Origin of the sequence: Helicobacter sp. CaF467b (genome assembly GCF_022664765.1) — a bacterium.
GTDB lineage: Bacteria > Campylobacterota > Campylobacteria > Campylobacterales > Helicobacteraceae > Helicobacter_D > Helicobacter_D colisuis.
On the sequence record NZ_JALAIY010000001.1, the window covers coordinates 841091 to 898761 of the forward strand.

Sequence of the window (57671 nt, forward strand, 5' to 3'; positions counted from 1 at the left end):
AGTATTGAAAATCGAATCAAAGCTTTACTTGGAAAATAAAGGAAAATAATGGAAGATTGCATTAGATCTTTTTTTGATTATATTGGAGAGAATAAAGCAAGAGAGGGCTTGCTAGAGACACCAAAGCGAGTTATAAAAAGTTGGGAACATTTATATAGTGGATACAAAAGCGATCCTAAGGAAGTTTTGGGTAAATGTTTTAGCGATGGGGCTTGTGATGAAATGGTGGTTTTAAAAAATATTGAGTTTTATTCGGTGTGTGAGCATCATCTTTTGCCTTTTTTTGGAAAGATTTCTATTGGTTACATTCCTAATTCAAAAGTAGTTGGCATCTCCAAGCTTGCAAGACTTGTAGAGGTGTTTTCAAGGCGATTACAAATTCAAGAAAAAATGACAGGGCAGATTGCTGATACAATTATGGAAGTCTTACAAGCTAAGGGAGCGATGGTGGTTGCAGAAGCACAACATATGTGTATGGTAATGCGTGGGGTAGAAAAGCAAAATAGTATAATGATAACAAGTGCTGTTCGTGGGCTTTTTAAAAGCGATCATCGTACAAGGGAAGAGTTTATGGGGCATATACGCAATTAGCTTTAAAGTGTTGAAAAATCACCTTAAAGAAGCATCAAATTTTTTTTGTAAGAAAAGTGGCTGATAAGATTGCTTGGCTTTTCTTAAGCCCTCAATCCCTAAATCCTCTTCGCGATTGACAAGCGCATAGTCTTTCCATTGGTTTGCTAAAAACTCACGATTAATAGCTTGATAAGCTCCTTGATATTCTATATCTGCTTTTTCAATATGAATTACAATGGTATTGTCATTAAGTGGCTCTCCAAAACTAAAAGCAATAATTTTTTCATCAACGCGTAAGATTCCACCATCAAACTTTAAACACTCTAGTGCTTTAAGTGATTCGATAATACCAATGTATTCATTTTTTAAGCCATTACTTGCATTATCGCTAATCCTTCCAAACCATTCTTGATAAGTGTGAATAAGCTCTTTGGCATTAGTTTGGTTTAGAGATTCGTAGCTAAAAGGATAGCGTTCTATAAAACGATTGAGATGCGTTTTTTTCTTGTGATATTTTTTGCCTTTGAGCTCAATGAGTTCGGGAATTGAATAAACATAATCGCTTCGGTCCTCACGATAGGTAAAGGTAAAAGTATTGGGCATGAGAAATTCTAGCTCTTTTTTATCTATTTCACTTAGAGAATGGATAGAAAAGTTCAAGCCATTTGCCTTGCAATATGACATCATATCTAAGATACATTGCCTTTTAGCCTCTGGATTATTTTCTTTGTGAAGAGGATAGAAAATAAAGGGATTTTCATTGGGGTATTGGGTCTTAATAACAAGACAATCATTAAAAATAATATAGCTAATATGTCTTGAATAATGCCATAAGTAAAGGTTTGTGAAAGTTAAATCTGAAACAAGAATCTTATTATTTGCAAAGAAGCTATCAAGAATTTCCTTGTCTTCTATGCCAATTGGTTTCCATTGCATTGTAATTCCTTAGTTTTAAAAGAGAAATTTTAATACAAAGAATTAAAAAGATAAATTAAGTTTTTGCACTCTTTCTTGTTTGGGCAAGAATTTTTTGGTTTGCTTGAGCTTTCGCATTTCTTCAGCAAGTTTAGCTTTTTGGGCGCGTGCGTATTCTCCAATTTGCTCTAAAACAGCCAAGGCTTCAAACATTTCATCGCGAGTTTTTAAAATAGGAGTATTTGCCATCAACTCTGTAATTTTTGCATCATTTTTGTTGAGATATGCTATTTTGAGTTCATTAAGCCAATTCATTTTGATTCACCTCTTTCCATGCTTCAAGTAAGCCTTTAGCTACTTTGATAACAATATCAATTTTTTCTTTGCTATTTTCCATATTTGCTTGAGTTAAAAGTTTGATTTGATGAGTGTAAAGCCCTGTTAGATAATGGGCAACTTGTCCGCCTTTTTCATAATCTAAAGAATTAAGAAGCTCCACAAAAATATCTGTTGTGCGATTGATATAATAAATTTTCTTTTCAATATCATTAGCATCAATGCATCTCTTTGCCATTGAAGCGAAACGCAAAATACCCTCATAAAGCATTTCAACTAATCTTGCAGGAGATTCGACTGCGACAGAATTTTGTTGATAGGAACTATAAGCTAAATTACCTTTCATCATCTAACCTTTATTTTTTTAAGAATTCATTGCTTGATTGATAAGCTGAGTAATGGTGTTTGAAGATTGTTGCATTTGTGCAATCATTTGATCATAAGCTGACCATCGCTCAGCCATAATATCATACTTGTTGTCAATGGATTCTTGGGTGGAAGTTTTGTCGCTATTGAGTGTTTTTTGCTCATTCACAAGCGTTGATTCTAGGATTTTTAGAGTGGAATTACTACCTGTAATTAAAGAATCCATTGTATTTCTAAGTTGTGTGAAAACCCCATCAATCTCGACACTTTCGCCTTTGACCGTTTTGGTAGAGCTTCTAAAAAACTCTACAGCTGCATCTGGATCTTCTTTGAAGGTGGTATTAAAAGTATCTTCTTTAAAAGTGAGTGTCCCATCTTCATTCATATAAACACCATATTTAACAAGACTATTTCGATTTGCATCAGTGGAGTTGATAATAGAATTAAGTTGCCTTGTGATACTTCTAATCTCACTATTTCCATTGAAAACTCCAGCAATTTCGGTTTCTTCATCGTATTTGGTAAGTTCTTGGAGTTTGTTATACATTTCATTATAACTTTCTACAAATGCTTTCATTTCTTCAGCGATTCCCTCATCGTCTCTAGCGATTCTCACAATTACATCTTTTCCTGTTTCGGTTACCGAAGTTAATTCTAAAGACAATCCAGAAACAATATCATCAATACTATTTGTATCTCTTTCAATTGGGATACCATTGTAAGTGAGTTTAGCATCTTGTGCTTTTTGGATATTGGTAATGTCCATTTTCTCTAAAAAGCTTTTGCTAGAAGTGTAAGATCCCGCTGTTAAACCAATAGAATCTAAGACTTTTTGTCGTTCAGATGCATTTGCTCCCTTAGCAGCAATATTGATAGTTTGCCCATTATTAGAATTGAGCGTAAGAGTTCCATTATTCGGATCGCCACTAGCGGTGATTCCTGCCTTTTTCAAATCCGCATTATTATTGATAGCATTCATAATAGAATTAAAATTTTGCTCCGCACTATTACCTGTGTTAGTCAAGGTTTTTAAATCAAACTCTCTTCCATTGATTGTAAAAGTCCCTGTAAGAGCACCTGCTGTAATTTTCATATCTACAAGACCTGTATCGCTACCGACAGTTTTTTTTGAAAATCCTAAGTCTGTATCGACAGCACTCGTGCCTTGAGCAGCTTCTACTTTAATACCATTTGTGGTAACATTAATCGCTCCTCCTAAAGAATCATTGAGCATAATGCCTTTGCCACTACTATTTAAGCCAATAGTAATTTCGCCTTTATCGACTTTATCTTTAAGACTAGTAAGGCTAGTGTTAGTATTGATTTCTTTATTGATTGCATCAACGATTAATTTTGCATTGTCTTCAGCGGTATTTCCATATTTGCTTCCGATTTTGCTCATATCAACACTGATTTTCTCACTGCCAATTTCAATCTCAAGTTTTCCTTCGGTAATTTTACCCCCTGGAGTAGCGGCACTTTCTAGGGTGCTACCAAAATAGACTTTGTTGTCTGCACCAGAATTTTTGGATTGAATCATTAATTGATAAGGGTTGTCTCCTCCTGTTTTCATAATGATTCCCATTACTTCTCCATTGGTTGCATCTGTGATGCTTTGTGCAACATCTGAGAGAGTCATACCTGCTTTGATATCAATGCTATAGTTTGTTCCATTGTGATAAAAATCTAAAGTTGTGTTTTCATTGCTAAAAACACTATCTCTTGAGGCGAATTTCAATCCAACTTGATTGACATCATTTTGTGCAAGTTGGGAAACATTGATTGTAATGTCTTGAATAGCTAAACCATCTCCAGCAGTTGCTTTAACTCCACTACCTTCTACACTTGCTTGTCTTCTTTGATAAGTGCTATAATCAGAAAGATTTTTAAAGCTCGTATTGAGTGAAGTCATCATGGTTAGCAATGAAGTAAGCTCAGTTTGCTGCTCCATATTTTTTTCAATTTTTTCAGTGATTGGGTCGATTTGTTGGCTTACATTAAGTTCTTTCATTTGTTCGATAACATCCCAAGTAAGGTTGCTTGAGATTCCTAATACAGATTGTGTTCCTAGTGCCATACTCTCTCCTTTTTAGGCTTGTTTATCAAAAATCATTCCCACAATTTCTTTCATCTTTGCCATGAGCTGCATTGCTTCATCGCTTGGGATCTTGCGAATTAAACGATTAGTGTCTTTTTCGCTTACGGTAATGTATAGCCCTTCAATATCTTCGCTAAAATTAAAAGCGATACTGGTGTTTAAAGGGCTTAATTCTTTATTAAGCTGTTGAGCTAACTCATTAAGCTTTTGTTTTTGTTCTTCAGTATTGCCTTTTTCTTCTTGAGTTTGCAACCTTTGTTGTTGAATCTCTGAAGAACTTGTTTGACTTGCATTATTTCTTTGACTTGCATTATTTCCTTGTTGATAAGGATTTATTTGCATACTAGCAATATTCATTCCATTTTCTGAAATATTCACCATAACCTCCTTGTTGATAGATGAAATTATTTTAAAAGTATATCGGATATTTTACAAAAAAATGTAGCAAAAATTATAAATTTTTTTCAGAAATTAATTCTAAAGGATCGATATGTTTGTCTTTTAAGGTTACTTCAAATTTTAATGCATTATTAATTCTTCCTATGGTGTAACCTTTTTTGACAATGCTCCCTGGTTTGATGGTGGGGGCGATTTTATCGAGTTGGGCATAAATAGTGTGCATATTGTTTTGATGTTCAATAATAATAACTTTTTTGAGAATTGGAGTGTCTTTAGCAAAGATAACTTTCCCATCTAAAACACTTTTGACTTTATCATCTCCGGTGCTGATAAGAGTAATAGATTCATTAAAAACTTTCATTTTATATACAGGATCATAGTAGGGACCAAAACGCTTATCAATCTTGAAATTATCCAGAGGTGCAATGGTTTTAGCGCCTTTATATTTGGTAGTGCTAATGTTGTGGTAGGAGCTAGCAACTTGTCGCACATCAAAATCACTTTGAGTGCTTTTGGGGGTTGTGGTATTTTTGGTTTTTGCCAATTCTTCTCGTTTTTTGCGTTTTTCTTCTTCTTGACTTTTTAGGATATTAAGCTGCACTAGAATCTCTTGCAAACTATCACGCTCTTTGGTAATTTGCTGAAGCTCTTGATTATATTTGTCAATTTCTTTTTGGTAAGCATTAAGCGCCTTTTTTTGTTTGGCTTGGAGATCTTTTAGATTAGCTCTTTTTTTGTTTTCTGAATCAATGAAACTTTGTAGTTGTGCGATTTCTTTTTGCAAAGTTTTTAGGTCTTGTATGATTTGGGTTTGTTGTTGGCTTAGATTGGCAAGTTCTTTTTTGGTGGTGTTATTTAAAACTTTAAAACTCTCTTCTGTGATTAAATCCCTAATTGATTCTGGTTGAAAATCATTAAGTAAAATTGCAAAGGAGATATCTTTGGCTACCAAATCAATAATGGCAAGCTCAATGTCTTTGCGTTTTTGGTAGAGTGATTCTTGATTAGATGAAAGCGTTTTAATAAGGGTTTCCTTCTTGGAATATTCTTGTTTGTTTTTAGAAATATTTTTTTCGCTTTCTTTGATGATATTTTCTATGGTGCTAAGTTCTTCTTTTTGCTTATTGACTTCTTTGCCTAATTCTTGGAGTTTTTGATTGACTTGTGCTTCTTTTTTCTTTTGATTTTCTAAGGCAGTTTTGTTCTTTGAGATTTTTTGATTGATTTCTTGGTTAGCTTGGAGTTGAATTAAACACAAAAAAACAAAAAACAATCGCAACATACTAGTCCTTTTGCTGTAAGCTTACAATCCAAACAGCGATTAATGAGACACTTAAGCCAACAAGCAATAAAATAACAGAATCATAAAAGGGCGAAAAGATTGCAGAATCTAGTCCTAATTCTTGCATAAAAATAAGTAAAGTTGGGTTTTGAGAGAGATAAAATAATCCAACACAAACCAAAGCAGTGGCGATAATGGTATCCAAACAAGCAAGACGAAAAAGGATTTGCGAACGCATCCACAAAGGTGCGCCAAGTAGAGTCATAATTTCCATTCTCTCTAAATGTTGGAATTTCCAAATTTCAATTTGCTTAAACATTAAAAGTAGGCTAATAAGTGCAATTAAGCCTGAAAAAATTATCACGCTACTATTGATGATTAAAAGGAGTTGGTAAATTTGACTATGGCTTTTTGTAAAAGTTTCTATGCGTATGATTCCATCAATGGATTTTAAGGTTTTTTCAATAACCTCTAAGCGAGAAGTGCTAGGATAAGAATCAAGATTCAAAGAATAGAAATAAGGCAGAGTATTTTTTAAAACAATAAGATTAGCTTGACTGATATTGTCTTTTAGGCGTTCTAAAATAACTTTTGAATCAATAGGAGTCAGAGTTTTGGCTTCAGAGATTTTTTCTTTTAAATCCTGTAGTTTTAATTCCTTGTTTGAAGCAAGAACAATGGCGTAGTTTTTTCCTAGTTTGCTTTCATAGTCGCTAAGAGTTCTATTAACAAGCAAAATACTCTCTAAAGCAAAAAGAAGGGCAACTAATGGAATAATTAGCGAGAGATGATTTTTAAGAGAGTTCATAAATCACTCCTTCTTCAATATGTAAATGGCGGTATCTAATGCCAAATGCTTCTGGGATTCGGTGTGTTACAACTACAATTGTGATTCCTAACTGCTCATTTACACCCTTTAATAAACTCCAAATAACTTCACTGGAATAATCATCAAGATTTCCAGTTGGCTCATCTGCAAGAATTAGAAGTGGATTGTGCGAAAGTGCTCTTGCCATTGCCACTCTTTGCTGTTCTCCACCGCTTAGTTCTAGTGGATATTTATTGCCTTTGTGTGAAAGTTTGATGTGGGCGAGTAATCGATCGGTTTGGGCTTTGCATGATTCTTTGGTGAAACCTCCAATAATCATTGGCAACATTACATTTTTTTCGACATTGAAGTCTTTGATGAGTTTATAGTCTTGAAAGATAATTCCAAGGTGGCGGCGTAGAGTTTCTATATTTTTTTTTCCGGCTTTAAACATTTCCATTCCACATACTTCTAGAGAGCCACTTTTAAGAGGTAAGTCCCCATAAATGGAGCGAATCAAGGTGCTTTTACCACTTCCGCTAGGACCACTTATAAAAACAAATTCTTGGGGAAAAATATTAAAACTAGCATTTTTAATAATCATTTCATCTTTATAGCCTAGGTTAATTCCTTCTGCTTTGATAATTGCATCCATTATTGTTTAGTTTCCTTTATAAAATGGGTTTCTAAAAGCCCCTTTAAGAGCTGATGGGCTTGATGATTAATTTGTGTAGGGAGTGGATTTTCCCTAAAATAGTGCAAGGAGGAATCTTCTAAAATATAGCGTGTTTCTGGATAGTTAAAATCCCCAAAAGAGACTTTAAATAATTTATGACTTGGAGAGAGCAGAAAGTCTTCTAGATGCAAAAAATAGTCTTCTTTGATAATTTGAATTGGTTTAAAAGGGATTTGAATATGGCTTTTGTTTGGAAAATCAAAGTTGTAATCTAGTGAGATTTGGGGGCTATTTTGAGTGGCAAAAAGCTCTAAATTGTAAATATCCTTTTTTTGTTTAAGCCATCTTGCTTCATATTTACTAATGATAGCTTCTTGGGAGTTTTTGCTATACTCTAGAGTAAAGTTGGGATTAGCAAGTGCCAAATCCTTTGCGTAGTTAAAATACTCCAAACTATCGGTGCGCAATTGCAAATGACCTTGCGCTACTAGAACTCTTGAGGATTGGGAGAGAAAAGGTGCGCTAAAGATTCTTCTATGGGGTTTTTTATCCCAAGGCACAGGAAAATGCACAAAGATTTTTTCAAGCACATTAGAGGGAAGAAGCTCTAAAAAAATACGCGCATCATAAGCTAGAATTAAAATATTTTTTAAATTAGAGAGTTCAATTTGTCGTGCAACTTGCTCTAAAGAGGGGTAATGAATTTCTAATCCAATATGAAGTATTTGTGGGTGTTGTTTGGCATTATATAAAAGATGTCTTCCGCTACCAAAGCCGATTTCAAGCCATATTTTAGGATTTTTTAGAACTTGGTTTGCAAGCAACAAATCAAAATTTAAAAAATCTTCAATATGCTTAATAAAGGGAAGTTTATTAGCGTGGAGTGTATTTTTGCTATATAGATTGTGGGTGTTAAGTGAATTTTGATAGGTTGCTAGGAATTCTAGGGATTTTTTGATAATGCCAATGGGGGCGATTTTTGAGTTTTTATCGCACTTAACAATAGTTTCTTGCTCATTTTTTTTGATTTCTAGAAAAAAATCTTTATTTTTAAGATGAGAATCTTTTGGGGTAAAATGCACTTGCAATAGAGAAAAATTAGGCTGATTGACTGAAGTAAAAAGCTCTAAAAATGAGAACTTCCCCTCCTTAGTTGTTAGAGAAAAGGGAAGGCTTGGGAGAGCTAGGGAGTTAGTTTTAAAGTGCGGCATTATTGTGCAGGTAAGAAAAGCATAATTTCTTGTGTTTGTTTTGATTCTAAGCCGTTGGCATCAACAGCGCTAACACGATAGTAATATTTTTCTCCCGGAGTAACTTCACGATCAATAAATTCTGGTGTTAAGACTTTGTTGTAACGCAAAGTTTCTCCAAAGAAACGCGAATCTTTTTTATAAACAATATATTCTGTAGCACGATCATCTTGAGGCATCCATCGTAAAACCGCAGAATTACCTTCAATTTGCGCATAAGTAATCACTGGAGTGCTTGGAATCCCTAAGGTCATACCCATAATGGGACCAACTTCAAGGCTTTCAATGCCGTCTTTATCAGTGGCAGTGATTTTGTAGTAGTATTGTTTTCCATCATCTTTGATGGCATCTTGATAAGAATTGGTGCTGTTTGGGAGAGTAGCAAGTTTACTAAAAAAGCTTGATTCGAAGTTGGATCGGAAAAGAGTGTATTGGGTTACTTCTGGGTTTGGATGAAGATCCCATTTGAGCATAATTTGCTTTGGAACATTGGTAGTGGCAGTAAAGTTTGAAATTAGAGTTGGTTTAGGCTTGGTAGTAGCTTTAACGCTTTTAGAAGGGAGTGAATAGGTTTTATTAGCATTGTAAGCAAAAACACGATATTCATAAGAAGTGTTGTCTTCAAGTCCTGTATCAAGGTATTCTACAAGCAAACGACTATTAATATTTGCTAATTCACTCCATTGTCCATTTGTCTTTTTTTTCTCAATCACATAACCGATTACGCGAGTATCTTGGTGAGGATTCCAAATAATCTTGACTTTGCGCGGGTAGTTACTGATGGCTTCAATATAATTAATAGCTTCAATAAATTGTGTTTTTACACTAATAGGGGCTGAGAATTGTGAAATATTTTTTTGTGCATCAAAAGAAGCGAATTGATAGAAGTATTCAGTGTTTGATTCAAGCTTGTTGTCCGCATAATGCGTAATAAAACGAGAATCTAAAGTGGCAATTTTGCTAAAGCTTTGCTCACTCGGTTTTTTGCGATAGATATAATACCCTGCAATTTCTGGATTTTGGATAAGATTCCATTCAAAAGCAATGGTATTAACATCGCTAAGTGTGCGGATATTACTAGGAGGAGTGATATTTGGATTAATTGAAGGGGTGGAGCCAAAATTAAGATTTGAGCTACTACAAGCACTAAAGAATACAAGAGTAAAAAAGAGCAGAATCTTTGCCCATAATGAATCAAGCTTAGAAAAATAGGATAAATTAACCATATAAAAACCCTTTGAAAATTATCTATTTATGTCAAGTTTATTTGAAAGGTGCCTATCATAGCATAAAAAAGCAAAAAAATACATTATATTTCAAGAGGGGTTAGGAATTTGAGAAACTTGAATGATAAAGTTGATCAAGTGGAATTTTGAAGTTTTTTTTGAAATATTCAAGATTTTGCGTTGGATAAAATTCTTGGTGCAAAAATAATAGCATATCTTCCCAAAAGGGAGCATAGATTTCTAGGCGTTGTTTGGTAGTGGGGTGTGTGAGATAGAGTAGGTGAGAATGTAGCAGTATTCTAGTGGTGTAATTTCCCTTGTAGCCATAAAAAGCATCGCCCAAAATGTGTCGTTGTATTTTGCTGAGATGTGCACGGATTTGATGTGTCCTTCCACTAAAAAGCTTAGCACCAATTAACTCTATCTTATTGTTGTTGATTATTTTATAAAAAGCGGTTTTTGCTTCTTTACTAAGGGGAGTGTTTTTTGTAGTGGGGATGTATTTAAGTCGATTTCTAGGGTGTCTTATAAGGGGGGTATCAATAAGAATATTTTGCTTAAGGGGTGAATCAATCACGCAAAGATAATAACGACCCATTTCCCTGCTTTTGAGCTGTTGGCTTAGAATTTCGTGGGCGTGATTATTTTTGGCAATCACAATTGCGCCACTTGTAGTTTTATCAAGGCGATGTATAATGCCTTGTCTGCAAGAATCTCCTAGATTAGAGAGTGGAAAATTATTTTCTTGCAACCAATCTTGCAGTGTGTATTGAGAATCTTCTTGATGAGTTTGATGAACGATTAGGTTAATGGGCTTATTAAGGATTAGTAAGTCCTCGTCCTCATATAAAATAGGAATATTAAGATTGCTTGGTTTTATTTTTGCTTGTTTATTAGTTAGAGTCAGAGTGATTTGATCGTTATAATTAAGGGAAGTGCCATTTTTTTGAATAAAAATTCCATTGAGGGTGATTTGTTTTTCCTGGATTATTTTACTAATTTGATTTCGCGATAATCCTAGCTTCTGTGCAAGAAATTTATCAAGTCGCATTTTTGATTCTTCTTGTTGGACATAAAATGTTAATGAATCGTGCTTGTTTTGTTTGTTTATTTGCAATTTTTACTCTCTCTTTTTATTAGAAATTATGCTAAAATTAAAGCTTTAATTTAATAGCTTATCATCATAATTTTTAAAGAAATGGATTTGACTTTTGAGATTTAATAGGAATATTTTATCATCTTTTGATTTTACTTTACCTTTATTAGTGATCCCACTTGTAATGTTATCGTGGTTTTTGATTAATGAAAATAATGCTTTTTTGGGTGATAAAGTTTTGGTTTATGTGTTTATCGGAGTTTTGGTATTTGCAGTAACTTTTTTATTGCCTATTAAGCGTATGTCGTGGGCGATTGTGATATTTTATTGGGTTAATATTGTTTTGCTTGTAGCGGTAGATTTTTTTGGTGATGTGCGACTTGGTGCGCAAAGGTGGCTTGAGATTCCTTTTGTGCATTTTACTTTTCAGCCCTCTGAGACAATGAAACCTGCTTTGATTTTGATGTTAGCGCATTTAATTGCGAAGAATCCCCCCAAGGGAGATGGTTATAGGATTTTTAGTTTTCTTAAGTTTTCTTGTTATATTTTATTGCCTTTTGTGTTGATTTTAAAACAGCCAGATTTGGGGACTGCACTTGTGCTTTTGATTATGGGTTTTGGAGTTTTGTTTTTGATTGGAGTGAATTATAAAATATGGCTTACTTTGCTTGTTGGGATGTGTTTGCTTTCGCCTATTTTATACGCCAATTTGCACGATTATCAAAAAAAGCGTATTGAAGATTTTATCTCTAAAGAACCAGATTATCAGGTAAGACAATCTATTATCGCAGTTGGGGCAGGTGGGCTTGATGGCAAAGAAAAGGAAGAAGCCACGCAGACGATTTATCGTTTTTTGCCTATTGCTACAAGTGATTTTATTTTTCCTTATTTTGCAGAGCGCTTTGGATTTGTTGGAATTATAGGATTGTTTATTTTGTATGCGTTTCTTATTTTTCATATTTTTAGTATGGGGAGCATTGATGTTAAGGATTATTTTTTAAGAGTTATTGCTTATTGTGCAGGTCTGCTTGTTTTTATTTATTCGGGTGTAAATATAGCAATGACAATTGGCTTGGCGCCAGTTGTGGGTATTCCATTACCGCTTTTTAGTTATGGTGGGAGTAGTTTTATTACTTTTATGATACTTTTTGGGCTTTTAGAACATTTACTTGCTTTTAAGAATAATTTTGTATATAATTACGCTTCCAAAAATTTTTTAAAGAAGGGTCCTTAGCTCAGATGGTTAGAGCACTCGGCTCATAACCGATTGGTCATAGGTTCAAGTCCTATAGGACCCACCACTTACTATCTTTCATTCTTTAGGAATACTTTATGAAAATCCAATGTATTAATATTAAATGTCAAGGTTGTGTTAATAAGATTCAAGAATCTTTAGGACAAAAATATCCTAGCTTAAAAGTTGATATCCCCTCTCAAAGCGTAGAAGTTGAAGCTAATGAAGAAGGGATTAAAGAAATTAAAGCTAAATTGCAAGAATTAGGATTCTTAGCTGCTGAAGGAATAATGGGGAAACTAAAAGGATTTTTTAAATAATTTTTAAGGGGTAAAATGGAAATTTTATTATTAATTACTATTGTTATTATTGCAGTTGCGTTTATTAATTTTAAAGATTATTTATCCAATCCTCATAAGCGCCCACAAATACAAGATTCTAACCATAATTTTAAAGAAGAGTTCCAAAATTATGAAGATCCCTATAAAGCTTTAAGCAAAGAAGAAAAGATTAAAAAAAGCGAATATGGGATTATGGTTAGCTTGATGTCTAAATTAGCACAAAGCGATGGAAAGATTTGTGAATTAGAAGAAGAGTTAATGGAAAGCACAATTGAAGATATTGCTCAAGCAATTCTTTTGCAAAGCGCAATGAACCAAAAGCAAGAGATTTTAGAGATTCTGCATACTATTTTTAGAAATACCACAGAAGATGTTGAAACATTGAGTTTGGCTTATGCAGAACTTACCAGGGGGCAATATAAAACTCGTTTGAAACTTGTAGAATATTTGTTGAGTTTGGCTTATGCTGATAGGGTTTTGGGTGAAAAAGAGCGTGAGGTTATTTTAGATGTTGCTGCTTACTTGGAAATTCAAAATGATGATTTTAATGCTTTGTATGATTCTTTTGTAGAATTTTATTCTAGGGAAATGGCATATCAAGACTATAAAGAAGCTTGTGCTACTTTGGGTGTTAGCGAAGATTCAGATATGGAGACTATCAAAAGGGCTTATAAGGATTTAGTGCGTCAATATCATCCTGATATTTTGCACCATAAGGGATTAGAAGAATCAATTATTAAAACCTACACCGAAAAACTACAAAAAATCAATGCAGCTTATGAAGTGGTTAAGAATCATAAAAGAGAGCAAGATGGAGAATAAGATTCTTTTAGATATTGCTAGGCTTTATCGCTATTTAGAGGAAGAAAATAAAAAAATTAATGCTTTGTATGAAAATATTAAAAGTAATGTTCCAGAATTTCTAAAACCAGTTTTTGAAAAACTGCCCAATAATCAAGAAGTTTTGTTAGCACTCATTGATAGAGTTGTAGCCCTAAAAGAAGGCGCTTTGTTAAATATTTTAAATAAACTTCAATTCAAGGAAGAGGATATTTTAGAAGTTCGTGCCTTAATGTTGCATATCACAGAAAATTTTTATGTAAAAAAACATCAAAAACTTTTGGAATTTGTTAGAAATGAGAATCTTTTAACACCTTTTTTACGAGAATTATTAGCAAGCGTTCATCAAGTGGGTTTGGTTTTTAATAGTTTTTTTGCAAATTGGCAAGAAAAACTAATTTTAGGAATCAATAAAGATTTGAGTCAAAAATTCAATGATAATTTGCCTAGTATTCTTGAGGCTTTAAAGAGCGCTGAGGAAGTTTCACAAAATGGCGAAGTAAGCGATAGAAGCTACTCGGTGCCTGTATTAAAAGAAAATGCGTATCAAGCCATCGCTTATGCAGATTTTTTTAAAGAGGATTTTGAGTTATTTCAAACTACTTTTGAAAAAATGCTTTTAAGTCTTGAGCTCATTCCTGAAGTTTGCCCAAAATTTGAACAAAAAGATTCTTATCTTGCATATTTTAAAACACTGCAAAAAGCTTTGATAGAAAAAGATACCGCAAAACTCTTAGAATCTTGGCGTGATGTGGATAGGGCTTGGATGAAAATCACAACGCCATTGCAAGTGGGGCATCCTTTGGAGTATTATGAAGATCATTATAGAAGAGCAGTGGCGCCAGAGTGGGATTTAAGAATCGCTAGAATCTATGAGGGAAAAGATTTACTTGATTTGGCTTCTACTAGTGAAGTCAATAAAGAGGCTTTTGTGGAATTTTATTCTCAATATACAGCAAAAATGCCACAAACTTCATATAAAGAAGAAATTGATTTTTGCGTTCAAGAATCTTTGGCAAAAACGCAAAGTTATGGCGGGCAGCCTTTGTTATTTTATGGTGCAGAGCTAAATGGTTTGTTTAGTGCGCAAGTTGTGCCAAATGATGAGAGTGTGAGCTCTAAATATGGCAAAAAGATTTTTTATTTTCCAGATAGAGTATGGGAGATTTCTTGTGCTAAACCTTTTATGCTTTTAAGCCGTAAAACTTTTCCTGAAGAGTTTTTGGATTTTAATCGCGAGATGCTTTATTATCGCAAAGAAGATTGGTATAAAGTTTATGAGATTTCTACTATAGGACATGAGTTTGGACATATTTTGTGGGTTAGCTTGGATAGTGAATTGCAAATTAATAGAAGTGGTCAATTTAAGAATATTGAAGAGTTTAAAGCTACAATGGGTGGTTTAGCCTATTATTTTGTTGCTAAGAATCAACCATTACTAAAAGAACTTGTGTTTAATACTATTTCAAGGGCTGTTGGGTTAATGGCTTGGAAAAAAGAGGGTGAAGTGTTGCCTTATTATTGTGAGGGATTGATACACCTTGATATTCTCTTTAGCGCTGGAATCTTGGAATATGTTGGAAATTTTGAATCGGTGGCTTTAGAGATTCATGAGGAAAAAATACCACAATTGATTGAAAAGTATTTGCAAACTTACGATGAGCTTATTGAGATTTATTTAAATAAAGCAGATGCGCTAGAGTTTCTCTCAAGGTATGCTCTAAAGGATAAAGAGGGGTATTTTATGCCCTTAAGGAAAGAAGTATGTGCTTTTGTAAGAGATTATTATGAACAATATAATGCCATAGGGCAAGTAGTTGATACTTTAAGCGTAGCTAAGTGGAAAGAAAATTATTTAAAAGGTAAGAAACTTGCCACTCATCAGTAGCAATGAAATCGATAAAGCACGAGATTTAATCTATGAGATGGCTGGGATTTATTTGCCAAGTAATAAAGATTCTACAATAAAAAATCGCCTTGATAAATTGGCGCGTGATTTAGGAATAGATGATTTTGATAATTTTTTTATACAGCTTAAGAGTGGGCGATTTAAGCAGGAATTTATCAATAGTTTTACCACTAACAAAACAGATTTTTTTCGCGAGGGGTTCCATTTTTTGGATATGATTAATCGAATCTTGCCCCATCGATTCAAAGAAAGTGAACCTATTAAGGTGTATTGCTCGGCAAGCTCTACTGGAGAAGAGCCTTATTCTATTGCTGCAACTTTGCTTTATGCAAAAGAAATTTATCATTCCAAAACCCCTATAAGTTTATTAGCTACAGATATTGATACTTCAGTTTTGGAGTTTGCTAAAAGAGGTAAATATATCGTGGATACTTTTTTAAATCCACTTCCAACTTGGTTGGAGTTAAAAGATTTTTTTGATATGACGCCAAAAAGTCAAAGAGAAATCTTAATGGACGCTAAGTCAAGCTTAAAAAATATTATTAAATTTAAACAACATAATTTGTATGCCAAGACTTATCCTTTTGGGAAAAATGAATTTGATATTATTTTTTGTCGTAATGTTTTGATTTATTTTAAAGTGAGCGATCAAGAGGAGATTTTGCAAAAGCTTTTTAATTGTTTGAAAGTTGGTGGAACTCTTTATTTGGGTCATTCTGAAAGTATTTTAGGATTGGCTTCTAAAGTTGATCGTTTAGGGCAGAATACCTTTATTAAAATAAAGGATTAATGTGATTAATCATAATGAAAAATATCATCCCGATTTAATCTTAAAGTCTAATCCTTACAGGAGCGAAGGGAAAAAGCTTATTGCTATTGGGGCAAGCACGGGCGGGGTGGAAGCGATTTCTAAGATTATTCAAATGCTTCCGCCTAATTTACCACCCATTGTTATTACTCAGCATATTCCCGAAGGCTTTTCAACTTCCTTTGCCAATCGTCTTAATCGCCTTGCGGTAATTGATGTTTTTGAAGCAAATGAAAAAATGCATTTGCATAATTCTTGTGCTTACCTTGCACCGGGTGGAAAACATTTACTTTTGGATAAGGTAGGCAATGATTATTTTATCAAAAGTGTTGATGGAGAGAGGATTTCTCGCCATAAACCAAGTGTAGATGTGATGTTTCGCAGTGTTAATAATGTTGTTGGTAAAAATGCTTTGGCAATTATTATGACAGGAATGGGCGATGATGGTAGCATTGGAATTAAAGAACTTTATGACAATGGAGCTTACACGATTGCACAAGATGAAAGTAGTTGTGTAGTTTTTGGAATGCCTAAACAAGCAATTGCTAGAGGAGCAGTGTGTGAAGTGGTTAGTTTAGATGAGATTCCAGAGAGGATTATACAATTTTCACAAGGGAATCTTAAAAGAGGGAAGTAGTGGATTTGTATTATCCAACCGAAGTTGCTCAAAGCATTTTTGAGGCTAAAGGCTCGCAATTTCTCTCTTTTCTTATTCCTATTGAGTGTTTTGAAGAATTTTTAAACGAAGCAAGAGCCAAACACACAAAAGCAGTGCATTTTGTAACAGCAAGTCGATATTTCAATGCACAATCTCAAATTGTTGAATCTTTTAGTGATGATGGTGAGCCAAAAGGCACTTCAGGTATGCCAACTTTAAAGGTGCTAAGAGGATATGATTTGATAGAATGTGCATTGCTTAGTGTGCGGTATTTTGGCGGAACATTGCTTGGAACAGGCGGATTGGTGCGCGCTTATACCCAAGGGGCAAAAGGAGCTATTTTGCAAGCACAAGAGCAGAATCTTCTTAAAGCCTATATTCCACAATCCAAAGAAACACTTTTTGTTTCTTTTTCACTACTAGCGCAAGTGGAATATTTGGCTAAGAAAATGGAAGTCAAAATTCTTAAAAAAGAGTTTTTGGATAAAGGTGTAAAATTAGATATTCAAGCACATAAAGATTATTTGAGTGCTTTTGTGTTGAAAGTGAAGAGTTTAAACTTTTGATATTTGTTAGATTAATTCTTATTTTATTTTGTAATGTTATGCTCTTTGGAGTGGAAGAAACGGCAATATCTAACTATCTTCGTAAAGAGATTCATCATCAAAATCCTTTGAATAATTATAAGAAATTTGGTGATATGTTTGGGGTTCCCTTGCCTGTAATTGAAGAGAAAATACCAAAGCACTACAAACAGCCTTTTTATAAAGAAAAAGAAGAAGTAAAGAGCCTTATTGATGAAAATGCTGAATGGGATGCTTATAGCTTGAGTAATAAGGTTTTTAATTCAACTCTAAAAGCAGCTTCTCCTATTTTTAGTGAGCAGCTAAATAATGTAGCAGGGATTTATATACCTAAGGTGGAATTTAAAGTTAATCTTAATTCTTATTTTACGCGTGATGATCAAAATATAGGTGGAGATTTTAATCTGAATTTGCCGATTTTAGAATATGAAGATTTTTCTTTGCTTTTAGTGGGTGGATTCTCCAGAGATCCTCAAACACTTAATTGGGGTGAAAAATATGGAATAAAACATCAAGTTGAAAATGTTTTGTTGCAAAATCTAGTTTTAATGCAATCTGTGGTGCAGAATAGTGAAGTTGTTAATGAGCAAACTTGGAATTATGGTGTAGAGTATTCGCCTTTCAAATCTATTAAGCTTTTTTTGCAAAGAGAGAATAATAGAATTCAAGAAGATAATACAAAAGCAGGAATACGATATAGATTTTTGTTTTGATTCTTTAATGATTTTTTAAGTGATTTAAGACTCTTGTAGGAAATAAAGATAAAATGGTGGAGCTGTGGGGAATCAAACCCCAGTCCGAAAACTAGACCAACACAGCTGATATACATACTTCCTTGGGTTTAGAATCTTTCTTGTCTATAAAAACTCCCAAAAATCTATAAACAAGGCAACCTATTTAGCTTAAGTTTTACTCTAGGTAGATAAAACCGCATCTAGCAGAAATGATGCTTTTAGAAAATAGCTAGAATCTTAACTAAAAACAGCTCCAAAAGAGTTAATAAACTTACGCGACTTTAGCGTAAGCAGGAGCGTAATTTGAATTGTTTGCGTTTATATTTAAGAGCCAGTTTTACGACTTAGCACAAGTCGGTATGCAACTAGAGCCATCTAACTCCCGTCGAAATTCATGTCAGCCCCAAATCCTGAAATTTTAATGATATTTTAATTAAATGTCAAGTTTTTATCAAAGAAAAATTAATGTGAAAATATAGTAGAATTTGTTTTTAGATTATTTGGGGGCAGAAAATGAGCATTCAATCTACCATAAAACAAACAACAATTACACAGATATTGGAGAAAAAAAATAAAGAAAAAATTACAATGATTACAGCCTATGATGCGCTTTTTGCAGGGATTTTTGATAGCGAAGTGGATATGATACTTGTAGGTGATAGTTTGCATATGAGTTTTTTTGGAGCAAAGGATACTTTGGGAATTGGTTTGGATGAGATGATTTATCATACAAAAGCTGTGTGTAATGGAGCCAAACAAAGCCTTATAGTGTGTGATATGCCCTTTGGGAGTGTGGTTACTCCAGAGATAGCTTTACAAGGAGCAATTAGAATCTACAAAGAAACCAATGCTCAAGCGGTTAAAATTGAAGGTGGAGCAGAAATGTATGAAACAATTAGAAAGCTTGTTGAAAATGGAATTGCAGTGATGGGGCACATTGGATTAAAGCCACAATTAGTAAGAAGTGAGGGGGGTTATAAGGTCAAGGGGAAGAGTGAGAGGGAAGCTCAAGAGCTTTTGTGCGATGCTATTAAACTCCAAGAGGCAGGGGCTTTTTGTCTTGTTTTGGAGGGGGTTAAAAGTGAAGTTGGGCAAGTGATTACACAAAACTTAAAAATTCCTGTCATTGGCATTGGTAGTGGAGTAAATGTTGATGGGCAAGTGCTTGTATGGAGTGATATGCTAGGATTCTTTGAAGCCTTTAAGCCAAAATTTGTGCGACAATATTTGGAGGGAGCAAAGTTGGTTAGAGAAGCAGTGCAACAATATGTAAAAGATGTAAAGAACGGAGATTTTCCTAAAATAAATGAGAGTTACTAAGGGGAAGGTTTGGAGAGAATTGTTGAAATTGAAAAAATGGAATTAGAGGGTGATGAAGAGGTTAAACTTCGCCCAAGCCATTGGGATGATTACATAGGACAAGAAAAGCTTAAAAAGAATCTAAAAGTTTTTATTGAAGCGGCTAAAAAACGAAAAGATGTATTAGATCACTTGTTGCTTTTTGGACCACCAGGGCTTGGCAAAACGACTTTGGCGCATATTATTAGTGGCGAAATGAATGCACCAATTAAAGTTACAGCAGCACCTATGATTGAAAAGGCAGGTGATTTAGCGGCTATTTTGACTAATCTAAGTGAAGGAGAGATACTTTTTATTGATGAGATTCATAGGTTATCTCCTGCTATTGAAGAGATTTTATATCCTGCAATGGAGGATTTTAGATTGGATATTATTATTGGCAGTGGTCCTGCAGCCCAAACGGTAAAGATTGATTTACCGCGTTTTACGCTTATTGGAGCGACAACAAGAGCAGGAATGATTAGTAATCCGTTGCGAGATAGGTTTGGAATGCAGTTTAGAATGCAGTTTTATGAAAAAGAAGAATTGGCTAGAATTGCACAAATTGCTTCAATTAAGCTACAAAAAGAATGTTCTAGTGAAGGGGCATTAGAGATTGCTAAGCGCTCGCGTGGAACGCCTAGAATCGCCTTGCGTTTGTTAAAGCGTGTGAGAGATTTTGCAGAGGTAGCAGAGGAAGAAATCATCACAAAAGAGCGAACACAATATGCTTTAAATGAGCTTGGGGTGAATGAATATGGTTTTGATGAATTAGATTTGCGTTTTTTGAAAATTATTTGTGAGAGCAGGGGGCGTCCTATTGGGCTTAGCACACTTGCTGCAGCAATGAGTGAGGATGAGGGAACTATTGAAGATGTTATCGAGCCTTATTTATTGGTAAATGGATTTTTGGAGCGTACCGCTAGAGGTAGAATCGCCACTCAAAAAACTTATGAATTATTTTCTTTTAGAAATATAGAGAGTTTGTTTTAAAATTGCAGGATAGCAAATAAAAAGCTGTTAATGCTAAAAACCGCACATACTTTAAAGCGTATTATTTTTAAGAAAATTTCTGTGTTGCTATTTTTTTAATACTTGATATTTTCTAATAACTATCGCAATTTTAAGAATCTAAAAAAGTTAATATAAAAATCTTATAAATCAAAATTAATTGAATTTGTGTTTTGATTTATATTTTAAGATTGATTTTTTATGCAAAGAAAGCTTTAGAGCTTTCTTTGAAAAGTAGGTTAATTAGCGCCCTTTGGAGCATCAAAAGCACTAAGTGCTGGAAGATCACCTTTAAATTTCTCGATATTTACAAGACCTGTATGAGAAATATTACCATTTGCAAGTTTTGAAGTTGGAATATCCATAGTCAAGACATTCGCATTCCCACATTTGCAAAGTCCATTTTCATTAGGATCATACCAAGCGCCCTCACATAGTCTTACAACGCCTTGCATAATATCATCAGTTACGACTGCACCTGCTAGAACTTCTCCACGCTTATTGAATACTCTTACAACATCGCCATTTTTAATACCAAGTTTTTTAGCATCTTTAGTGTTGATTAAAATTGGCTCTCTGTCTTTTACTGCATAAGTATCTCTTAAGCTTGTGTGGCAAAGTTGAGAGTGCAAGCGATCTTTTGGGTGGTTTGTAAGCAAGTGAAAAGGTGCTTCTTTTGTAGCGTTTCCAAGCCACTCAATTGGTTCAAACCAAGTTGGATGTGCTTTGCAATCATCATAGTTGTAATTTTTAATTGTTTCAGAGTAAATCTCAATTAAGCCTGATTCTGTTCCTAGTGCATTAAGGATTGGATCTTCTATGAATTCCAAGAAGCGTGTCCATTCATAACTTTCTGCAGTTGCATCAAAAGTAATAGGTTCATTTTTTGTCCAAAATTCTTCAAAATTTGGCATAGGAGTTGCAAAAACTTCACCAAAGCTTTGAGTTTGTTTTAAAGCACTATTGTAGTATTCTTTAATGAAATCTTTTGCTTTTTTGCCATTTTCTGTATAGGCATTAAATACATCTTTGCCATAAACTTTGCAGATGTCAGAGAAAATCACATAATCATCTCTACTCTCGCCCACTGGCTCAACTGCTTGTTTCATTGGTACAATATTCATATTAGAATAATCCCCAGTCATAGTAATATCATCTCTTTCATAAGATGAAGTTGCAGGCATTACAATATCTGCCATTTTGGCTGTTGGAGTCCAGTAAATTTCATTTACAACTATAGTTCTAGGTTTTCTCCAAGCTTTTACATTGTTGTTAGTATCTTGGTGATGAACAAGTGGGTTTCCACCTGCCCAGTAGATAAAATCAATGTCAGGATAAGTGATTTTACCACCATTATGGTCGATAGTTTTGCCAGGGTTAAGCAATGCATCTGCTATTCTTGCCACCGGGAAAGAAGCACTTGCAGCATTTTGAAGCCATTCTGCACCACCAGCTGCTTGACTTGATTTAGCTAAGCCTTTGAATTTGCCATTTTCCCAAATTCCCAAGCTTCCTGCATTAATACCGCCAATTACACCACTTTTGCAAGTTGGCACACCGCCATTGCTATAATGATAACTAAGTCCAAAACCACCACCTTTGGTGCCGATTTGTCCTATCATAGAAGCTAGAGTTATAAGCATCCAGTGTGGTTGCTCACCATAATGAGCTCTTTGCATTCCCCATCCACTCATAATCATAGTAGGATTATCATAGAAAGTTTCTGCTAATTCTCTGATTGTTTTTTCACTGATACCAGAAATTTTACTTGCCCATTTAACATCTTTTTTAACACCATCTTCTTTACCATCAATATAATCTTTGAATTTATCAAAACCAGTAGTATAGTTATCTAAGAAGTCGTAATTAACTTTATTTTTGGTAATTAAATGACTTGCCATACCAATCATTAAAGCCACATCGGTATTTGGTCGTGGTGAAATCCATTTTGCATTTAAGAATTTAGCTGTATCAGTTCTCACTGGATCAATACAAATAACTTTTATTTTGCTTTTTTTAAGTTTTTCAAAATAAGCCAAACCTCTTTGATCAGACGAAGTCCAAGCAATACGCAAAGTTGAAATTGGATCAGCACCCCAAATAACAACATATTTAGAATTTCCTAGAATATTTTCCCAAGAAGTTTGTTGTTCATACACTTCAATTGATCCAACTACATAAGGCATGATAACTTGAGAAGCTCCTGTAGAATAATCCCCAGTAGAACCAACAAAACCACCTGTAACATTTAAGAATCTATGTAGTAAGATTCTTGCATTTTGCATATTGCCGCTAGATTTCCAACCATAACTTCCGCCAAAAACAGCACTTGTGCCTTTAGTGTCTCTTGTTTTTTTGAGTTCTTTTGCGATAAGTTTTATAGCCTCATCATAGCTTACACGCACAAATTCTTCTTTCCCGCGAAGTTCAGGTTTGGGATTATCGGGATCTTCAAGGTAAGATTTGCGCACATAAGGATATTTAACACGAGATTTATAAACCATATCTGCAGTGTAGTGTTGTAATGGGTTATCCATGTTAGTGGCTTTTTCCCAAGGCTCACTTTTAACGATTTTGCCATTTTTAATAGTAAGCTTTAAAGCTCCCCAGTGAGCTGCTGTGATAACTTCACCATTTTTAATAAGCCCAAAACTAACTTTTGTAGCCTCTACACTTTTTGCTGCACTTATAGATGGAATAAGTGGAATAGCTGTTAATGCTGCGCCAACCTTTAAAAATTTTCTTCTATCTAACATAAGCCTTCCTTTTTATTTTGCTTTAAAATCTTTTGCATTTTTTTGTAAGTATTGTATTACTAGCCATCTGTCTTTTTTGTCAATCCCCGTTCTATCTGCCATAGAGCGAAAAACTGCTGGCCAAGCATTAGCTGTAAATTCTTTTTCGGGGTGTAAAGCGTGACAAATTCCGCAATTGTTAGCAAAAAGATCTTTTGCATAACTTAACATTTTTTTGTTGTCTTTAGCAAAATCTTTTTTATCTGCCCAAACTTCAAGACTAACTTTATCCCATTTGCCATTTTTCCCTGCAGTTTTTTGTAAGAAATTAAGCTTTGTATTCTTGGAAAAAGCAGCAACAATGATTCTTTGAGAATCGTTAAAATAAATTACAGAAGGAGATTTTGGATTTACATATCCATCAAGCTTGATTAAAACTCTGTCTTTATCGCTTTTTAGAATCTCAAAAGCGTTTGTAGGCAAAAGTCTTCCTGTAACTTTAGTGTCATCTTTATTAAGGTAAAGCGACACAACTTCATCTGTATAAGCTATCTCTTTAGCCCATAAAGATGCCACTAAAACAAACAAAGAAATGAAAAATTTCATCACCAATCCTTTAATATTCAAATACAATATGATTCTAGTGCGCGAAATATTAATTGTTTATTAATGGGTTATACTTGATTTTATAGCTTGATTATTTGGTAAATTTATAGTTATCTTTTTTGGTTTATTTAGTTTAATGGTGCCACAAAAGTATTGCAAGATTAATTATTTGCAAAATGATTAAATTGCAGTGTTTGAAGGGTTTGTAAGAGCTTGTATGTTGTATTTTGTGGTCAAAGTTTGTATGACTTAATAGAATGGTTTAGAGTAATTATAAAACATTATTTAGAATAAGATATTAAAGCAATCCTAAAATGCCAAGCTTTAAAAGCTTGTCATATGTAATTTACTAGCGAGAGTTGCGAGATCTTTCCGATAGAAGAGAGCATTGCTTGATAGTTTAAAGATAGAGTAGAAAATTGCAAATATGCTTCTGCAAAATCAGTGTCAATTGTTTCAGAACGCAAAGTTTTAACTTGCACGATAAGTGATTCAGTGCGTTCAATAGAGTATTTAAATGAATTGCCTTGTGCCCCATTTTTAGTGTGTGCTTTATTGACATGATCGGCTAGATGATCAAATACTAAAAGTGCGTTTTGGATACCAGGATTTCGCATACTATCATCATACTCATTGCTGCCTCCAGGTCTATAAGTGCCATCTTCTAGTGCTTGAATGATTGTGTCGATTTGTTTGAAAAAATCCACATGTGGATCATCAGCAATAATGGCATTATTGGCTTGGAAAGTTAGTGCAGGGTGTCCTGTTGTATTTACTCTGCCATTAGCATCAAGAGCAAAGTTGCTACTTTGGTTATCATAGAGCATAAACTCCATTCTTGTAGGAGAATTATTAAGATCTTTGAGCTGCATTTGTCCGCTTGAATCAAGGCTAATGGAGACATTATTTTTAGCATTGCTAATGAGTGTTTCATAAGAAAGCTTGACATCTGGATCGTTGAAGTCTGCACCACCTTGAACAAAGATATTTTGCAAATCTGCTTGGCTTGAATTGGATAAATTCATTACGATACCTAAAGTATCGGCTAATTGTTGATAGGTAACTTCATCAGCAGGAGTTGGATCACCTGCGACTTGGGGTGGATTTCCATTGGGATTTAAGATAGGGATTTCAATTCCATCAATATCCACCCCATTAATTGTGGCAGGAGAATCAATAATCATCACACTTCCTGTATCTCTAAACTCTATTCTGCCACTAATTGGAGTTCCATTGACATCTTTGACTTCAAAGTTATAAGTGTGCCCATCAAGTCCAACTCCTGAAACTTCTGAGAGTTTTGTGCTCATTGTGGCATATTCATTGGTATCACGAACAATTTGTGAGACATTGGAAGTTAGAGTAGAACCTTCTTTACTAAAACCTACTCTATCGTATTCCACGCTATAATCATTGCGGAATCCATTGACACGACCCCCTGCATTTTGAGCAGTAATGGTTAAGCTTAGGGAGCTTTCTCCTGTGAAAGGTAGATTATCTTGAGATTGATCGGGTGGAGTTTTTTGGGAAACATTATTGTCAATAATAGTAATTTTTCCATTGCTAAATTGCACTTCAACATTGGCACCTTGTTGATTGTTATACATTGTTTTGATAGAATCCATTAAATCTTGTACGGTGGAAGTTGGAGTGATATTAAAAGTAGAATTTAAGTTATTGTTGGTTGGATTTTTGTCTGCATCATTGGCGGAGATTCCTCTTAAATCAAGTTGTGTAACGCCATTAGGAAAAATATCTGTTAGCAAAGTTGAAGTTTTTGCAATCTCGTTGTTGTGATTCCTAAAAGTGGTTGGAATCGTGTGAAGTCTATGATCATTGTAGTCTTCAACAGAAGTGATTTGAGAATTTGAAAAACTACCCAAATAAGGACTCTGAACATAGGTATTTACCTTTGCTCCGCTATTTAAGAGTGTATCAATATCTGCCGTGCCTACTCCATCGCCATTTGGGTTAATTGGAGGTCGATTGTTTGGATCTTGATAGCTACTTGATACCATATAAAATTCAATATTAGATCGCCCTCCTGTGAGATCTTTTATTTCAATTTCTCCCCATTCATTAAGAGTAACTTCTACAGATTGACTGGTTTCTGTGTTACCAAATTCTTTTCCGATTCTATCAAGTAGATCTTGCACTTTGACAGCTTGATCTTCATCGTTGTAAGCCACTTCCATCTCAAATTTTGATTTAAAGGCTGTCCCATCTGGTCTGCGACCTGTAATATAAAAAACTTCTGGATCATTGTTGTTAGTATCAGAATCATTATCGCCCACTAAATCGCGCAAGGTATCTTCAGCGGTAATATAAACTTCTTCGCTATTTCCGGTTGGGTGATTTGGATCCATAATTTGAGGGTTTAGAGCGCTTTGGTTGAATTTGGGGACATTAGTTGAAATGATTCGATTAGTATCATTATCAGAACCGAAAAATAACTCATAACCCGTTATATTATAAGCTACAGAGTTACTAGAACTAAGAAGTGCACTAAGTGTTGCATTGTTTCCATTATAGCTTCCATCGCTATTAAATGGCTTAGAAGTTGTTGCGGTTCCTGCAAAGATAAATTCTCCACCAATGGAGGTATTAGCAATGGATAAAAAGTGATTGCGAAGGGATTGTAGATCTTGAGCAATAGCTAGGCGTGAAGTTTCGCTATGGATATCATTGGCTCCTTGGACAAGTTTGCTTTTGAAATTATCCATATTTTTAACTAATTCACTCAAGGCAGTATCGGTGTGTCGAGTAAAAGTAAGTGCATTATTAGCAAGTTCTTTGCTTTGGGTTAAAGTTGTAAGGTTGTAGTCTAGTTCAAGTGTTTTATTAAAAATACTACTATCTTGATAACCATATTGAATCTTTAAGCCATTCATTTGGGCTAAGATTCCATTTAAGCCATTTTGTGTTTTTCCTTGATAATATTGTAACATTGTATAGCTAGAGTTCGTCCCTATTCTCATTAGCATTCCTTAAAATTAGGTTTTTAAAACTTTGAAGATCTAAAGCAAAAATTATTCCTTTTTTGCCTAAAAGAGCGACAAATATCAAGAGATAGTGGCTATAAAATTAAATTTAATTCTTTTAAATGTTATATTATAACTTTTTTGATAAAATCCACTTTTTGGTAACAATAAAATTTAGGAGTAAGCGTTTTGAGAAGCCATTATTGCACAGATTTAGATGAAAAAGATATTGGTAGGGAAGTAACTTTATGTGGTTGGTGTAATACTTATAGAGATCACGGCGGAATTATTTTTATTGATTTACGCGATAGAAGTGGAATAGTGCAGCTTGTTTTTGATCCAAAAGATTCACAGCAAGCTCACAAAATCGCTAGTGAAGTGCGAGATGAGTATGTGCTAGTTGCAAAAGGCAAGGTAAGAAAGAGAGGAGAGGGCTTAGAGAATCCAAGACTTAAAACCGGCAAAATTGAAGTTTTGATTGATGAATTAACCATTGAAAACAAAAGCTTAACTCCGCCTATTGCTGTGGGTGATGAGAGTGTGGGAGAAGATGTAAGATTAAAGTATCGTTATTTGGATTTGCGTAATCCTCGCTTACAAGAGATATTTATCACAAGAAGCAAGGTCGCTCAAGCCGTGAGAAATACTCTAAGTCATTTGGGGTTTTTAGAGATTGAAACTCCGATTTTAACTAAAGCTACTCCAGAGGGTGCAAGAGATTATCTCGTGCCAAGTCGTGTGCATCATGGAGAATTTTATGCATTACCACAAAGTCCGCAACTTTTTAAGCAACTTTTAATGGTGAGTGGATTTGATAAATATTTTCAAATTGCAAAATGTTTTAGAGATGAAGATTTAAGACTAGATAGACAACCTGAATTTACACAAATTGATATTGAAATGAGTTTTTGTGAGCAAAAAGATGTGATAGGGGTGGCAGAGGAAGTTTTAAAATCTATTTTTGCAGCTTGTGGCATTACTATTCAAACACCCTTTCCGCACTATACTTATAATGAAGTTATGGAGAAGTATGGTAGTGATAAGCCTGATTTACGCTATGAATTACCACTTGTTGAAGTTGGGGATTTGTTTGTTGATTCAAGTAATGAAATTTTTGCTTCCATTGCTAAAGATTCTAAGAAAAATCGCTTTAAAGCACTTTGTGTTAAAGGTGGAGATAATTTCTTTAGCCGCAAAACTCTAGGTGAAGCTGAAGAGTTTGTGAGAAAGTTTGGAGCAAAAGGCTTGGCGTATTTGCAAATCAAAGAAAATGAAATCAAAGGACCTTTGGTTAAGTTCATCAAGGAAGAGAAACTTAAAGTTTTATTGGAGCGTGTTGGCGCTAGTGTTGGCGATATTATTTTCTTTGGCGCTGGGGCTAAAAAAGTCGTTTGGGATTATATGGGTCGTTTGCGCCAAAAAATTGCTAGTGATATGGGAATGATTGATGAGAGTGTTTATCAATTCCTTTGGGTTGTAGATTTTCCTATGTTTGAACGCAATGATGATGGCAGTATTTCTGCATTGCACCACCCCTTTACAATGCCAAAGAATCTAGAAGTGCAAGATATTGAAGAGATTAATTCTGTGGCGTATGATGTGGTGTTAAATGGATTTGAAATTGGTGGTGGAAGTATTAGAATTCATAAGCAAGAGATTCAAAGCAAGGTATTTGAACTTTTAGGAATCAGCCAAGAAGAAGCACAAGATAAGTTTAGCTTTTTACTTGAAGCGTTACAATTCGGGGCGCCACCACATGGAGGAATCGCTTTTGGTTTGGATAGAATTATTATGTTGCTCTGCAAAGCGCATTCTATCCGAGATGTTATTGCATTCCCTAAAACTCAAAAAGCGACTTGTCCGCTTACAGAAGCTCCAAGTCCTGCTAATGAAGAACAATTAAGAGAATTACACATTAGAGTAAGAGAAACAAAAAAATAAGGAGAATTTATGAAGAAGTTATTTTTGGTGATTGGTGCGCCAGGAAGCGGTAAGACCACAGATGCAGAGATTATTAGTAAAAACAATAGCGATTCTATGGTGCATTATTCTACAGGTGAATTACTACGCGCTGAAGTGGCAAGTGGGAGTGAGCTAGGGAAGCTGATTGATAGCTTTACAAGTAGGGGAAATCTTGTTCCTTTGGATATTGTAGTTAAAACCATTGTTGATGCGATTTCTAATGCTCCCAAAAATGTTGTAATTATTGATGGTTATCCTAGAAGCGTGGAGCAAATGCAAGAGCTAGATAAGATTCTAGCACAAAAGCAAGAAATCATTTTGGAGAGTGTGATTGAAGTTGAAGTGAGCGAAAAAGTTGCTTGTGATAGAGTGCTAGGGCGTGCTAGAGGCGCTGATGATAATGTCGAAGTATTTAATAATAGAATGAAAGTATATTTAGAACCTTTGGCGGAGATTCAGAAATTTTATACAAGCAAGGGCATTTTGCATAAAATTAATGGGGAAAGAACCATTGAAGAAATTGTAAGCGAAATGGAAAGCTTTATTAAAAGTAAAATCTAAAGGAGAAAATATGAACTTAAGCAAAATTGAAGTAGGAAGTAATCCGGATAAATTAAATGTTGTAATTGAGATTCCTTATGGAAGCAATATAAAGTATGAAATTGACAAAGAGAGTGGTGCAGTTGTTGTTGATAGAGTGATGTATAGTGCGATGTTTTATCCTGCTAATTATGGGTTTGTGCCAAATACCTTGAGTGATGATGGTGATCCTGCTGATGTGCTGGTAATCAATGAATATCCTTTACAAGCAGGAAGTGTGATTAAGGCGAGATTAATTGGTGTTTTGATTATGGAAGATGAAAGTGGAATAGATGAGAAATTGATTGCTGTGCCAGTTTCAAAGATTGATCCAAGGTATGACAATATTAAATCACTAGAAGATTTGCCAAAAATTACACTTGATAGAATCAAAAATTTCTTCGAAACTTACAAGATGCTAGAGCCAAATAAATGGGTAAAAGTTAAAGAGTATTGCGATTTGGAGAGTGCTAAGGCGATTTTGGATAAGGCGATTGCAAATTATAAATCATAATAAATTAAATACTTTGTTTCAAAAAGTAATTTTTATAGCCTTAAAATTAGGATTTCAAATAAAGAAACAAAAATAAACTATACTTTTAGCAAAACTCTGTAAAATATGAAATCTTACGCTTAAGTGTAAGTTTTTATATTTTTGTTTTCCAAAAGGAGAGATTAATGAAGAAAATCATTTTAGCTTCAATATTTGCTACATTTGCTTTGGTAGGTTGTGGAGGTGGCAACAAAGAATCTGTAGCCACTGATGATCCAAACAAAGTGTATGAGGTTAAATTTGCTCATGTTGTGAGTGCTAATACCCCAAAGGGAAGGGCGGCGGATTTTTTTGCAAAACGAGTCAATGAAATGACAGATGGTCGCATCGTGGTGCATGTATTCCCATCAGCACAACTTGTTGATGATGACAAGGTTTTTCAAGAACTTAAGCGTAATAATGTGCAATTAGCTGCACCTAGCTTTTCAAAATTTACCCCTTTTGCTAAAGAGTTTAATTTATGGGATATTCCTTTTATTTTTCGCGATACAGAGCATTTACATAAAGTAATGGATGGAGAAGTAGGGCAAATTCTAAAAGATGTGGTTACTGCTAAGGGTTATGTGGCATTGGATTATTGGGATGCTGGGTTTAAGCAATTTAGCACTAATAAAAAGCCAATTGTTTTGCCAAGTGATGTGGAAGGACAAAAAATGCGTATTATGAGTTCTAAAGTGTTAGAGGAACAAACAAAAGCAGTTAAAGGGATTCCACAGGTTTTACCTTTTGGAGAAGTTTATTCAGCATTGCAAACTGGTGTTGTTGATGCAGCTGAGAATCCGCTTTCAAACCTTTATAATTCTAAATTTTATGAAGTGCAAAGCTCTATTACAATGTCTAATCACGGATATTTAGGCTATTTGGTAGTTGCAAGTGAGAAGTTTTGGAATGAATTGCCAAAAGATTTACAGGAGAAATTTGTTGCAGCAATGAAAGAAGCGACTGCTTATGAAAGAGAAGAGAGTGCAAAAGAAGAAGCAATGCTTTTAGATAAACTTAAAGCAGATGATAAAACAGGAACGCAGATTTTTGAGCTTACTGAAGATCAAAAGCAACAATGGAAAGATGTGATGGTTGCAATTTATCCAAAGTTTTATGATTTAGTTAGTCAAGAGTTAATCGAAAAGACAATTAACACTAAATAAAGGGTTGGATTTGAAAGGATTGTTATTAATAATTCAAAAGCCGTTTTTATATGCGCACAAAAGTCCTGAAATTAACAAATTCTTTGCAATTTTAGATGTAATTATTGCAGGAATTAATAAAAATGTTGCTGTGTGTGGAATGGTGATTGGAATTGTGATTACAGCAATTAATGTATTTATGCGATATATCGCCGGGTTTTTCCCGGAGATTGGCTCATTAACTTGGGCAGAGGAAGTGGCACGATATTGTTTTTTGTGGTCAGCTTTTTTTGGAGCAGCTTATGGCTTTAGAAAAGGTGTTCATATTTCCGTAACAATGCTTCTTGAAAAATTCTCTCCATCTTGGGCAAAAGCTTGTGTTCTTGGGACACATATCTTGAATTCTATTTTTTTAGGATTTATGTTTTATGCAAGTTTGATGGTTTGCGTGTTGAATTACGAAATAGGCTATATGAGTGAGGCACTTCATAATGTCCCTTTATGGATTTTCCTTCTTTGTTTGCCAATTGCATTTTTTGGGGCAACTTACCGCAGTATAGAAAAAATTTATGAAGTTTCTTGGATGGATGCTGATAAAGTTGTTAAAAATGCAGAAGAAGAAATGATACATGATTCGGTGATTAAGGATTAAGGGGAGATTATGAGTGTTGCATTTTTGCTAATTGTTTTGTTTGGATTGTTGTTGCTTGGTGTTCCTGTTGCAATTTCCTTGGGAGTGAGTGCGGTATGCACGATGATTTTATTTAGTTCCTATGATATTATGGGAGTTCCAGAGATTATGCTTAATGGTTTAAAACCAGCGTTAATGGCGATTCCAATGTTTATTTTAGCGGGTTCTTTGATGAGTAAAGGAAGTTCCGCACAAAGAATTGTTGATTTTGCAAAAAGCATCGTGGGGCATTTGCCAGGTGGGCTTCCTATGAGTGCGATTTTGGCTTGTATTATTTTTGCTGCTGTAAGTGGAAGTTCTCCTGCTACTGTTGTTGCAATTGGTTCGGTTATGTTTGTTGCACTAAACGAAGCAGGATATCCTAAGAGCTATTCTGTGGGCGCAATTACTTCAGCGGGTAGTCTTGGGATTTTGATTCCACCTTCTGTTGTAATGATTGTTTATGGTGTAACAGCGGAAGTTTCTATTGAAAAGCTTTTTATGGCGGGAGTTATTCCTGGTTTAATGATTGGTGGAGCGATGATGCTTTATGCATATATTGGTGCTAAGCGACTTGGATTTAAATCAACAACTCCAGCAAGTTTTAAAGAACGATGGATGAAGTTTAAAGAAGCTTTTTGGGCGTTATTGATTGTTTTTGTTGTAATTGGCGGAATCTATGCAGGAATCTTTACTGCCACTGAAGCAGCAGGAATTAGCGCAGTGTATGCTTTTATTGTCTCAATTTTTGTGTATAAAGACATTAAAATTAAAGATCTATATGGTGTATTTTTGGATGCTGCCATCACAACAGCGATGATTTTCTTTATTATTGGTTTTGCAGTTGTCTTTGCACATTTCTTAACAAGCGAGAGGATACCACATATTATTGCTGAGAGTTTAGTGGGTATGAATATGACTTGGTGGATGTTTTTGATCCTAGTTAATCTCATTCTCTTTATAATGGGGCAATTTATGGAGCCAAGCTCGGTTGTTATGATTATGACACCATTGCTTTTGCCAATTGCATTGCAGCTTGGAATTGATCCTATTCATTTTGGTATTATTATGATTGTAAATATGGAGATTGGTATGTTAACGCCACCTGTTGGCTTGAATCTTTTTGTGGCGAGTTCATTGACAAATTTAAGTCTAAAAGATGTAACAATTTCTATTATTCCTTGGTTATGTGTTTTGCTATTTGGTTTAATTTTGACAACTTATGTTCCAGAAATTTCCTTGTGGTTACCTAATTTGCTAGATTAGTAACTTTTTTGTAATAGGGATTGCTTTTGGAAGAATGGTTGATTGTTTTTTTTGACAAGGCACCACTTTTAATCAGCTTTATTGCAGGGATTCTAACTTTTATTAGTCCCTGCGTTTTGCCACTTATTCCTGCTTACCTCTCTTATATTTCAGAAGTATCTATCAGTGAGCTTAAGGCTTATAAGAAGTTGGATTTGAGAATGCGCTTGGTGATTGTTCGTAATGCTTTGTTTTTTGTTTTAGGAATGGGAATTGTTTTTGTTTTATTAGGGGCTGTGGCAGCTAGAATCTTGGGTGGAGGTATTTTGCTTAGTCCTATTGTGGTGTATTTTGCTGGAGGGATCTTAATAGTTTTTGGGTTGCATACGGCTAGAATTATTCAGATTCCTTTTTTGAATTACCAAAAAACTTTTTCCATTCAAACAATCTCTTTTAATTTTTTTCGTGATTTTTTTACTCCTTTTTTGTTAGGTGTGAGTTTTTCGTTGGGTTGGACACCTTGTGTGGGTCCTATTTTAGCAGGAATTATTTCTCTAGCGAGTTTGGAAGCTAGTGATGGGATTAAGCTTATGGTGGTTTATACTCTAGGATTTAGTTTGCCTTTTTTGCTTTGTGCTTTTTTGGTTGGGTATGTTTTTGCATTTTTGGATCACATTAAAAAATATTTTAAATGGATTGAGTGGTTTGCTGGTGGGTTATTAATTACAATTGGAATTTTGATAATGAGTGGAAAAATGGCTTGGTTATCTAATTATCTTGTAGGAGTTTTTGCTTAAGTGGTAATTTTAAAGAATTTTGTTGAGCTTGATGATTGTCAAAAGCGAGAGATTTGGGAATGGAGAAATAACTCAAAAATTTCTCGCTTTATGAAAAATAAGGTAATTTCTTGGGAAGAGCATTTGGGTTTTATTGAAGGGTTAAAAAATAATTCTACAAAATTGTATTTTTTAGTTTTTTTAAATCAAGAGGCTATTGGTGTGATTGATTTTGTGGATTTAAAAAGGGGCAATTCGTGTGAGTTTGGATTATACCAAAATCCGCATTTAAAAGGCTATGGTGCAAAACTTATGGAGATTCTTATGGACTATGCTTTAAAGGAATTGGCTGTTAAGAATCTTTATGCTTGTGCTTTTAATGAGAATATCAAGGCTATTAATCTTTATTTAAGATTTGGCTTTATTTTAACAAAAAAGGATGAGATAATGAGTTATTTTAAATATTATCGGGGGGGGGGGGCTAAATAATAGTTTTATTAGTTTTCCTATTCTTCAAAGAAAGGCAAGTTAATGAGAGTAGCAATTTTAACTTCGCCCAATCAATGGTTTATTCCTTATGCAGAAGAGTTGCGTGCTAAGATTCCTAAAAGTGATTTGTATTTCTCGCATCAAGAAATTAAACAAGCTTATGAGATCATTTTTATTCTTTCTTATCATCAAATTATCCCTAAAACTTTTTTGGTGAAAAATAAGTATAATCTTGTTATTCACGCTTCTAATTTACCTAAAGGAAAAGGTTGGTCTCCAATGTTTTGGCAAATTTTAGAGGGTAAAAATGAGATTATTTTTTCTTTGTTTGAAGCAGATGAAAAAGCCGATAATGGTGAGATTTATTTGCAAAAAATATTAAAGTTAAATGGGGTAGAGTTATACGAAGAGTTAAGAGATAAACAGGCTAAAATGTGTCAAACAATGTGTTTGGAATTTTTGGAAAAATATCCCAATATTTCCCCTAAAAAACAAGAAGGGAGTGAGAGTTTTTATCCTAAAAGAAGCCCAAAAGATAGTGAATTGGATTTGACAAAAAGTTTAGAGGAACAATTTAATTTGTTAAGAATTGTGAGTAATGAAGAATTTCCAGCATTTTTTTGTAAAGAGGGTAAAAAATTCATTTTAAAGATTTATGATTTTAATGAAAAATAAAATTAAAATAGTGAATAAAAAAGTTATAAAATATCTTAAGAGAAAAAACAAGCTTATAAAAAAGTGAAAATTAACTTCTAAGGCGTTATAATTTCCAAAATATTTTTTAGAGGTTTTGCTATGTCTAAGATAGAGACAAAATATATATTTGTAACAGGAGGGGTTTTAAGCTCTCTTGGTAAAGGGATCACTTCTTCATCTATTGCAACTTTATTAAAACATTCTGGTTTTGAAGTGGGGATTTTAAAAATTGATCCTTATATCAATGTCGATCCTGGTACAATGAGTCCTTTAGAGCACGGAGAAGTCTTTGTTACGCGAGATGGTGCGGAGACTGATTTAGATATTGGGCATTATGAGCGGTTTTTAAATATGGATTTTTCTTCCAAAAACAACTTTACAACTGGGCAAGTGTATCTTTCTGTTATTGATAGAGAGCGCAAAGGTGGGTATTTGGGTAAGACTATTCAGGTGATTCCACACATTGTTGATGAGATTAAAAGGAGAATTAAACTTGCAGGTGAGGGCAAGGAGATTTTGGTGGTCGAGCTTGGTGGAACTGTGGGCGATATTGAAGGATTACCATTTTTGGAGGCAATGCGCGAGATTAAGCACGAATATGGGATAGAGCGTGTAATTAGTGTGCATGTTACACTCATTCCACTTATTCGTGTGGCAGGAGAATTAAAAACAAAGCCCACGCAACATAGTGTGCAGGAGTTAAGACGCATTGGTATTACTCCGCAAATTATTATTGCACGCACAGAAAAAGAATTATCAAAAGAGTTAAAAAATAAGCTCTCAATGGGTTGTGATGTGGATTATGATTGTGTGATTACTGCTCAAGATGCTAAAAGCATTTATCAAATGCCTTTAAATTTCCTAAAAGAGGGGGTTTTGGTTCCAATTTCAAGGTTTTTGAAATTACCACAATCTACACCTAATATGAAAGAATGGGATAGTCTTGTTAAGCGAATCTTAGCCCCTCAAAATGAAGTAAGTATTGCTTTTGTTGGTAAATATCTTAACCTTAAAGAATCATACAAGTCTCTTATTGAAGCTTTGGTGCATGCAGGGGCAAATTTAGACACTAAAGTGAATATTCAATGGATTGATAGTGAGGAGTTAGAACGGAATCAAGAACTATTAGAGCAATTAAAATATGTTGATGGAATCTTAGTGCCCGGTGGATTTGGTGAGCGTGGGATTAAGGGCAAAATGGAAGCAATTAAATTTGCAAGGGAAAATAAAATTCCATTCCTTGGAATCTGTCTTGGTATGCAACTGGCAATTTTGGAGTTTGCGCGTAATGTATTGGGAATTAAGGAAGCTGATTCAATGGAGTTTAATCCAGAAACAAAAGAGCCTTTTATTTATTTAATTGAGAATTTCATTGATCAAAATGGGGAAAAGCAGATTCGTACGCACACTTCTCCTATGGGTGGGACAATGAGACTTGGAGAGTATGAGTGTCAAACTAAAGAGGGTAGTAGACTGCAAAAAGCTTATAATGGACAAAAAACTATCAAAGAAAGACATCGTCATCGTTATGAAGCAAACCCTAAATACAAAGAGATTTTAGAAAAAAATGGATTGATTATCTCAGGGGAATCAAAAGGACTTATTGAAGTGATTGAGTTAGAAAATCATCCTTGGTTTGTTGCTGTTCAATTCCATCCAGAATTCACTTCAAGATTGCAGGCACCTAATTTGGTAATCTTGGAGTTTATTAAACAGGCTTTAAAGTATAATGCCAATTGATTTACAGAATCTACCTTTACTTAACAAAGAACTTATTAGCAAGAAACTTACTACGCGCTTTAGTGCAACGGAGATTTTAAATCTACAAAATCTCCCCTTGCCAAGCACTTTAAATAATCTTTCAGAAATTGCCCAAAAAATTGCCCAAGCCATAAAAGAACAAAAAAGAATAGTTGTAGTTGGGGATTATGATGTGGATGGTGTTGTGTCTTGTGCGATATTACAAGATTTTTTTAAAAGAATACCCTATAAGATTGCAATTGTTATACCTAATCGCTTTAGTGATGGATATGGAATTTCTAGTGCTTTGGTAGAAAGAATAGAGTGTGATATGATTATCACAGCAGATAATGGGATTAATGCCATAGAAGCCGCAGAAGTTTGCAAAAAAAAGGGGATTGAGTTAATTATCACTGATCACCACACCCCCCAAGAGATTCTACCAGATGTACTAATTTGCAATCCTAAGCTTTCTCCAAATTTCCCAGAATCTGAAATTTGTGGAGCTTGTGTGGCGTGGTATCTGTGCGCTGCTATTAAAAAAGAAATGAATTTGCAAGTTTCAATGCTTGAATTTTTGGATTTGTTGGCTTTGGCTATTGTGAGTGATGTTATGCCTCTAAGGGGCATTAATTGGGTGCTTTTAAAAAAAGGGCTAGAGATTTTAGAGCAAAATAAACGAGTGTCTTTAAGTTTGTTAAGGAATCATTTTAAGAAATATCCACTTAATTCTCGGTTGTTGGGATATTATTTTGTCCCACTTTTGAATTGTGCTGGTCGGCTAGGAAGTGCTGAACTTGCCTATCGGTTTTTGATACAAGATGATTTTAAAGTAGCCTGTGAAATTTTAGAGGAACTTTTGGAGCTTAATTGGCAAAGAAAAGCTATACAAAATCAAGTTTTTTTGGAGGCAAAAGAAGAATTTATGCGTCAAGAGAACTTTGAAACTTTGCCTTTTGTAGTAGTGTATAATCCGAATTGGAATGAAGGGGTTATTGGGATTGTTGCAGCAAAACTTTGTGAAGAGTTTGAGAGACCTAGCATTGTTTTAACTAGCAATGAGGGTGGGTTGAAGGGAAGTATGCGTTCTAGCAGCATAGATTGTGTTGAAGTTTTGGAGAGAAATAAGGAATTTTTGGAAAAATTTGGTGGGCATTTTAAGGCAGCTGGTCTTGGATTACTGCAAGAAAAATTTATAGATTTTAAAAGTGCGTTAATGAAGATGGAGATTTATAGCAAACAAAAAAATCAAGATGATGTGCTTGGAATCTTGCCGCTTCAGAGAATAGATAGAGAAGTTTTTAAAACTTTAAGTGAATTTGAGCCTTATGGAGAGGGTAATGCTATCCCAAAATTTGTAACAAGGGCAAAAGTATTATCTGTAAAGCTATTTGGAGGAAATAATAGTAAAGTAATTTTGGAGCAAGAAGGAATTACAAAGGAGGCTTTGAGATTTTTTGAAAATCTTCAAGGCTGTGAGAAACAAGAAATGGAGCTTGTGTATTCTTTGCAGTGGGATTGTTTTAGCTCTGATGTGATTTTAAAAATAGAAGATTATTTTTTAGCATAAAAAGTCATTAAAAGTGTCGGAAGTAAAATAAGTGAGCTTATTAGCATTAAAAGCATAACAAGAGTAGTGAGTAATCCAAAATAAATAGTGGGAATAAAATTGCTACTCATCATTGAGCAAAATCCTATAATAATAATTAAAGTTGTGTAATACATTGCATTGCCGATGGAGTTATGGGAGTTTTTAATGGCTGTTTTTATAGGGTAGAATTTTAATTCTTCTTTGTAGCGGTGAATGTAGTGAATCACATCATCAACGCCAATACCAAGGCAGATTGCCGCAATGGTAACACCCATTAAATCTAGCGGAATCCCACTTATCCCTAAAAATCCAAAGATAGCGCCCAAGGGAATAAGATTGGTTAATAAGGCAATAATGGAAAGCTTTAGACTTCTAAAAATCAAAATAAATACGATAAAGATTGCACCAATAACAAGACTAAGTGTATCAATTTGAGAGGCAATAAGATTTTGCAAAAGATTATTATAAAGCACCATTATGCCATTAACTTGAAAACTAACAGGTTCTTTTTGCAGGATTTGCGTTAAATCATTTTGAATTTCTTGAATAAAGGCATTGCGCTTAAGATTGGGATTGGAATCAAAAGTGCGAAAAACAAAGCGCATTTGATTTTTTTCAAGATTTACATAAGGTGTAAAAAGCTGACTTTTGAGGGTTTGGGGGGAATTTTTGTATAAAAAAGCCATCATAAAATCATCAGCACCTAAGCCTAAAGATTCAACCAAAATAGAAAGGCTATGGAGACTTAAGATAGAACCGATGAATTCTTTGTTATTTAGGTAATTATGGATATTTTTGGCAATCCGTAGTTTTTGACTATCAAACCAATAAGAATCTTCCTTTTCTAAAGCATTAAATTCTGCTTCAAATTCATCTTCAAAATTTGTAGAATGGCTATTAGATTCTTCATTAAAAGTAACAATAATTTCCAGTGGAATGGTGCCACCTAATTCTTTGTCAATAAGAAGTAAGCCTTGTTTAATCTCGCTCTTGTCTTTAAAATAATTAACAAAGCTATTTTCTACTCTTAAAGACAAGATTCCATAAATACTAAAGAGAATGCAAAATAAAGCAATACCATAGACTAGTTTTGGTTTATTGATTGCAATGTTGGCGCAATTGCTTAGTAGATTTTTATGCCATTTGGGAATATTTTTATGTTGAGTTGGTTTTGGCAGTAGCACAAGAATTGTCCCAAAAAGAATAAAGGTGGATATAAGAGCAACGCTAACTCCAATACTCATAATAATGCCTAGATGAATAATAGGGAGAATTTGAGAAAATATTAGGCTTAAAAATCCTATAATAGTTGTTAAGACTGCAAAAAAGCTTGGCGAAAATTTGTTGAGCATTACAGCAAAGACTAAGTTTTTTTGTGAGGCTTTGGGGAATTTCTTGTAAAATTCCAAATAAGAAACAATTAAATGCACAATTAAAGAAACAGAAATAATCAAAAGCAAAGAGACATAGTTACTAGAAACAATCGTAATTTGATAGCCTAAAAATGAAAAGATTCCACTGCTTACAATTAAAACAAAGAGACAAACACCAAAGCTAAGAACAACAAAATACATTTGCCTAAAGAATATCCAAAGCATCAGAGCTAGAATAATGCTTAAAATAGTGCCATAAGTGATGAGATCGGATTTGACATATTCAATCATATCATTAGTTATAAGAGTGATTCCCCCAAGATGAATCTCGCCTTTGGATTGATATTGACTTTGGATTGATTTTAGATAATGAATAATTTCTGCATTTTGGTCTTGAATTTGTTTTTTATGAGTGCGTATAAGTTCTTGTATTTGTTGAGATTCTTGGGGTGTGGCAGATTTTTTGAGCAATAAGAGTTCTTTGAGTTTGGAATCTTCTTTTAAAAAGATAAGAATCCCAGCTACTTTTGCATTTTTGGAAATAATGTTTTGTGTATAAAAGGAGTGGTTTAAGATTTCTTGTTTGGCTAGATTTTTGTCAGTTTGCGGGGAAAGCAAGGTGGGATTGATTTTTAAAATATCTTGAAGCTCTAGGGTTGGAGTGCTTTTTAGCAATGGGGCATTAAGAATACTTAGGGTGCTCTCTACTTGCGGAATTTTTTGAATATCATCAATAAGATTTTCAAGTGTTTTAAGGGAATGTGGATTAAAAATATCATCATTTTGGGGACTAAAAGAGAGAATTAAAAAGTCTTTGCTTTGATAATTTTGTAGAATCTCCTCATAAATTTTAAAATCTTTATTATTTTCTGCGATTAAACTTTCAGAGTTTGCATCAATAGGGAGTTTGAGAGTATAAAAAAGAGAGATTAAGAAAACCAAAAAGCATAAAGATAAAATGCTTTTGGGGTATCTTAAAATGTTTTTAAAAACAAAAAGCAAATCTATATTAATTTTCAAAGATAATTTCACTTTCTATTTTTTTTAGCAGGGCTTCAAAGCCTTGTTGATCAATAATATCAGCAAATTGTGAGCGGTAAGTTTGGATAACGCTAATACCTAAAACATCAACATCATAGATTTTCCAATCACCATTTGATTCTCTGAATTTAAAGATAATGTAGTTGATTTTTCCATCTAAAATAATAGAAGTTTTAAGGTTGTAGCGATTATTTTTGATTTTTTCTCCACCTAAGACTTTTATTGTTTCATCTTTGTAAAGATGAAGTTTATCAGTAAAACTGCGTTTTAGACTTGCTTCAAAAGCTTTATTAAAAGCATTTTGCTGATCTTTTGTTAAGTCTTTGTATTTTTTTGAGAGGGAGAGTTTTGCCATAAGTTCATAATCAAAGACCATATCAAAAAGATTAAAAATTTCTTGTGCAATAGTGTTTATGCTTTGATTAGAAGTTTGTAGGATTTGTAAGGTTTTATTGATTTTGTTTTCCATAGTTTTATCGATTTGGTTAAATTCAAGTGCAAAACTTGAAAACACCAAAAATAAAAAGCTTAAAACAAATTTCATAGGTTACTCCTTGATTAATTCATTTCTAAATTGCTCATAAGCATTTCTCATTAAGATATAAGAATCTAAACCATCTCTTCTTAATGTATCAATGGTGTCTTTGTGTCTTGCAGTGTAGTTAAATTCTTTTAAGGTATAAATGGTGCTAGAAGTCCAAAAAGAATCAATATAAGTAGTAGGATAAGCAAGAGCATTAAGAGGCATTGCAAGAATGTCGCGAAAATTTGAGGGACCAAGTAATGGCAAAACAAAGTAGAATTCTCCATCAAGCCCCCATCTCCCAAAGGTGATTCCAAAGTCAGAACGCTTAGAATACAAGCCATTTGGGGTTGCAATATCTAAGATTCCTCCAATTCCAAAGGTGCTATTAAGCGAGAATCTTGCAAACTCATTACCTGCTTCTTTAAAATGTAAAGTTAATAATTGCGAGAGAAAACGCAAGGGGGAAGCAAGGTTGTCAAAAAAGTTATAAATACCAATTCTTAATCCAAGTGGAGTAACGGCGTTGTAACTCTCTAGGGCAGGGCTAAAAACATAATCATAAATCCCCCAATTGACATTGCTCATAAAGCGATTATAAGTTTCAAAAGGATCGTTGATGGCTGTTGAAGTGTATTCAGATTCGAATTCATTTAAAAAGTCATCTTGCGCAAAAATGGATTGTGAAAACATAAAACACAAGAAAAATAAGATTTTATACATTTTCTTTTCCTATGATCTTTAAAATTTCTTTGGCAATATTTTGCGGATTAGCTCCCATTAGAGATTCTATTTCTTGTGTTATACCATGAGGAATAAAAGTATCTTCAAATTCAAAAGAATGAATTTTGATTGAAAGATTGTAATTTTGGGCTAGGGTGCAAAGTGATTCGCCAACTCCACCCATTTTGGCACTATCGCTAAAGATAAACCAACAAGAATATCTTTGTCCAAGATTCTGTAAGGACACTTCATCAAGTGGTTTTAGGAATCGTAGATCTACTATGCCACATTCTAGGTTTGATTCTTTTAGAATCTGAGCACATTTTATAGCTCTACCAACCCCATTGCCATAACCAATAAGTAAGATATCGCTTTTAGCCTCTTGTAAAATCTCTAGTTTGCCATAGATAAAAGGAGTGGGCTGAATGAGATTATCTTCAAGTAAAAATGATTTTCTAGGATAGCGGAAAGCACAAGGTCCATCAGAAAAATCTTTTGCAAAAGCAATGGCTTCTTTTAAAGTAGCATTATCGCGTGGTGCAAAAAGTGTAAAATTAGGGATTATTTTAAGATAGGCAATATCAAAAACGCCCTGATGAGTTTCTCCATCTTCACCCACAATTCCTGCGCGATCAATAGCAAATTTAACTGGCATTTTCATAATGCCTACATCATGGATTAGCTGATCAAAAGCACGTTGCAAAAAGGTGGAATAAATAGCAACAAAGGGCTTAAAGCCTTCTTTTGCCAAAGAGCTTGCTTGTGTTGTGGCATGTTGTTCAGCAATAGCAACATCCCAAAAGCGTTTAGGAAAGTGCTTGATAAGTAAATCAAGCCCTGTTCCGCTTGGCATTGCTGCGGTGATACCCACTATTTTTGAATCATTTTGTGCGTATTCTAAAAGCGTTTGCGCAAAGATTTGAGTTGGGCTTTTGGAAGTTGATTGTGAAAGAGAAACTCCCTTTTGCATATCAAAAGGACTCACACCATGCCAATGTTCTAAATGACCTTCTGCATAAGGATAGCCTTTGCCTTTTAGTGTTTGAGTATGCACTACAATAGGTTTTTTTAAATTTTTGGCAAGTTTGAATACATTGATTAATTCTTTAAGATTATGTCCATTAATAGGACCAATGTATTCTAACCCAAGTTCTTCAAAGAGTAATCCTGGGGTGATAAGTTTAAGGGATTCTTCAAATCGTTTAGCTAGGTAAGTAGCATTTGGCATTTTGTTAAAAGCATTACTCACTTTTGATTTGATTTTTTGAATAAAACTTCCTGCAATGACTTGGGAAAGATACTTACTAATTGCGCCAATAGGCTCTGCAATACTCATTTCATTATCATTTAAAATAATCACCATAGGATATTTTCTATCACCTAGCTCATTAAGAGCTTCATAAGCTAATCCAGCACTCATTGCGCCATCTCCAATTAAAACAACGGGAATATTTTTAGAGTGATTAAGTAAAAAAGCTTTTGCTACTCCTACTCCAAGGGAGATAGAAGTGGAGCTGTGTCCTGCTATGAAATAGTCGTGATTGCTTTCTTGAGGTTTTGTGAAACCACTAATACCATTGGTTTGACGCAAGGTTTCAAAGCTATCCCAACGATCTGTTAGAAGTTTGTGCGCATAAGCTTGGTGGCTAACATCAAAAATAAAAGGATCATTTGGCGAATCAAAAACACAATGCATTGCTATAATTAATTCTACAGATCCTAAACAGGAGCTTAGATGACCACCATTTTTGGAGACAACCTCTAAGATTCTTTGGCGTATAGCCTGTGCCAACTCATTGAGTGTGATATAATCATCCTCGTTAAAATTATCTTTTTTTAAAATTTCTAAGTATTTTGGATCAAGAGACATTAGAATCTACTTTCTAAAATGGATTTTTTAAGGGCTTCAAAACGCATATAAATATCTCCATCAATATTGCCTTCATTACTTAAAATAATTACACCTCCTTTGGCGATTGCTGGATCTCCTTGAATGCTTACATTATTTAAATCTTGCAATGTTTCTTTTAGCTCTTCTAAGTCCCCTGGGAAAACTTTTAGTGTAACTTGTGTATTTTCTGCAAGATTTTGCAGGAGATTTCTTGCTAGAGAAGTAGCGATTTTAGCACTATTAGTATTGACTTCATTGGTGATGACTTCTTTGGCGATGTCAAGTGCAATAGAGCTCAATTCTTTCTCAAGATTAATAATGTGATTTTTGGCATTACTAATATGCTCATCAATGCGTTTAATGCTTAAAGAATAAAGCTCTTTTTGGCTATTGATTTGCGCTTCTAATTCTTGTTTGGCTTTTTGATAGCCTTCATTAAATCCTTGTTCTTTGGCTTCAGCTTTGGCTTCAATAACTTTTTGGCTAATTTCTTTTTCTTGTTTATCAAATTGTTCTTGGAGTTTTTGCAAAGATTGCGCTAGAACATCACTCTTTTGGAGAATCTTATCAACAACCTCTGTTTCAAAGAGTTTGAGTGAAGGAGCTACTTGAACTGGTATTTCTTCTATTTTTTGCACTTCTTGAATTTGCTCTTCTGATAAATCTTGAGATATAGGAGAGGTTTGTGATATAGTTGGTTCTGGCTCTTTTTGTGCAAAATCTTTTTTTGTATCTAAAGTTTGTTGTTTTTTGGCAACTTCCATATTTCTAAAACTATATTTTTGAATATCGTGTTTTGATTTTCTTTCTTCTGTGATGATGTTTTTGTGTTCGTTAATGTTATTCAATGGTATCCTCTTGTTCGCCAATTTGTATTACGCCTTGTTCAGAGAGTGATTGCACGGTTTCTACAATTCTTCTTTGTGCAGCTTCAACATCTTTAACCTTAACAGCGCCTAAAAATTGCATTTCTTCTAAAAACTGATCACTAGCCCTTTGAGACATATTGGACATAAATTTTTGTTTAAGCTCCTCTGGAGAAGCTTTAAGTGCTAGAATCAAGTCTTTTTTATCGACAATTTTTAGAATCTCTCTAATGGCGTTATTATCAAGCTTTTCAATATCTTCAAAGGTAAACATCATTTCTTTAATCGCACCTGCTAATTGATCATCAATTTGTTCGATATAAGCAATAGTTGCCTTAGCGGCTTTTTGACCTAAGCGGTTAAAGACTTCTGCAACAGCACGCACACCACCCACTTCTACTTTGTAGCTTGTAAGCGATTCGAGCTTATTTTCCAAAACGGTTGAAACGCGCTTGACAACATTGGGGGAAATATCACCAAGATTAGCCATACGAATGGCGATTTCTGCGCGCAAATCATCTGAAAAGAAACTTAATGTTTCTGCAGCATTAGTAGGATCCATGTGTGCAAGAATTAGAGCAATAGTTTGCGGATGCTCGTGAATAATAAAGTCTGAAAGTTGTTGTGGGCGCACACGCGAAAGATAAGCAAAATTTTGTGAAGATTGCATTGATTTTGCAAGTTTATCCAAAACTCTTTTGGCAGCTTCTGGACCTAGTGTGCGATAGAGTAATTCTTTAGCATATTCAAAACCACCTGTTGAAATGTATTGATTGGATTGAAAAATAGCATAAAATTCTTCTAAAATAGCCGCAGCGATAGTTTTATCTACACCGGAATTTTGGGCAATGTATTTTGAGATTTCAGTAATAGAATCTAAGTCAAGATGCGAAAAAACTTCCCCAGTAATTTCATCACCTAACTGAACTAATAAAATAGCGATTTTTTCCGCCATAGAGAATTCGTCATATTGCGCTTGTTGTCTCGGATTTAATGTGATAGATGGCATGATTATTTACCTCCTCTTGGTGCACCAATACTATCAATTCCTAATTCATCATGCACCAAAGTTTGAAATAAATTGGCTAATTCGGTTGGTTTTTCTTGGGCGATTTCACGAATTTTTTCTAAAAGAACTCCGTATTTAACTTCATCTTCATTGCTTCCATTGCCAAAGCCAAGTTGATCTTCAATGCGTCTTCTAACTTCATTAAGTTTATCACTACTTTCTTCTTCATCTTCATCAATCTTAAGAAGCGATTCGATTTCTTCTTCTTCATCAGCTTTGGCTTCAAGCATTCTCTCGCTGAAAGGCAAGATGACCTTTTTGTAGAACAAGAATAAAATAATCCCCACAATGACATACTTAAGAAGCGGCATAAAAGGTGCAAGTAGATTTTGTGTAGTTTCTAAGAAACGCTCTAGCGGAGTTCTAGCCTTAAAGCCTGAATTTTGTCCATTAAGCTGGAAGTTGCTTACAGAGACTTCATCACCCCTTTGTTCGTTAAAGCCAATAGCTTGTCTTACAAGTGCAGAGATTTGCTCCATTTCACCTTGGTTTAGAGCGGTGTATTGTAGCTGTTCAACGCCATTTTCATCAAGTTGTTTTAGGTATTTACCATCAACAACTACGGCTGCAGAAAGGCGTCTAATTGTGGCAAATTCTCCTTTGATATTAGAGATGGTTTTGCTAATTTCATAGTTTGTGGTAGTTTGTGATTTTTCATAGCGTTCTTTATTGTCTTCATCTTCTAAACCTTGGATAGGTCCGATATTGCTGACTACTCCTGGGACTCCACCTATTTCTTTGGGCTTAAAACCTTCGCGTTTTTCTTCAAGGTTTTGTTCGCTTCTTACGACATTGCTTGGGTCATAGTATTCTTGTGTGCTTTCTTTTTGAGCAAAATCAAATTCCGCAGTTACCTTGGCTACCACGCCCTCTCTTCCACCTGCAATGGGAGCTAGAATATTGATAATCTTTTCTTCCAAAGATTGCTCAAAGTTATTTTTATAACGCAATTGCGCAGCAGCTAATTCCCTTGCACCACCTAGCTCATCTAGTTCGCTAAGAGGCTCACCTTTTTCATTGACAACTTCCACATTTTCAATGGTTAAATTAGGCACTGCAGAAGAAACAATATTTTTGATACCGGAGATTTGCTTAGGGGTAAGAGTTTGTGCTGGTTTGAACGCTAAAACAACAGAAGCAGTAGGTGGAGTTTGCTCACTTACAAAAACGCTTTTTTCGGGTTGCGCAAGATGCACGGTTGCTTTTTGGATTGGAGAGAGACTTTCAATAGTTCTTGCAAGTTCTCCCTCAATGGCGCGGAGGTATTTGATTCTCTGATCAAAATCCGTGGCGCCAAAATCTTTTGTATCAAAGATTTCAAAGCCCACTTTGCTGCTTTTTGGAATCCCATTGCTTGCGAGTTTCATTCTTTGCTCATAAACAAGCTCTTGTGGGATTAAAATTGTATTGTCCTTAGGGATGCGATAAGGGATTTTGTCTTGTTGGAGTTGCTGGATAATTAACGCTCCATCTTCTGGGCTAACTCCTTCAAACAAAACAGCATACCCCGGATACATTACCCCAGCTTTATTGTTCATAGAATTCCAAACAATCAAGCCTGATATAAAAGCAACAATGGCTACAATAGTAGCTAAAATAACAATTTTTTGTTTTTTATTAAGGCGTTTGTAAAGGCTTCTTATTTGGTCAAATAATACTTTTAAATCCATTTTTTACTTACTACCCAAGAATTCATCAAAAAGAGCAAAAAAGCGTTGATTCTGACTTTCTGTCCCAATGGTAATACGAATAGCATTCAATCCATAAGAAGCAAGATTGCGAATAATCATTCCTTTTTTAAGAAGATAATCAGCAATAAGAGTTGAATCAAGTGGTTTTTCAAAAAGATAAGTAATGAAATTCCCATAAGATGGAATGTATGAAATACTTTTTTTATTGGCATAATCTTCATAGAGTTTCATTTGCTCTAAATTGTTTTTGGTAGTTTGCTTGATATGTTCTTGGTCTTTTAGTGCTTCAATGGCAGCTACAAGAGAAAGGGTGGTGATATTAAAGGGCGGACGCACTTTTAAGAGTGCTTGTATGATTTCTTCCATGGCAATTCCATATCCAACTCTCATACCGCCTAATCCATAAGCTTTAGAAAAAGTTCCTAAATAAATTGTATTAGGGAAACTTTGAATGAGTTCTTTTGGATTAATGGCTTTGCTTGTGTCTTTGACTTTTGCGTATTCTTGGTAGGCACCATCAATAATTACAAGTGTTTCTGAATCGATTTTGCTTAGAAAATCAAAAATTTCATCTTTACCTAAACACTCACCTAAGGGATTGTTTGGGACACAAAGAAAGATGATAGATGGATTGTGAGTTTTATAAAGTTCTAAAAACTCTTTAAGGTTATGAAATTGGCTTTGTGCTTTGATGATAGTTGCGCCCACCATTTTAGAGTAAATTTCATACATCGCAAATGTGGTTTTTGCCATTAAGACTTTGCTATTTTTATTAGCTTTTGCGTGGATACAGAATTCAATGATTTGATCGCTTCCTGCTCCAATAATGATTTGCTTTGAATTGACTTGATAGTGTTTGCTTAAGCCTTCTTTTAAGGCAAACATTGAATCATCTGGATATAAATGCGCATTTGCGGCATTTTTTGTAATTGCTTCTATGGCTTTTGGACTTGCACCAAGCGGATTTTCATTGGAGGCAAGTTTAACAATATCTTTTGAAGCGATACCAAATTCTCTTACAACTAACTCTATTGGCTTTCCAGCTTCATAGGTCTGGATTAAATCTAAAGTGGAATTAAAAGTCATATTCAAATACCCTAAAATAAAAAAGTAAAAACTATTTTGCTATTGTAGCAAAATTTCTATTAAAGAAGTTTGGGATTTTATAAAATCATGCGCATCATATCAATAAATTGATCTACATCTCCTTGGGTGATAAAATAAATAATTCCCTTTTTCTTAGCATCTTCCATAAGAGATTTATCGAAGTTTTTAGGCACAATAGCGCAAAAATTGATTTCTTTTTCTGCTTTAAAGGTTTGGTAATATTTTTGGATAAACTCTAAAAGGCTCATTTCATTGACTACCCATTCCATCACAATAACATCATAATGAGATTGTAAAGTTGGATTGAGATTGTTTTGGGGTTTGTTAGAGGTTGTAATCTGTAAATCATTGTCAAATTTTTTTAGGTATTCTTGATAGCGCTTGCTATCTTCTTTTGAATTTTGGATTAGTAAAATATTTTTTTTACTAAAAGCTTCTAAGTATTTAAGCAAATCAAAAAGTGATTGTGTTTCTTTGCGAATTTTTGTTTTATCAAGACTTCTAAGAAAGTATTTTAAAAAAGTCTTTGAGCTATAAGTTCCTGTGATACCTGCTTCAATAAAGAAACGCCGAACACTTAAACTTCCCTTAGCTCTTTGCCATAATAAAAAATCTAAGTCAAAAGCTTTGGTGTTTAAGAGCTTGATAAAATCTGTTTTAAAAGCTTTGATGAGTGGGAGATAGCCTTTTAAAAAAGGTTCATAGAATTTATCATAAAATTCTTCTTTAGCCTTAGTGATTTTAGCTAATTTCTCCTTTTGTAAGGAAAGATAATGGAGTAAATCAACATATTTTTTACGAAAATTTTTAAGATAAGATTGTGCTTGGATATAGTTTGCGGAGTTTTGATCATTGCGTTTGGCAAATTGTTCTTCAAGTCTTTTAAGAGCCTCTCCCATAGAGACTTGTTGTATTGTGGCACTTTTGATGATAGATTGTGTGGTTTGAATGAGTTCTTCAGTTTTAACATATTCAATTTGCTTTGCTAAAAAAATTTTTTCATAAGAATATATGGGAGGATAAGAAGCTTTTTTTATAAAGATTTCATAGGTTTTATCCAAAGCAGTTAGTTCGGATTTGAGATTGCTTAAAGCAAGGTTTGGAATCGTGCTATCTAGTTCAAAGAGATCATTATAAGCTGTGAATAAAAAGCGTTTAATGCGTAAAAAATCTAATTCTTTTTTGGATTTAATATCTTTTTGGTAGCGTTTGATAATATCTTCAACTCTCCCATAATAATCATAAATGCAATCTTTGATGCTTTTGGTTTGGTGGATTTCAAAATTTTCTTTAATGAATTTTGGTTTAACAAAGATAACTTCTTTAGAATCAGAGAGTTCAAATTCAACTTCTCTATTAGGTGTTAGTTCATCTAATTTTCCTTTCCAAATATGTAAATCAAATTCGTAGCGGCGCTTATTGTTGGCTTGTTCAATTGCTCCACGTTTTGTTTTGGCATTAATGGCAACCAAATAACCTGTCATTTATCCCTCACTCTAAGTGAATTAAAAAAATGTCTAAGAAACTATAATTTTAACTTTTTGTAGATTTTATCTACCTTAAAAAAATATTAAGGAAAAATCAATTAGTAACTTGTGGAGTTTGTGTGATTCTTTCGATTTCTGCCAAGGCTTGAAGAATCGCATAGCGATTTAAAACCACATTAGTTCTTGCTTGAGTTAATAAATATTCTGCATCTAAAAAGTCGCTGGTGCTTTGGATTCTCTCTTTGTAACGATTTTGGGAAATACGATAGTTTTCTTCAGCTTGAGCAAGAGCGCTTAAAGCGACTTTGTAAGCATTTAGTGAGAGATTGTAGGTTTCTAGGGCGGAGAAAAGTTGCAAATCTAAATCTTCTAATAAAGTGATTCTTTGGCTCTCAAAGGCAAGTTTATTGACTTTAGTTGATTCTAAGGTATATTTGTCGTTAAATCCATTAAAAAGATTGAGATTAATTTGCAGAGTAATCATTGTTTCGTCATTATATTTATTAGTTCTTTTAGTAAGCTTGTAATTCTCTCCATAGCGCATATAATCTCCAATAACATTGATATTAGGTAGGAAATTCCCCTTAGCACTTTTAACCAAGTAATCTTTGCTTTGGATTACTGAATCTAAAAAAAGTAATTCAGAGCGTTTTTGATACATTAAATTTTTGAGTGTTGATTCTATGAGAGTAGGTTGGTGAAGTCTAAGTTCAACTAAGTCTTTTAGGTTAATTTTAGTGCGTGTGTAGCGTTCAAGATTTTTTAGAGAATAGGCTAGATTGCTTTTAGTGCTTAGTAGGGTTTGAATAGAGTTATTAAGCTCAACTTCCACTTCTAATAAATCATTTTTAGGAATCAAGCCCACTCTATAAAATTCTGCACTTTCGCGCCTTTGTTCTTCTAGGAGTGCTTTGGATTGTTCAGCAACAATGACATTTTGCTTTTGTCTTAAGACATCGATATATGCGGTTTTAACAAGCAAAATAATATCTTCTTTAGTAGCTTGGAGTTGGTGTTCTTGCGCTTTTGAGAGAGATTTGTAACTCGCAAGATTATAATAATCACTCAAACCATTAAAAAGATTTAGCTGTATGTTTGCACCTAGATTCCCTGAAGTTTTTCTAGTGCGTTGGCTTGAGATTCGGTTGGTTCTATCAGTTGAATAAGTGGCATTAATAGAGGGGTAAAATGGGCTTTGATAGGTTTTATAATTATATTGTGCTTCTTGCAAAAGAAATTCTTGCTCTTTGATAGTATGATTCGCTTTGAGTGTTAAATCAATCGCTTCTTGCAAAGTAAGAGAATAGCCAAAGCTTATAAAAAAGCATAAAGAAAATAGTGTTTTAAGCGACATTTTTTACCTCTTTTTTGATGAAAAATGAAAGTAAGCAAGGGATTAGGAAAATAGTAAGAAATGTGGATAATCCTAATCCGCCTAAAATAACCGCTCCAAGTCCCCGATAGATTTCACTACCAGCGCCTGGTGCGATGACAAGTGGTAGCATACCAAAAAGTGAAGTGAGTGTGCTCATATAAATAGGGCGAATCCTAACTTGCACTGCATTTAAAATAGCTTCTTGATAATCCATACCATAAAGTCTAATATTGTGTAAGGATTGATAAACAATTAAGATTGCATTATTGACCACGGTTCCTACAAGAATAATAAAGCCAAGCATAGTTAAGACATCTAAGGGTTGGTCGGCAATGAATTGATTAGTAAGCCATAATCCCAAAATTCCTCCTCCAAGGGCAAGTGGAATTGTAAAGAGAATAATCAAAGGATAAATAAAATCTTCATATAAAGCAGCCATTAAAAGATAGGTAATAAAAACAGCCAAAATAAATCCTCCCTCCAAAGCTATTCTAATTTTAGTGAGTTGATTAGCAGTTCCACTTAGGGTGATTTTGTTGTCATTTAAAGCACCGCTATTTTTTAGCTTTTCTAAAACTTCGCCTTGTATGATTTCCATTGTTTCTTGAATCGTGATATTTTTGGGAGGATTGATTTGTAGAGTGATTGTTCTATCTCTCTCTAAATGTCGAATCTCATTAATCCCATATTCTAATTTTTGGATTGCTAGAGAGGAGATAGGCAAGATTCCACCTTCTGGAGTATAGATTGAGGCATTATAAAGTTCTTCTGGGGAAGTGATTTGTGATTGCTGGGTTTTGAGTATGAGATCAATTTTTTCTCGCCCCTCTTCTTTGTATTCAGAAATTTTTCTCCCATCCATTAGCACATCAATAGTAACTCCAAAACTTTGTGCATCTAAGCCTACTGCTTTTAGTCTTTCGTTGTTTGGGTAAAGATTTATTTCAGGATAGAGCATTTCTAGGCTTGGGCGTGGTGAAGTTTGGGTTTCTTTGCCTAAGGTTTCTAGGGTAATGCGTTGAAGCTCTAAAGCAGTAATGATAATTTTGTCTAAATCTGTGCCACTAATATCCACATCAATGCTTCTGCCTTGCCCTCCACGCCTTTCAAAAATACCTTGTTGGGAAGCACTGCCTGTGATGCCTGGGATTTGAGCCATACAAGTTTTTGCTAGAGGAATTAACTCACTTGCTCTTGTTTCTTCAGCAGAACGCATACCAAATTGTATATCTGTTTCATTGGCAAAATAATACATATTTGCAATAGGGGGTAAAGTAGCACTGCCTTGATAACCGCTAGAGGCATAGTAATCTTTAAGGCAAAGATAGAGTGTTTGTCCAATTTTAACGCGTTCTTCATAGGATAAACCTGGTGGGGGATTGAGTTTGGCAAAGATGAAGTTTTGATTTCCTTGGGGTAAATATTCCATTTTGGGAAATAAAAAATAAGCAAAAGCAATGGAGATAAAAGTCAAGCTTGTGATTGTTAAAATTTTATTTTTTGTATTTTGCATTGACTTATTAACAAAAAACATAATCCATTTTACGCAATAATTACCAAACTCTACAAATTTCTGCGTTAAAAGCAGAAGGAATTTTGGTGGAGTTAAGCTAATGGTGCGTTTATTGACTTGATAGCTTAGAGTAGGAATAACAAGCACAGAGACAAAAAGTGATAGTCCCACAGCACTACTTGATGCAATGGCAATATCGCGAAAAAGTTGTCCGGCTTCTTCTTGAACATTGATAATAGGAATAAAAATCGCCACAGTGGTTAAAACCGAAGCAATTAGTCCGCCAACGACTTCTGTTGTCCCATCGCTAACAGCTTGAATAGGAGATTTTCCCATTTTTCTGTGGCGATCAATATTTTCTAGCACCACAATAGCCGAATCAACTAACATACCCACTGCAAAGGAAATCCCTGCTAGAGAAACAACATTTAGTGTTCTATCTAGGGCTGCCATAATAATAAAAGTCCCAAATACACTAAGAGGTATTGAGATTGCAATAATAAGCGTGGAAGTAATGGAGCGCAAAAAGACAAAGAGAATCCCACAAGCTAGGAATGCACCCACTAAAATATTGCCTTTGACTAAATCAATAGCTTGTGTGATATAGTTTCTTTGATCGCTAACCCATTCTAGTCTTAAACCCTCTTTTTTAAGAATGCCTTCATTTAGATTTTTAAAAACTTCTTCGACTTTATTGGTTAATTCAAGTGTATTTGCATCAGCAGTTGGTTTAATAAAGATATTAAGAGAATTTTGCCCATTATAAAAAGAAACTGCCACTTTGTTTTTAAAACCTTCTTGCACTTTTGCAACATCGCTGATTTTAACTCTTTTAACTCCATCGCTCCAAATGATTGTTTCTGCAATCATTTCTGGTGTTTTGTATTCAGCAGTAGTTCGGATTCGATAGGCTTTTCTTCCATAGTTCATTGTGCCTGCGGAAATGTTTATGTTTTCTCTCTCTAGGGCATTAATAAGTGTATCGATAGTCAAGTCATAAGCAGCAAGTTTTTGATAATCCAAAATAATATGCATTTGCCTATCATCACCGCTTGGAAAAAACACTTCAGCCACTCCATCAATGCGTTCAAAATGCTGAATCACCTTTTCATTAAAAAAAGTTCGATATTCTCGAACATTTTTAGAATCGCTTACTAAAGACATTCTAATAATTGGAGAGGTATCATCACCTGTGGCGCGGATAATAGGTCTATCTATATTGTCAGGATAGCCTTTGACTTCATCAAGTTTATTACTCACATCAAGCAAGGCTTCTGTGAGATTTGTGCCAATATTAAACTCTAAAGTAATATTAGCTCTTGAATTTCTAGAGCGTGATTCTAAGGAAACAAGATTATCAATTCCTTTTAAGACTTGTTCTTGTCTTTCAATAATTTCTCTTTCAATTTCATAAGGCGTTGCACCATCCCAAGTTGTAGAGATTGAGATAACTGGGCGCGTTACTTTGGGGGTGAGTTGGTAGGGCATTGTTTTTAGGCTTAAAATACCAAAGAGTGTAACAAGAATCATTCCAACAATAACGACAACAGGGCGATTAATAATTTTTTCTACCATTTGGTTACTCTAGTTATTATTTTCTTTGATGGGTTGATTATCTCTTAATCTCTCAAAGCCTTGAGTGATTACTCTGTCTTTTGTGGAGAGAGTGGCATTAATAGGTGTGATAGAAGCGTTTAAGCCCTCATAGCCATTGACTTTAATAAATACTTGTTTTGCCTTATTGTCTTTAATAATAAAAATACAATCTCCATTTTGAGTAGGAAGTATAGAATCTCTAGGCACTAGAAGGCTTTCTTGGGATTTAGTGATATTGAGATTTGCTCTCACTTCTAAGCCCTCAATTAATTCGCCCTTTTTATCATCAATGGAGAGTTTGATAGGAAAAGTTCTTGCTTTGGCATCACCCAATGGAATAAGGGCGATGATTTTAGCAGAATAGGTTTTATTAGCGATATTAACTTGCACTAAATCGCCGATTTTTAAAGAGCGCAAAATGCTAAAGGGAACTTCAATATTGGCTTCTAGTGGGCTTAGTTTAGCAATATTAAAGATACTTGCACCAGCACTTACCCATTCGCCTTGTTTAAGAAGTCTTTGGAGTATTACGCCATCATAAGGGGCTTTGAGAATTTTTTTATCTTTTTGGGCTTTTAAGTGTTCTAAATCTGCGGCAATTGATTCTGTGTTTCCCTCTTGGGCTTGGAGATTAAAGAGAGCATCTTCGTATTCTTTATAAGCAATAGAATCACTCTCATAAAGGCTTTTGTAGCGTTCAAAGTCTTTTTTGCTCTTTTTTAAAAGTGCGGTGGATTGCTTAAGCAGGGATTCTTTGGCTTTTATTTCTTTTATAAGCAAGTCGCTATTGAGTTTTGCTAGGGGTTGTCCTGCTGTAATCTTTTGCCCCTCTTGAACAAAAAGCTCTTCAATTACTCCAGAAACTTCAGAGGCTAGTAAAGCCCTTTCGCTAAAATAAAGCGATCCCACATAAGTGTGGTTTTGACTTAAGAATCCACTTTGTATTGGTTGTGAAGTAACAAGGATTTGTGAAAATAAAAAAAATGGAAAAAACAATAATAGCAAAATCCTGCTCATTAAAAGCTCCCTAGTTTATATTGAGGCGCAATGCTAACATAAAAGTGTTAAGTTTTTGTGAAATTCGATACAATTTTAAAAGTGTCAAATTTTAAAAAGGTTTTGTGGTTTGAAAAAGTGGTTTTGGTGGGCTGTTTTGGCTTATATTGTGTCGCTTTTATTGCGTTTTTATTATCCTTTTTTGCTTGGAGATTTGTATTATTATAAGGGTTGGTTGCTTAATACTAATGATGGTTATTTTTATGCACAAGGTGCAAGGGATCTTTTGTTGGGAGTAAAATCCACATTGCATTCACCTATTAATGAAATGCTTTCTCAAATTACTGCCTTTTTGGCTTGGATTCTTCCTTTGTCTTTGGAACAGATTATTTTTTATATGTCGGGATTTTTTGGGTGTGTTATTGTGTTTTTGATCGTGTATCTTGCTAGGCATTTTGGTGGAATTATAAGCTTTTTGTGTGGTGTGCTTAGTGGTATTGGGGTAAGCTATTATAATCGCACGATGTTTGGGTATTATGATACCGATATGCTTGTGGTGGTTTTGGGATTGTTAGTGGGGGTTGTTATTTTTGATATGCTAGAGAAAACTAGCAAGATTCAAGGGATTTGTTTGTTAGTTTGTAGCGGAGTGGCTTTGGTTTATTATCCTTCTTTGCGCTATGTGTTGATAGGGTATAGTGGCGTTTTGGTGCTTTTTGGATTTTTTGGGAGTAGGGCTAGGGTTGTTAATGGAATCTTATTGTGTGTGCTTTTGGGTGTTAGTTTGTTTCCTCAATCCTTGATTTTATGGATTATTGTTTGTGTGGCTTTGGTTTTGTTGTTTAATGATTCTTTATTTAAGTTTTTTGGGAGAATTTATTATGCGCTTTTGGTGGCTTTTGGCGTGGTGTTAGCAATAAAGATTTTGCCTGAAATTTTTGGAAGTGTTTATGTTGTTGGGAATGTTAGCAATGTAGATTTTCATTATTTAGATGTTATGAAGAGTATTGCTGAGGTTTCAAGTTTAGGGTTTTTAGAGTTTGTGTATCGCATTAGCGGGAATCTTGCGTGGTTTATTTTGGGAAGTTTTGGAATCTTACTTTTGTTTATAAAAGATAAGCGATTTTTAATTTTTCTACCTTTCTTGGTTATTGGAATTTTTGGTTATTTTAAGGGATTGCGATTCACCTTTTATGCTGTGCCAATTTATGCTTTAGGTGTGGGTTATTTGCTCTTTGTGGTTTTAGAGATTTTTAAGCCTAAGAAAGCATTGGCTTATGGATTAATTGGGGTTTATTGTGTGGCATCATTATTTCCTCATTTGGTACATATTAAGAGTTATCTGCCTTTGCCAATTTTAGAAAAGCAAGAAGTGGAAAGTTTGAGTGAGATTCCTGCTAAGAGTGGGGATTATGCGTTAGCTTGGTGGGATTATGGGTATTGGATAGGTTACTTTGCGAAACTTAATGTATTTATTGATGGGGGGAAGCATAGTGGGAGGGATAACTTTCCTATTAGTTTTATTCTAAGTAGCACCAATCAAAAACAAAGCTATAATATAGCAAAATTGCTCTTAAATAATCTTAGTTTTGAAGAGTTTGCTAAGGCTAGAAATTTGTCTTTTCAAGAAGCTTTAGAAGCGCTAAAGGGCGATTTGGACTTAGAGCCTAAGAATCAAGATTTGTATTTTATTTTGCCTTATAGAATGCTTTCTATTTTTTCGGCTATTGTGCGTTTTAGCAATCGGGATTTAGAGAGTGGGGAGGCTTTTTTGGATAAGGTTTTAATGCTTTCTCAAAAGAAAATAGGGAATAGAATCTTTTTTGATTCTAGGGTTTATGTGGATAAAAATAAGGGTAAAATAGGGATTTTGGGGGAAGAGTTTGCTATGGATATTGCAGAAATTTTGGTTTTAAAAGATTCTGCTAGAGGTGTTACATTTAACTCTCAAAGTCCTATTGTTTTGCTTGATTTGGGTAATGAAGCGTATGTTTTGTGTGATAGGGCTTATTTGGATTCTTTTTATTTTAGGGGAATGTTTTTTGATAATTTAGATGAAAATTTATTCCAAAAAGTGGCAAAAAATGAGAAAATAGCGATTTACAAACTAAAGCAATAAAGGAAAAGGTATGGAATTTACCCATTTAGATGAAAAAAGAAATCCTAAAATGGTAGATGTTTCAAGTAAGGA

Annotated in this window: 51 protein-coding genes, 1 tRNA gene and 1 other RNA gene (2 of these 53 running past the window's edge); 26 read left to right on the plus strand and 27 right to left on the minus strand. The window is 34.3% G+C overall.

Annotated features, from left to right (window positions below; translation table 11 throughout):
* Window positions 1–39 carry the 3' end of a zinc metalloprotease HtpX gene (gene htpX / locus MKD52_RS04390; protein WP_242099382.1) on the plus strand. The gene continues 885 nt to the left of window position 1, outside the view, so only the last 39 of its 924 coding nucleotides appear in the window; its start codon lies off the left edge, out of view; the stop codon is at window positions 37–39.
* A gap of 9 nt (window positions 40–48) precedes the next feature.
* On the plus strand, window positions 49–591 hold the full coding sequence (folE, locus tag MKD52_RS04395) for a GTP cyclohydrolase I FolE (RefSeq protein WP_242099383.1): 543 nt from the start codon (window positions 49–51) through the stop codon (window positions 589–591).
* A gap of 18 nt (window positions 592–609) precedes the next feature.
* Here the strand turns inward: folE and MKD52_RS04400 are convergent, their stop codons facing one another.
* From MKD52_RS04400 to MKD52_RS04450, 11 genes are all read right to left on the minus strand, one after another.
* Window positions 610–1509 (minus strand): phosphatidylglycerol lysyltransferase domain-containing protein, encoded by a 900-nt coding sequence (locus MKD52_RS04400; protein ID WP_242099384.1) that lies wholly within the window; start codon window positions 1507–1509, stop codon window positions 610–612.
* 42 nt (window positions 1510–1551) lie between these two features.
* Window positions 1552–1803 carry a hypothetical protein gene (locus MKD52_RS04405; protein WP_112056808.1) on the minus strand — a complete coding sequence of 84 codons (252 nt, stop codon included), beginning with the start codon at window positions 1801–1803 and terminating at the stop codon, window positions 1552–1554.
* Window positions 1790–2170 carry a flagellar export chaperone FliS gene (gene fliS, locus MKD52_RS04410; protein WP_112056807.1) on the minus strand — a complete coding sequence of 127 codons (381 nt, stop codon included), beginning with the start codon at window positions 2168–2170 and terminating at the stop codon, window positions 1790–1792. The genes MKD52_RS04405 and fliS overlap by 14 nt, the downstream gene beginning before the upstream one ends.
* An 18-nt stretch (window positions 2171–2188) precedes the next feature.
* Window positions 2189–4267 carry a flagellar filament capping protein FliD gene (gene fliD / locus MKD52_RS04415; protein ID WP_242099385.1) on the minus strand — a complete coding sequence of 693 codons (2079 nt, stop codon included), beginning with the start codon at window positions 4265–4267 and terminating at the stop codon, window positions 2189–2191.
* 12 nt (window positions 4268–4279) lie between these two features.
* Complete coding sequence (locus tag MKD52_RS04420) at window positions 4280–4669, minus strand: FlaG family protein (protein WP_242099386.1); 390 nt, start codon at window positions 4667–4669, stop codon at window positions 4280–4282.
* A 70-nt stretch (window positions 4670–4739) separates the two neighbouring features.
* A complete protein-coding gene (locus MKD52_RS04425) occupies window positions 4740–5969 on the minus strand; it encodes a peptidoglycan DD-metalloendopeptidase family protein (protein ID WP_242099387.1) in 1230 nt (409 codons plus the stop codon).
* Between the two features lies 1 nt (window position 5970).
* Window positions 5971–6777 (minus strand): FtsX-like permease family protein, encoded by an 807-nt coding sequence (locus MKD52_RS04430; protein ID WP_242099388.1) that lies wholly within the window; start codon window positions 6775–6777, stop codon window positions 5971–5973.
* Window positions 6764–7432 (minus strand): ABC transporter ATP-binding protein, encoded by a 669-nt coding sequence (locus MKD52_RS04435; RefSeq protein WP_112056802.1) that lies wholly within the window; start codon window positions 7430–7432, stop codon window positions 6764–6766. Before MKD52_RS04435 ends, MKD52_RS04430 begins: the two co-directional genes overlap by 14 nt.
* Complete coding sequence (gene trmB, locus MKD52_RS04440) at window positions 7432–8664, minus strand: tRNA (guanosine(46)-N7)-methyltransferase TrmB (RefSeq protein WP_242099389.1); 1233 nt, start codon at window positions 8662–8664, stop codon at window positions 7432–7434. The genes MKD52_RS04435 and trmB overlap by 1 nt, the downstream gene beginning before the upstream one ends.
* Window positions 8664–9929, minus strand: a complete 1266-nt coding sequence (locus tag MKD52_RS04445; protein ID WP_242099390.1) for a hypothetical protein — start codon at window positions 9927–9929, stop codon at window positions 8664–8666. The genes trmB and MKD52_RS04445 overlap by 1 nt, the downstream gene beginning before the upstream one ends.
* A 100-nt stretch (window positions 9930–10029) precedes the next feature.
* Complete coding sequence (locus MKD52_RS04450) at window positions 10030–11046, minus strand: RluA family pseudouridine synthase (protein ID WP_242099391.1); 1017 nt, start codon at window positions 11044–11046, stop codon at window positions 10030–10032.
* Window positions 11047–11140: 94 nt separating this feature from the next.
* Between MKD52_RS04450 and MKD52_RS04455 the strand changes: the two genes are divergently transcribed.
* The 9 genes from MKD52_RS04455 (at window position 11141) to MKD52_RS04495 (ending at window position 18112) form a co-directional block, all read left to right on the plus strand.
* On the plus strand, window positions 11141–12259 hold the full coding sequence (locus MKD52_RS04455) for an FtsW/RodA/SpoVE family cell cycle protein (protein WP_112056799.1): 1119 nt from the start codon (window positions 11141–11143) through the stop codon (window positions 12257–12259).
* A tRNA-Ile gene (locus tag MKD52_RS04460) sits at window positions 12250–12326 on the plus strand. Before MKD52_RS04455 ends, MKD52_RS04460 begins: the two co-directional genes overlap by 10 nt.
* Window positions 12327–12357: 31 nt before the next feature.
* Window positions 12358–12579, plus strand: coding sequence for a cation transporter (locus tag MKD52_RS04465; protein WP_112056798.1), 222 nt, complete (start codon window positions 12358–12360; stop codon window positions 12577–12579).
* A 15-nt stretch (window positions 12580–12594) separates the two neighbouring features.
* On the plus strand, window positions 12595–13422 hold the full coding sequence (locus MKD52_RS04470; RefSeq protein ID WP_242099392.1) for a DnaJ domain-containing protein: 828 nt from the start codon (window positions 12595–12597) through the stop codon (window positions 13420–13422).
* Window positions 13412–15328: an invasion protein CiaB gene (gene ciaB / locus MKD52_RS04475; protein WP_242099393.1), complete on the plus strand. Its 1917-nt coding sequence runs from the start codon at window positions 13412–13414 to the stop codon at window positions 15326–15328. The genes MKD52_RS04470 and ciaB overlap by 11 nt, the downstream gene beginning before the upstream one ends.
* Entirely contained in the window at window positions 15312–16139 is an 828-nt protein-coding gene (locus MKD52_RS04480; RefSeq protein WP_112056795.1) for a protein-glutamate O-methyltransferase CheR, read from the plus strand. Before ciaB ends, MKD52_RS04480 begins: the two co-directional genes overlap by 17 nt.
* Before the next feature lies 1 nt (window position 16140).
* Complete coding sequence (locus tag MKD52_RS04485) at window positions 16141–16794, plus strand: CheB methylesterase domain-containing protein (protein WP_242099394.1); 654 nt, start codon at window positions 16141–16143, stop codon at window positions 16792–16794.
* Window positions 16794–17381, plus strand: coding sequence for a YigZ family protein (locus MKD52_RS04490; RefSeq protein ID WP_242099395.1), 588 nt, complete (start codon window positions 16794–16796; stop codon window positions 17379–17381). Before MKD52_RS04485 ends, MKD52_RS04490 begins: the two co-directional genes overlap by 1 nt.
* Before the next feature lie 50 nt (window positions 17382–17431).
* On the plus strand, window positions 17432–18112 hold the full coding sequence (locus MKD52_RS04495; protein ID WP_242099396.1) for a hypothetical protein: 681 nt from the start codon (window positions 17432–17434) through the stop codon (window positions 18110–18112).
* 54 nt (window positions 18113–18166) lie between these two features.
* Here MKD52_RS04495 and ssrA read toward each other — a convergent pair.
* Window positions 18167–18538, minus strand: a transfer-messenger RNA (tmRNA) gene (gene ssrA, locus MKD52_RS04500).
* Window positions 18539–18646: 108 nt separating this feature from the next.
* On the opposite strand from ssrA, the gene panB reads away from it, so the two are divergent.
* Complete coding sequence (gene panB / locus MKD52_RS04505; RefSeq protein WP_112056792.1) at window positions 18647–19453, plus strand: 3-methyl-2-oxobutanoate hydroxymethyltransferase; 807 nt, start codon at window positions 18647–18649, stop codon at window positions 19451–19453.
* Window positions 19454–19462: 9 nt separating this feature from the next.
* Complete coding sequence (gene ruvB, locus MKD52_RS04510; protein WP_112056791.1) at window positions 19463–20464, plus strand: Holliday junction branch migration DNA helicase RuvB; 1002 nt, start codon at window positions 19463–19465, stop codon at window positions 20462–20464.
* A 257-nt stretch (window positions 20465–20721) separates the two neighbouring features.
* Here the strand turns inward: ruvB and MKD52_RS04515 are convergent, their stop codons facing one another.
* The 3 genes from MKD52_RS04515 to flgL all read right to left on the minus strand — a co-directional run bounded on the left by MKD52_RS04515 (window position 20722) and on the right by flgL (window position 26801).
* Complete coding sequence (locus MKD52_RS04515; RefSeq protein ID WP_242099397.1) at window positions 20722–23238, minus strand: molybdopterin guanine dinucleotide-containing S/N-oxide reductase; 2517 nt, start codon at window positions 23236–23238, stop codon at window positions 20722–20724.
* 12 nt (window positions 23239–23250) lie between these two features.
* On the minus strand, window positions 23251–23823 hold the full coding sequence (locus MKD52_RS04520) for a cytochrome C (RefSeq protein WP_242099398.1): 573 nt from the start codon (window positions 23821–23823) through the stop codon (window positions 23251–23253).
* A 335-nt stretch (window positions 23824–24158) separates the two neighbouring features.
* Entirely contained in the window at window positions 24159–26801 is a 2643-nt protein-coding gene (gene flgL, locus MKD52_RS04525) for a flagellar hook-associated protein FlgL (protein ID WP_242099399.1), read from the minus strand.
* Between the two features lie 192 nt (window positions 26802–26993).
* Here flgL and aspS point away from each other — a divergent pair, with 192 nt between their 5' ends.
* From aspS to recJ, 11 genes are all read left to right on the plus strand, one after another.
* Entirely contained in the window at window positions 26994–28745 is a 1752-nt protein-coding gene (aspS, locus tag MKD52_RS04530; protein WP_242099400.1) for an aspartate--tRNA ligase, read from the plus strand.
* Window positions 28746–28754: 9 nt separating this feature from the next.
* The gene (locus MKD52_RS04535; RefSeq protein WP_242099401.1) at window positions 28755–29327 is read left to right on the plus strand and encodes an adenylate kinase; all 573 of its coding nucleotides are present in this window, start codon (window positions 28755–28757) and stop codon (window positions 29325–29327) included.
* Between the two features lie 10 nt (window positions 29328–29337).
* On the plus strand, window positions 29338–29859 hold the full coding sequence (gene ppa, locus MKD52_RS04540) for an inorganic diphosphatase (protein WP_112056785.1): 522 nt from the start codon (window positions 29338–29340) through the stop codon (window positions 29857–29859).
* 164 nt (window positions 29860–30023) lie between these two features.
* Window positions 30024–31043: a DctP family TRAP transporter solute-binding subunit gene (locus MKD52_RS04545; RefSeq protein WP_112056784.1), complete on the plus strand. Its 1020-nt coding sequence runs from the start codon at window positions 30024–30026 to the stop codon at window positions 31041–31043.
* A gap of 19 nt (window positions 31044–31062) precedes the next feature.
* On the plus strand, window positions 31063–31674 hold the full coding sequence (locus MKD52_RS04550) for a TRAP transporter small permease (protein WP_181566531.1): 612 nt from the start codon (window positions 31063–31065) through the stop codon (window positions 31672–31674).
* A 9-nt stretch (window positions 31675–31683) separates the two neighbouring features.
* Window positions 31684–32958 carry a TRAP transporter large permease subunit gene (locus MKD52_RS04555; protein ID WP_242099402.1) on the plus strand — a complete coding sequence of 425 codons (1275 nt, stop codon included), beginning with the start codon at window positions 31684–31686 and terminating at the stop codon, window positions 32956–32958.
* A 26-nt stretch (window positions 32959–32984) separates the two neighbouring features.
* Window positions 32985–33734 (plus strand): cytochrome c biogenesis protein CcdA, encoded by a 750-nt coding sequence (locus tag MKD52_RS04560; protein WP_242099403.1) that lies wholly within the window; start codon window positions 32985–32987, stop codon window positions 33732–33734.
* Entirely contained in the window at window positions 33735–34202 is a 468-nt protein-coding gene (pseH, locus tag MKD52_RS04565; RefSeq protein WP_242099404.1) for a UDP-4-amino-4,6-dideoxy-N-acetyl-beta-L-altrosamine N-acetyltransferase, read from the plus strand.
* A 42-nt stretch (window positions 34203–34244) separates the two neighbouring features.
* Window positions 34245–34877 carry a formyltransferase family protein gene (locus tag MKD52_RS04570; protein ID WP_112056780.1) on the plus strand — a complete coding sequence of 211 codons (633 nt, stop codon included), beginning with the start codon at window positions 34245–34247 and terminating at the stop codon, window positions 34875–34877.
* Between the two features lie 120 nt (window positions 34878–34997).
* The gene (locus tag MKD52_RS04575) at window positions 34998–36638 is read left to right on the plus strand and encodes a CTP synthase (RefSeq protein WP_242099405.1); all 1641 of its coding nucleotides are present in this window, start codon (window positions 34998–35000) and stop codon (window positions 36636–36638) included.
* Entirely contained in the window at window positions 36628–38208 is a 1581-nt protein-coding gene (recJ, locus tag MKD52_RS04580) for a single-stranded-DNA-specific exonuclease RecJ (RefSeq protein ID WP_242099406.1), read from the plus strand. Before MKD52_RS04575 ends, recJ begins: the two co-directional genes overlap by 11 nt.
* Here recJ and MKD52_RS04585 read toward each other — a convergent pair.
* From MKD52_RS04585 to MKD52_RS04640, 12 genes are all read right to left on the minus strand, one after another.
* Entirely contained in the window at window positions 38193–40622 is a 2430-nt protein-coding gene (locus tag MKD52_RS04585) for an MMPL family transporter (protein ID WP_242099407.1), read from the minus strand. The two genes, recJ and MKD52_RS04585, sit on opposite strands and share 16 nt — an antisense overlap.
* Window positions 40612–41187, minus strand: a complete 576-nt coding sequence (locus MKD52_RS04590) for an ABC transporter substrate-binding protein (protein WP_242099408.1) — start codon at window positions 41185–41187, stop codon at window positions 40612–40614. The genes MKD52_RS04585 and MKD52_RS04590 overlap by 11 nt, the downstream gene beginning before the upstream one ends.
* Window positions 41188–41190: 3 nt before the next feature.
* Entirely contained in the window at window positions 41191–41889 is a 699-nt protein-coding gene (locus tag MKD52_RS04595) for a VacJ family lipoprotein (protein ID WP_242099409.1), read from the minus strand.
* Window positions 41882–43759: a 1-deoxy-D-xylulose-5-phosphate synthase gene (dxs, locus tag MKD52_RS04600; protein WP_242099410.1), complete on the minus strand. Its 1878-nt coding sequence runs from the start codon at window positions 43757–43759 to the stop codon at window positions 41882–41884. Before dxs ends, MKD52_RS04595 begins: the two co-directional genes overlap by 8 nt.
* Entirely contained in the window at window positions 43759–44628 is an 870-nt protein-coding gene (fliH, locus tag MKD52_RS04605) for a flagellar assembly protein FliH (protein ID WP_112056774.1), read from the minus strand. The genes dxs and fliH overlap by 1 nt, the downstream gene beginning before the upstream one ends.
* On the minus strand, window positions 44621–45655 hold the full coding sequence (gene fliG, locus MKD52_RS04610) for a flagellar motor switch protein FliG (RefSeq protein WP_112056773.1): 1035 nt from the start codon (window positions 45653–45655) through the stop codon (window positions 44621–44623). The genes fliH and fliG overlap by 8 nt, the downstream gene beginning before the upstream one ends.
* A gap of 2 nt (window positions 45656–45657) precedes the next feature.
* Window positions 45658–47385: a flagellar basal-body MS-ring/collar protein FliF gene (gene fliF / locus MKD52_RS04615; protein ID WP_242099411.1), complete on the minus strand. Its 1728-nt coding sequence runs from the start codon at window positions 47383–47385 to the stop codon at window positions 45658–45660.
* 3 nt (window positions 47386–47388) lie between these two features.
* Window positions 47389–48492 carry a histidinol-phosphate transaminase gene (hisC, locus tag MKD52_RS04620; RefSeq protein ID WP_242099412.1) on the minus strand — a complete coding sequence of 368 codons (1104 nt, stop codon included), beginning with the start codon at window positions 48490–48492 and terminating at the stop codon, window positions 47389–47391.
* 77 nt (window positions 48493–48569) lie between these two features.
* Entirely contained in the window at window positions 48570–49997 is a 1428-nt protein-coding gene (locus MKD52_RS04625; protein WP_242099413.1) for a hypothetical protein, read from the minus strand.
* A gap of 97 nt (window positions 49998–50094) precedes the next feature.
* Window positions 50095–51354, minus strand: coding sequence for a TolC family protein (locus tag MKD52_RS04630; protein ID WP_242099414.1), 1260 nt, complete (start codon window positions 51352–51354; stop codon window positions 50095–50097).
* Window positions 51344–54463, minus strand: a complete 3120-nt coding sequence (locus MKD52_RS04635) for an efflux RND transporter permease subunit (RefSeq protein ID WP_242099415.1) — start codon at window positions 54461–54463, stop codon at window positions 51344–51346. The genes MKD52_RS04630 and MKD52_RS04635 overlap by 11 nt, the downstream gene beginning before the upstream one ends.
* A gap of 9 nt (window positions 54464–54472) precedes the next feature.
* Window positions 54473–55501 carry an efflux RND transporter periplasmic adaptor subunit gene (locus tag MKD52_RS04640; RefSeq protein WP_242099416.1) on the minus strand — a complete coding sequence of 343 codons (1029 nt, stop codon included), beginning with the start codon at window positions 55499–55501 and terminating at the stop codon, window positions 54473–54475.
* Between the two features lie 109 nt (window positions 55502–55610).
* On the opposite strand from MKD52_RS04640, the gene MKD52_RS04645 reads away from it, so the two are divergent.
* Window positions 55611–57599 (plus strand): STT3 domain-containing protein, encoded by a 1989-nt coding sequence (locus tag MKD52_RS04645; RefSeq protein WP_242099417.1) that lies wholly within the window; start codon window positions 55611–55613, stop codon window positions 57597–57599.
* A gap of 10 nt (window positions 57600–57609) precedes the next feature.
* Window positions 57610–57671: the 5' end (the start) of a cyclic pyranopterin monophosphate synthase MoaC gene (gene moaC / locus MKD52_RS04650; protein ID WP_006655633.1), read on the plus strand. The gene runs 412 nt beyond the window's last position; the window shows 62 of its 474 coding nt (coding positions 1–62); it begins with the start codon at window positions 57610–57612; its stop codon lies beyond the right edge, outside the window.

What these genes read in the sequence shown, in the direction of transcription:
- MKD52_RS04470 (WP_242099392.1), top strand. Translation starts at nt 12,595, where the DNA reads ATGGAAATTTTATTATTAATTACTATTGTTATTATTGCAGTTGCGTTT.
- panB (WP_112056792.1), top strand. Translation starts at nt 18,647, where the DNA reads ATGAGCATTCAATCTACCATAAAACAAACAACAATTACACAGATATTG.
- MKD52_RS04400 (WP_242099384.1), bottom strand. Translation starts at nt 1,509, where the DNA reads ATGCAATGGAAACCAATTGGCATAGAAGACAAGGAAATTCTTGATAGC.
- folE (WP_242099383.1), top strand. Translation starts at nt 49, where the DNA reads ATGGAAGATTGCATTAGATCTTTTTTTGATTATATTGGAGAGAATAAA.
- fliG (WP_112056773.1), bottom strand. Translation starts at nt 45,655, where the DNA reads ATGCCATCTATCACATTAAATCCGAGACAACAAGCGCAATATGACGAA.
- MKD52_RS04545 (WP_112056784.1), top strand. Translation starts at nt 30,024, where the DNA reads ATGAAGAAAATCATTTTAGCTTCAATATTTGCTACATTTGCTTTGGTA.
- MKD52_RS04405 (WP_112056808.1), bottom strand. Translation starts at nt 1,803, where the DNA reads ATGAATTGGCTTAATGAACTCAAAATAGCATATCTCAACAAAAATGAT.
- ppa (WP_112056785.1), top strand. Translation starts at nt 29,338, where the DNA reads ATGAACTTAAGCAAAATTGAAGTAGGAAGTAATCCGGATAAATTAAAT.
- MKD52_RS04430 (WP_242099388.1), bottom strand. Translation starts at nt 6,777, where the DNA reads ATGAACTCTCTTAAAAATCATCTCTCGCTAATTATTCCATTAGTTGCC.
- MKD52_RS04535 (WP_242099401.1), top strand. Translation starts at nt 28,755, where the DNA reads ATGAAGAAGTTATTTTTGGTGATTGGTGCGCCAGGAAGCGGTAAGACC.
- MKD52_RS04640 (WP_242099416.1), bottom strand. Translation starts at nt 55,501, where the DNA reads ATGAGCAGGATTTTGCTATTATTGTTTTTTCCATTTTTTTTATTTTCA.
- MKD52_RS04570 (WP_112056780.1), top strand. Translation starts at nt 34,245, where the DNA reads ATGAGAGTAGCAATTTTAACTTCGCCCAATCAATGGTTTATTCCTTAT.
- MKD52_RS04630 (WP_242099414.1), bottom strand. Translation starts at nt 51,354, where the DNA reads ATGTCGCTTAAAACACTATTTTCTTTATGCTTTTTTATAAGCTTTGGC.
- MKD52_RS04445 (WP_242099390.1), bottom strand. Translation starts at nt 9,929, where the DNA reads ATGGTTAATTTATCCTATTTTTCTAAGCTTGATTCATTATGGGCAAAG.
- MKD52_RS04520 (WP_242099398.1), bottom strand. Translation starts at nt 23,823, where the DNA reads ATGAAATTTTTCATTTCTTTGTTTGTTTTAGTGGCATCTTTATGGGCT.
- MKD52_RS04595 (WP_242099409.1), bottom strand. Translation starts at nt 41,889, where the DNA reads ATGTATAAAATCTTATTTTTCTTGTGTTTTATGTTTTCACAATCCATT.
- MKD52_RS04420 (WP_242099386.1), bottom strand. Translation starts at nt 4,669, where the DNA reads ATGGTGAATATTTCAGAAAATGGAATGAATATTGCTAGTATGCAAATA.
- fliD (WP_242099385.1), bottom strand. Translation starts at nt 4,267, where the DNA reads ATGGCACTAGGAACACAATCTGTATTAGGAATCTCAAGCAACCTTACT.
- flgL (WP_242099399.1), bottom strand. Translation starts at nt 26,801, where the DNA reads ATGAGAATAGGGACGAACTCTAGCTATACAATGTTACAATATTATCAA.
- dxs (WP_242099410.1), bottom strand. Translation starts at nt 43,759, where the DNA reads ATGTCTCTTGATCCAAAATACTTAGAAATTTTAAAAAAAGATAATTTT.
- MKD52_RS04625 (WP_242099413.1), bottom strand. Translation starts at nt 49,997, where the DNA reads ATGACAGGTTATTTGGTTGCCATTAATGCCAAAACAAAACGTGGAGCA.
- fliS (WP_112056807.1), bottom strand. Translation starts at nt 2,170, where the DNA reads ATGAAAGGTAATTTAGCTTATAGTTCCTATCAACAAAATTCTGTCGCA.
- fliF (WP_242099411.1), bottom strand. Translation starts at nt 47,385, where the DNA reads ATGGATTTAAAAGTATTATTTGACCAAATAAGAAGCCTTTACAAACGC.
- MKD52_RS04435 (WP_112056802.1), bottom strand. Translation starts at nt 7,432, where the DNA reads ATGGATGCAATTATCAAAGCAGAAGGAATTAACCTAGGCTATAAAGAT.
- MKD52_RS04555 (WP_242099402.1), top strand. Translation starts at nt 31,684, where the DNA reads ATGAGTGTTGCATTTTTGCTAATTGTTTTGTTTGGATTGTTGTTGCTT.
- MKD52_RS04635 (WP_242099415.1), bottom strand. Translation starts at nt 54,463, where the DNA reads ATGGTAGAAAAAATTATTAATCGCCCTGTTGTCGTTATTGTTGGAATG.
- hisC (WP_242099412.1), bottom strand. Translation starts at nt 48,492, where the DNA reads ATGACTTTTAATTCCACTTTAGATTTAATCCAGACCTATGAAGCTGGA.
- trmB (WP_242099389.1), bottom strand. Translation starts at nt 8,664, where the DNA reads ATGCCGCACTTTAAAACTAACTCCCTAGCTCTCCCAAGCCTTCCCTTT.
- MKD52_RS04515 (WP_242099397.1), bottom strand. Translation starts at nt 23,238, where the DNA reads ATGTTAGATAGAAGAAAATTTTTAAAGGTTGGCGCAGCATTAACAGCT.
- ciaB (WP_242099393.1), top strand. Translation starts at nt 13,412, where the DNA reads ATGGAGAATAAGATTCTTTTAGATATTGCTAGGCTTTATCGCTATTTA.
- recJ (WP_242099406.1), top strand. Translation starts at nt 36,628, where the DNA reads ATGCCAATTGATTTACAGAATCTACCTTTACTTAACAAAGAACTTATT.
- MKD52_RS04465 (WP_112056798.1), top strand. Translation starts at nt 12,358, where the DNA reads ATGAAAATCCAATGTATTAATATTAAATGTCAAGGTTGTGTTAATAAG.
- MKD52_RS04575 (WP_242099405.1), top strand. Translation starts at nt 34,998, where the DNA reads ATGTCTAAGATAGAGACAAAATATATATTTGTAACAGGAGGGGTTTTA.
- MKD52_RS04590 (WP_242099408.1), bottom strand. Translation starts at nt 41,187, where the DNA reads ATGAAATTTGTTTTAAGCTTTTTATTTTTGGTGTTTTCAAGTTTTGCA.
- MKD52_RS04425 (WP_242099387.1), bottom strand. Translation starts at nt 5,969, where the DNA reads ATGTTGCGATTGTTTTTTGTTTTTTTGTGTTTAATTCAACTCCAAGCT.